Source organism: Amycolatopsis sp. NPDC104819, assembly GCF_055583145.1.
On sequence record NZ_JBVJON010000002.1, the window covers coordinates 236,081 to 293,391 of the forward strand.

The window sequence follows — 57,311 nt, forward strand, 5'->3', positions numbered from 1 at the left end:
AGCTCGTCCTCTGTGGCCGCGGTGATGAGGTCGGGAAGGGTTTTGCGTAGCTTGGCGAGGTTCGCCGCGGCGGACAGCGTCACGAACCAGACCCGGTCGAGATGTGGCGCCGGAATGCGCCCGGGTATCTCCGGGTACACCGCCCCCGGCGTTCTCAGCCGCATGACCATCTCGGCGTACTTCGGGTCGACGTCCGTGGTGACTTCGACGTGGCTGATCCGGCCGTCGCCGTGTTCGATCCTGATGTCCGGCGTCCGGTCGCAGCTGTTGTCGTCCTGGATGAGCACCCGCTCGCCGGTGAGGCGCGCCACGACCCGGCCGGCGGTGTTTTCGAAGTCGCCGAGCAGGCTTCGCGCAGCCCGCAGACGCTGCGCCTCACTTCTCAGGTCGATGGGGTATCCCCGCACGCCGCGACTCTGCGCACGGGTCAGCGGCGGTCGTAGTCGACGGAGACTTCCGGGGTTGTCGCGCGGGAGCGGCACGTCAGGATCCGGGCCGACGCCACGTCGTCCTCCGTCAACGCGTACCGGACATCCATGTCGACCTGGCCCTGCAGCAGCGTCGCGCGGCAGGTCCCGCACGCGCCGCCGGTGCACGAGTACGGCACCTCGAGACCCGCTCGCAGCGCCGCGTCCAGCACCGTTTCGCCCGCTTCGGCCGCGACGGTCGTCGGCGTGCCGCCCAGGGTCACCGACACCTGGGCCGGCGCGCCCGCCGGGTCTCTCAACGGGGCCGCGCCGCGGAACAGTTCGAAGTGGACGTTCTCCTCCGGGACGTCCGCGTCGGCCAGGGTGCGGCGGGCCAGCTCCATCAGGCCGCGGGGGCCGCAGAGGAACCACTCGTCGACCTTCGCCGGGTGGAGGCGGTTCTGCAGCAGCGCCCGCAGCCGGGTGCTGTCGAGGCGTCCGCGCTGGTACCGCTCGTGCGAAATCGCCAGCGCCTCGCCGACCGTGTCGAACTTCCGCGGCCGGTGCGTGTGCAGGTCCGGGTCGCGCTCGTCGGTGCGGTAGTGGACGACGTGCAGCCGGCCGCCGAACCCGTCGGCGAGCGCGCCCAGCTCGCGCGCGAAGAGCGTCGTCGCCCCCGATGTGTTGACGTACAACAGGGTCGCGCGGCTGTGCGGCTCGGCCGACAGCGCGCTGACGAGGATCGAGAGCACCGGCGTGATGCCGCTGCCCGCGGCCAGCGCGACGTAGTGCGCGGTCCGCGACGGATCGGGCGTGAGCGTGAACCCGCCCGACGGCGGCAGCACGTCGAGGTGGTCACCGGCGGCCAGCGTCGTCGTCGCGAAACCGGAGAACGCCCCGCCCGGACGTCGCTTCACCGCGATCCGCAGCTCACCGGACCCCGCCGGGGCACAGATCGAGTACGTCCGCCGCACCGGCCGTCCGTCGACCACCGCGCGGACCGCCACGTGCTGGCCCGGCGTGAACCGGAACTCCGCCGCCAGGTGCGGCGGGACCGCGAAGGTGACCGCGACGGCGTCCGCGGTCAGCGGCCGGACCGCGGCCACCCGCAGGCGGTGGAACCGGCTCGGCCCGAGCGGCGGCGGCGCCGGCGCCGGCACGGTGATTTCGGGCGTGCTCCCGAGCCCCGCCCCCAGCCGGTACTCGGCCGCCGTCAGGTCCCGGCCCCACGCGGTGCTGATCGGGACGTCGCGGGCCAAGTAGGCGTCGCGGTTCTCGAGCCAGACCCGCCGGTAGCGATGGAAGGGGACCGCCGGGTGCAGGTGGTGCACCAGGTGGAGGTTCTGGGCCAGCAACAGCGGTGTCAGCAGCCGGTCGAGGCCGATGCGGACGCGGGTGGTGCCGAACCGGCCGCACGAGCTCGCCGCGGCGGGCAGGCCGTGGTGCGGCAGCCAGCCGAACGACCACGCGAGCAGGACCAGCCCCAACCGCTGCGGCAGCACGTACACGACCAGGAGCTCCGCACCGTGGCCGTTCGCGATCAGCGCGATGACGGCCGACAACGCCGCGGCGAGCATCACCAGCCCTTCGACCAGCTCGTGCGGTGGCCGCGACCGCAGCCGCGCGACGTAGCAGCGTGCGTAGGAGAAGTCGAGGGTCGACCAGCGCAGCGGCAGCTGCCAGCCAGGGCCGCGCGAAACCCAGGCATCCGGATCGGCGTGGCCGGCGTTGGTGTGACGGTGGTGCTCACTGTGGACGAACCTCAGCGCCGGGAACGCCGCGTACGCCGCGACGAACGGCACGGCGAGCCGGCCGAGCACCTCGTTGACCCAGGTCAGCTTTCCCGCCGAGTGGTGCGCCGACTCGTGCGCCACCGTGTACATCGCGAAGGTCACGGCGGTGTTCAGCAGCACCGTCGCGGCCGCCGGCAGCAGCCCCGCGAGCAGCAGCCAGGTCGAGGAAACCCACACCGCGAGCGCGCCGGCGAACAGCGCCAGCGTGGGCACCGAAACGGCGGGCAGCGAGATCCGGGGCGCCGGCACCGCGCGTGCGCGCACTGTGCCGGACGAGGGCGCCGCCGAGGTGGCGGACTCGTGCGGCTGCGTGACGGCGGCGGTCATCGAGTGGTCTCCTCGGTCGAGAAGCTCCTGGCCAGGCGGGAGTCACCGTAGACAACTCAAAGCCGGATGTAAACGTTACGGCAGGCTTCGAAAAAAGGTGTCGGCCAGCGGAACGGAACCGGCGGGTAAGCTCGCCGTGTGAAGGCGGTCACCCACCCGGCCCCGGCGCCCACCCGGGAAAAGCTGCTGATCGCGGCGGCCGACGTCATCCACGCCGACGGCTGGGCCGCCGTGACGATGGGCAAGCTCGCCGCGCGGGTCGGCGTCAGCAGGCAGACCGTCTACAACGAACTCGGGTCCAAGACCGAGCTCGCCAAGGCGCTGATGCTGCGCGAGACCGACCGCTTCGTCGAGCGGGTCAACGGGGACGTCGCCGCGCACCCGGACGACCCGGTCGCCGGCGTCACCGCCGCGTTCCGGCACACCCTCGAAGCCGCCCGCGCCAACCCGCTGCTCGAGATCGCGCTCGGCGGCGCGCAGGGCGGCCGCGACGACTTCCTCCCGCTGCTCACCTCGCAGCCCGAGGCCGTGCTCGGGCGGGCCGTCGAAGCCGTCGCGGCCGTCTTCGCGCGGGCCTACCCCGGGGTGCGGCTGACGCCCTCGGAGTGGGCGGTCGCGGTCGAGGCGTTCATGCGGCTGCTGCTCTCGCACCTGGTGCAGCCCAGCGGCTCGGCCGAGCACGCGAGCGGCCAGATGCGCTGGGTGATCGGCCGGATGCTCGGCGCCTGACGCCGCAGGTGGCCCCCGGCCCGGCGGCGCGGGCCACTGGCCTAGACTCGGACGTCCCGGTCTGCAGGTGACCAGGGGCCATTTCCGCAGGATTGTCTCACCACAATCGTTACCGCTCGAGGAGAAGACCTTGAAGAGCACCGTCGAGCAGCTGAGCCCGACGCGAGTCAAGATCAATGTCGAGGTGCCGTTCGACGAGCTCAAGCCGAACTTCGACCGCGCCTACCGCAAGATCGCCCAGCAGGTGCGCATCCCGGGCTTCCGGCCCGGCAAGGCGCCCGCTCGCGTCCTGGAAAGCCGGATCGGGCGTGGCCCGGTGCTCGACGAGGTCGTCAACGAGGCCATCCCGGCCAAGTACATCGAGGCCGTTCGCGAGAACGAGGTCCGCACGCTCGGGAACCCCGAGTTCGACGTCACGAAGCTGGAGGACCGCGACGTCCTCGAGTTCACGGCCGAGGTCGACGTACGCCCGGAGATCGAGCTGCCCGACCTCGACGGCTTCGCGGTCACCGTGGACGACGTCGAGCTGACCGACGCGGAGGTCGACGAGCAGCTCGACGAGCTGCGCGCCCGCTTCGGCACGCTGACCGGCGTCGAGCGCCCGGCCGAGACCGGCGACTTCGTCTCGATCGACCTCGCCGCGACCGTCGACGGCGAGGCCGTCGAGGAGGCCGCCACCAGCGGCCTGTCCTACGAGATCGGCTCCGGCCAGCTCGTGGACGGCATCGACGAGGCGATCGTCGGCGCGAACGCCGGCGACACGAAGACGTTCACCACCCAGCTCGTCGCCGGCGACCACGCCGGCAAGGACGCCGAGGTGACCGTGACCGTCCAGTCGGTCAAGCAGCGCGAGCTGCCCGAGGCCGACGACGAGTTCGCCCAGATGGCGAGCGAGTTCGACACGATCGACGAGCTCAAGGGCGACCTGCGCGAGCGCCTCGCCCGCGTCAAGAAGATGCAGCAGGGCGTCCAGGCGCGCGACAAGGTGCTCGACGAGCTCCTCGAGCGCACCGAGGTGCCGATCCCTGAGAAGGTCCTCGACTCCGAGATCGAGAACCGCAAGCACGACGCGATCCACCCGTTCGACCACGACGAGGCGCAGTTCGCGCAGGCGCTCGAGGCCGAAGGCCGCACGCTCGAAGAGTTCGACGCCGAGACCCGCACCGAGTCGGAGAAGGCCGTCCGCACGCAGCTGCTGCTGGACACCATCGCCGACAAGGAAGAGGTGTCGGTCAACGACGGCGAGCTCACCGAGCGGATCATCTACCAGGCCCAGCGCTTCGGGATCAGCCCGGACGAGTACGTCCAGCGGGCCCAGCAGTCCGGCCAGCTGACCGCGATCTACGCCGACGTCCGCCGCGGCAAGGCGCTCGCCTCCGTGGTCCGGAAGGCGACCGTCACCGACGGCTCGGGCGCCGAGGTCGACCTCTCGGAGCTGTTCGGCAACGACGAGCCGGCCGCCGACGAGGCAACCCAGGAGACGCAGGTCACCGACGAGGCGGCGAAGACTCCCGCGGAGTGAAGCTGTGAGCGAACTTGGGCGGTGTCAGGCATTCTGCACCGCCCAAGTTCGTTAGGGTCGGATACAAGATCTCAAGCATCTGAAACGACAGCGGCGGCCGTCAGCACCGGGCCGCCGCCGGCGAAAAGGCAGGCAGACGTGACGCAGCACACGCCCGAGGCGCGGACCGGAACCGCAGGGCTCACCCTCACCGACTCGGTGTTCGAGCGGTTGCTCCAGGAGCGCATCGTCGTCCTCGGTTCCGAGGTCAACGACGAGATCGCCAACCGGATCACCGCGCAGCTGTTGCTGCTCGACGCCGACGACGCCGAGTCCGACATCCGCTTCTACATCAACTCGCCGGGTGGCTCGGTCACGGCCGGGTTCGCCATCTACGACACCATGCAGCTGATCCGCCCGGACGTCGCGACGTACGCGATGGGCATGGCGGCCTCGATGGGGCAGTTCCTGCTCTCCTCGGGCACGCCGGGCAAGCGCTACGCGCTCCCGCACGCCCGGATCCTGATGCACCAGCCCTCGGCCGGTGTCGGCGGCACGGCCTCGGACATCGCGATCCAGGCCGACCTGTTCAACAAGTGGAAGCTGGAGCTGGCCAAGATCACGGCCGACCAGACCGGGCAGACGGTCGAGCAGATCATCAAGGACGGCGACCGCGACCGCTGGTTCACCGCGCAGGAGGCGAAGGACTACGGGTTCGTCGACCACGTCCTCACCGCCAACATCGCTCGTCCGGGCTCCAACTGAGCCGAAGCACCAAGGAGACTTCACCATGAGCAACTTCAGGCTCCCGGGTGACTTCCGGTCACCTTCCGTCCCTCAGTCGCGGTACATCCTCCCGTCGTACGTCGAGCGCACCAGCTACGGCGTCAAGGAGTCGAACCCGTACAACAAGCTGTACGAAGAGCGGATCATCTTCCTCGGCGTGCAGGTGGACGACGCGTCGGCCAACGACGTGATGGCCCAGATGCTGCACCTCGAGCACGAGGACCCGGACCGCGACATCACGATCTACATCAACTCGCCGGGTGGCTCGTTCACCTCGCTGATGGCGATCTACGACACCGCGCAGTACATCCGGCCGGACATCCAGACGGTCTGCCTCGGCCAGGCCGCCTCGGCGGCCGCGGTGCTGCTCGCCGCCGGCAACCCGGGCAAGCGGTTCGCGCTGCCGAACGCGCGGGTGCTGATCCACCAGCCCGCCACCGAGGGCAGCTACGGCCAGGTCTCCGACCTGGAGATCCAGGCGAACGAGATCCAGCGGATGCGGCGCCAGATGGAAATCATCCTGGCCAAGCACACGAACAAGGATCCCGACCAGATCAGGGCCGACATCGAGCGGGACAAGATCCTCACCGCCGCGGACGCCAAGGCGTACGGCATCATCGACGAGGTGCTCCCGTACCGCAAGGCGTCGGCGCTGTAGATCCGCCGAGCCGGTGTGTGTCGAGAAGACGACACACACCGGCCTCCTGGTTTAGGGTCGTCCTCTGACGTGCTCCCGGAGCTTGTGGGTGTTCCCGCCCAGGGCATCGGACGGGTACCGTCAGTGGCAATGCGTGAGGCTCCGCCAGGTCGTCCGTGACCGGGGCCGCACACTGGCAACACACGTCAGGCGCGGAAACCCGCGCCGGAGGGGACGAGGTCAACGGCCATGGCACGGATCGGTGACGGCGGAGACCTGCTGAAGTGTTCTTTCTGCGGGAAGAGCCAGAAGCAGGTGAAGAAGCTCATTGCCGGCCCCGGGGTCTACATCTGCGATGAGTGCATCGACCTCTGCAACGAGATCATCGAGGAGGAGCTGGCCGAGGCCGGCGACGTCAAGCTCGACGAGCTGCCCAAGCCCGCCGACATCCACGAGTTCCTCGAGCAGTACATCATCGGCCAGAACGACGCCAAGCGGACGCTCGCGGTAGCGGTCTACAACCACTACAAGCGGATCCAGGCGGACGACAAGGCCGGGCCGAAGGACTCCAAGGACGAGTCGGTCGAGCTCGCGAAGTCGAACATCCTGATGCTCGGCCCCACCGGGTGCGGCAAGACCTACCTCGCGCAGACCCTGGCGAAGCTGCTGAACGTCCCGTTCGCGATCGCGGACGCCACGGCGCTCACCGAGGCCGGGTACGTCGGCGAAGACGTCGAGAACATCCTGCTCAAGCTCATCCAGGCGGCGGACTACGACGTCAAGCGGGCCGAGACCGGGATCATCTACATCGACGAGGTCGACAAGATCGCCCGCAAGTCGGAGAACCCCTCGATCACGCGGGACGTCTCCGGCGAGGGTGTGCAGCAGGCGCTGCTGAAGATCCTCGAGGGCACGACCGCTTCGGTCCCGCCGCAGGGCGGCCGCAAGCACCCGCACCAGGAGTTCATCCAGATCGACACGACGAACGTGCTGTTCATCGTGGCCGGCGCGTTCGCCGGGCTGGAGAAGATCATCAACGAGCGGGTCGGCAAGCGCGGCCTCGGCTTCGGCGCGGAGATCCGCACGAAGTCCGAGATCGAGGAGAGCGACGTCTTCTCCGACACGATGCCGGAGGACCTGATCAAGTTCGGGCTGATCCCGGAGTTCATCGGCCGGCTCCCGGTCGTGGCGACGGTGAACCACCTGGACAAGGAATCGCTGGTCAGCATCCTCACCCAGCCGCGCAACGCCCTGGTGAAGCAGTACAAGAAGCTCTTCGAGATGGACAACGTCGAGCTCGAGTTCACCAAGACCGCGCTCGAAGCGATCGCCGACCAGGCGGTCCTGCGCGGGACCGGCGCCCGCGGGCTGCGCGCCATCATGGAAGAAGTGCTCCAGCCGGTGATGTACGACATCCCGAGCCGCGACGACGTGGCGAAGGTCGTCATCACCGAGCAGACGGTCCGGGAGAACGTGAACCCGACGATCGTCGCCCGGCAGCCGACGAGGCGCGCGCGCAGCGAGCGCGGCGAGAAGTCGGCCTGACCCGGGTGTCTCCGGGCCACCCCGGCCCGGAGACCCGACAGGAAAGCTGAATGACTGCTGACTCTTTCCCGGGCTCCGGGGGCATGGTCCCCGGTGGAGGCGTGCAGGCGCCGCCTCCGCCGGAGCCGGCCGCGGCGCCCGCCGAGGGCGCCCCGGCCGGGACGGCTCCGGGGTTCCTCGAGCTGAGCGAGCGCGTGATCGCGTCGGTCTTCGACCGGTACACGTGGCTGAACCGCGTCCTGATGGGCGTGCTGGCCGTGTTCACCGGCACCTGTGTCGTGGGCGTGGTGGCGCGGCTGTCGCCGTTGCCGCTGATCCCGGTGCCGCTGTTCCTCGTCGCGGGCTACGGGTTGTGGCAGGCGCGCGGGGTGACCGAACGACGTCAGCTGTTCGGCTGGGTGCTGCTGTTCGCGCTCGCGACCCTGGTCGGCTTCTGGCTGATTTCGGTCGTCGGCCGCTGGGTGGAGTGAACTCCCTCCTTCCGGCCCGTTTGCGTTCACCCGTTTTTGGGTAGGAATTTCCCGTGGCAGATGCGCGCGGACCGTTCCGGCATCCCGCACTGCTCTACCGTGGTGACACTGAGTATCTCGATGGCGTCGTTCCGTTCCTGGTCGAAGGCCTCGACCAGGGTGAACCCGTGGCCGTGGCCGTGCCGGAGCGGAACCTGAAGCTCCTCGAGAACGCCCTGGGCGACCGGGCGTCCCACGTCCGGCTGATCGACATGTGCGAGGCCGGCCGCAACCCCGGCGCCATCCTGCCGTCGGTCCTGCTCTCCTTCGCCGGCGAGCACTCGAGCCGGGTTCGGATCGTGGGGGAGCCGATGTGGGCCGCCCGCACGGACGTCGAATACCCGGAGTGCGTGCTGCACGAGGTCGTCGTCAACCACGCTTTTGCCGGCCGCGACGTCGCCGTGCTCTGCCCCTACGACGTCGCGGCGCTGCCGCCGGAGGTCCTGGCCGACGTCGAGCGCACCCACCCCGAGCTGTGGGCCTCGAGCGGCCGGGCGCCCAGCGCCCGGTTCGACCCCGAAGGCGCCCGGGCGGACTTCACGCGGCCGCTGGTGCCGCCGTCGGTGGCGGTCGAGCGCCGGTTCGACGTCGCCCAGCTGGCGTCGCTGCGCGGCTTCGCGGAGATCTGGGCCGCCCGTCACGGCCTGCGCCGGCCCCGCCGGGACGACTTCGCGCTGGCGATCGCGGAGCTGACCACGAACAGTGTCCTCTACGGCGGGGGCACCGGCGTGCTGCGCCTGTGGACCGAAGAACGCCAGGTGGTCGCCGAAGTGACCGACGCGGGCACGATCACCGAGCCGCTGGCCGGCCGCGTCCCGCCCCCGGCGGCGACGCTGGGCGGGCGCGGGCTCCTGCTGGTGCACCGGCTCGCCGACCTGGTCCGCACGTACTGGATCCCGGGCCGCACGACCACCCGGGTCCACTTCACCTGCTGAGCCGGCTGAGCCGGCCGGGTCAGTCCGCGCGGGGGACGTGCTTGCCGAGGAAGCTGACCAGGCTGGGCACCACGGTCCGGTTGAACGTGTCCCCGTGCTTGCCGTGGGCGGTGTGCGCCACCGCCGGGTGGGCCGCGTCGATGTACCGCCGGACGCCGGTGATGAACGGGTCCTCGGTGCCGCACCAGATGCCGTTGGCGACACCCTTGGTCTCGTCGACGTGCCGCAGCGGGTCGAGCGCCGTCCAGTCCTGGATGCCGGTGAAGATGTGCCGCTTGGCCATCTCCTGCCACGACAGGATCAGGGCCGGGGCCAGGGTCGCGACGGCGGCCGGCGGCTGGCGCCGCTCGACACGGCGGCGCGTGTACAGCAGCGCGCCGAACCCGCCCATCGACACGCCGGTGCAGGCGAACGGCAGGCCGGTGTCGCCGGCGAAGCCGCGGGCCCGCAGCCACTGCGGGACCTCTTCCAGCAGCATGGCCATCGGGTCGTCGTTCGGGTGCACCTGGTGCCAGTAGTTGTCGCCGCCGTCGACGGCCACGAAGCCGAACGCCGGGACCGCCTTGCGGGCGACGTCGCTGGCGAGCTGCTTGAGCGTGCCGGTGGGCGCCGCGCTGCGGGCGTTGCCGTGCAGGCCGTGCAGCATGAGCGACATCGGGAGCCCCTTCGGCGGGGTCTTCGACGGCAGCACGAACACCAGGTCGACCATCCGGCCGCGGGCCTGGGAGTAGACCCGCTCGACCCGCGTGCTGCCCAGCTGCGTCGTCGGGTTCGACGACGCCACGCCCAGCGCGCGCTGCAGCGCCGGGCTGAACGGCAGCTTGCCGGTCGCCGTGCCGACCGCCAGGCCGGCCACCGCGAGCCCGGACGCCCCCGCGATCAGGGCCGACCGGCGGCTGAGCCACCTGCGCGCGTCCCGGACCGCCGCCCCGGCCGCGGTCTGGGGCTCGGCCCCCGCCGCGTCCCCGCGATCCCCGTCTTCCTCGTTCACCTGTCTCCGTCCCCGCCTGCTCTTCCCTAGGACGCCGCGCACCCGCTCCACGTTCCCCTCGCGTCCCACCCGCCGGGTTAGTCGTTCTCACCTTGCCCGGCGTTTCGGGTCTTCGCGCGCCAAGCCGCTTTGGCGGCCTCGGTCGAGCGTTCGGCCCGCTCCACAGTGTCTCCCAGGCCCACGGCCAGCGTGATTCCCAGGGGTATCAAGATGTGGTCTATACCCTGTTCGTCGAGGCCGAAGTGCCCGGACGCCTCCAACGTGACAAAACCGTGCAGCGCGCTCCACAGCTGCGCCGCCGCCTGGTACTTCTCCGCGGGCCGGAAGCGCCCGGCGTCGATCGCCCGTTCGGTCGCCCGGACGATGTGCTCGAACGCCTCCAGGCCCTCCTGGGCGGCTTCGCGGCCTTCCTCGGTCGTGAGGTCCGACAGCGTGGCCCGCTTGCCGCCGGGGGCCGACTGGCCGAACGTCACGGCGAACAGCTGCGGCTGCTCGGCGACCGCCTGCCGGTAGGTCCGGGCCAGGCTGAAGACGTCCGCCACCGGGTCGTCGGTCTCGCCGACCTCGCCCAAGCGCGCCGAAAGCCGCAGGAACCCGGTCCGCGCGACCTCGTCGACCAGCGCGGCCATGCCCCCGAAGTGGGTGTACACGGCCATCGTCGAGACGCCGACCTCGGCCGCGAGCTTGCGGGCCTGCAGGGTTTCGGGGCCGCCGTCGTCGAGCAGCCGGATGGCGGCCTCGACGAGCCGCTCCTTGACGTCATTCGCTCGGGGTTTCGGGCTCATGCTTGCCAGTATCTCATAACCCTGTTATAAATGAAGTCATAACCAAGTTATGACAGCCTCGGAGGGGTTCGGCATGGGCAACAAGTTCCTCGAAGGAAACTTCGGCCCGGTGAGCCGGGAGCACACGATCACCGAGCTGGCCGTCACGGGGCACATCCCCGACTTCCTCGACGGCCGCTACCTGCGCAACGGGCCCAACCCGCTGTCCGAAGTGGACCCGGCGGCCTACCACTGGTTCATGGGCGACGGCATGGTCCACGGCGTCCGCCTGCGCGACGGCAAGGCGGAGTGGTACCGCAACCGCTGGGTGCGCAACCCGTCGGTCTCGGCGACGCTGAACGGCGAGGACGCCAGCCGGTTCTGCGGGCTGGACGCGCTCGGCGCCAACACCAACGTCGTCGGCCACGCCGGCAAGACCCTCGCCCTGGTCGAGGCGGGCGCGCCCATCTACGAGCTGACCGACGAGCTCGACACCGTCGGCCAGTGCGACTTCGACGGCACGCTCCCGGGCGGGTACACCGCGCACCCCAAGCGTGACCCTCGCACCGGGGAGCTGCACGCCGTGTCGTACTTCTTCGGCATGGGCAACAAGGTCCAGTATTCGGTGATCGACGCCGAGGGGCACGTCCGCCGCACGGTCGACGTCGAGGTCACCGGGTCGCCGATGATGCACGACTTCTCCCTGACCGAGAAGTACGTCGTCTTCTACGACCTGCCGGTGACCTTCAACACCGAGATGGCGGTGGCCGCCAACGTGCCCGGCGCGCTGCGTACCCCCGCGAAGCTGGTGCTGTCGGCGATGGTCGGCAAGGTCCGAGTGCCGGACCCGGTGACCGCGATGATGGCGAGCAAGATCGGCGCGAACGGCGGCCTGCCCTACCGCTGGAACCCGAAGTACCCGGCCCGGATCGGCGTCATGCCGCGGGAGGGCCAGAACCGCGACGTCCGCTGGTTCGACGTCGAACCGTGCTACGTCTTCCACCCGCTCAACGCCCACGACGAAGGCGACGGCATCGTGCTGGACGTCGTCCGCCACCCGAAGATGTTCGACCGCGAGCTGCACGGCCCGGGTGAGGGCGGCCCGACGCTCGACCGCTGGACCGTCGACCTCAGCGCCGGCAAAGTCCTGGAGGAGCGGCTCGACGACCGCGGTCAGGAGTTCCCGCGTGTCGACGAGCGGCTCGTCGGCCGGCCGCACCGCTACGGCTACGCGATCTCGACCGAAGACGGCGCGCAGCCCGGCGGATCGCTGTTCAAGCACGACTTCCGGACCGGCTCGCGCCAGGAGCGCACGTTCGGCGACGGACGGCAGCCCGGCGAGTTCGTCTTCGTCCCGTGCCACGACGACGCGGCCGAGGACGACGGTGTCCTGATGGGCTTCGTCTTCGACCCGGCGACGCAGCGCAGCGACCTCACGCTGCTCGACGCGGGCACGCTGGAGACCGTCGCCGCGGTGCACCTGCCGGACCGCGTGCCGAACGGCTTCCACGGCAACTGGGTCGAGACCGCCTGAGCCGGGTCGACCGTCAGACGAGCACGCGGTGGTCGCCGGTGTAGAGGTTCATCGAGTCGCCGCGCAGGAAGCCGATCAGGGTGATGCCGTTCTCCTCGGCCAGCTCTACCGCCAGTGACGACGGCGCGGACACCGCGGCCAGCAGGCCGATCCCGGCCATCGCCGCCTTCTGGACCAGCTCGAACGACGCCCGCCCGGACACCAGCAGGCCGTGCTCCGGCGCGGGTGTGCGGCCCTCGAGGACGGCCCAGCCCAGCACCTTGTCGACCGCGTTGTGCCGGCCCACGTCTTCGCGGACGACGTCGAGCGAGCCGTCCGGGGTGAACAGGGCCGCCGCGTGCAGGCCGCCGGTGCTGGCGAACACCTTCTGGCGGGCGCGCAGCTTGTCCGGCAGGCCGGACAAGGTCTCGCTCTTCACCGCGAAGCCGGCGGAAGCGGGGGAGAAGCGGGTCTTGAGCTTGACCGCGTCGAGGGCGGCCTTGCCGCAGACCCCGCAGGACGACGTCGTGTAGAAGTTGCGCTCGACCCCGGTGTCCGGCGGCGGCACGCCCGGCGCCAGCGCGACGTCCAGCACGTTGTAGGTGTTGCGGCCCTGGTCGTCGACGCCGTCGCAGTAGCGGGCGACCGAGACGTCCTCCCGGCCGCCGATGACCCCTTCGGACAGCAGGAAGCCGTGGGCCAGCTCGACGTCGTGGCCCGGCGTGCGCATCGTCACCGCCAGCGCCTTGCCGCCGACCCGCAGCTCCAGGGGCTCTTCGGCCGCGAGCGAGTCGGGCCGGCGCCGGTCGCCGGTCGCGGAAATCCGCCGCACCGGCCTGCGCACGGTCACCCTGCCCATGACCCACACCCTTCTCCGCCGGAAAGTTTGACACTCGCATGGTGCAACACCGGGTATTTAGTAATACATTCCCTCCATCATCCCCACTCTACGGAGGGATCCGATGGCTCTCGGCTTCCTGGACCGTTCCCGGATCGTCGCACCCCCCACCTGGACGCGCTGGCTGGTGCCGCCGGCGGCCCTGTCGGTACACCTGTCGATCGGGCAGGCCTACGCGTGGAGCGTGTTCAAGACTCCGCTCGAGAAGACGATGCACCTGACCGGGACGCAGAGCTCACTGCCGTTCCAGCTCGGCATCGTCATGCTCGGCCTGTCCGCCGCGTTCGGCGGCACGCTCGTCGAGAAGAACGGCCCGCGCTGGGCGATGTTCGTCTCGATGTGCTGCTTCGCCAGCGGCTTCCTCATCTCCGCGCTCGGGGTGGCCACCGGCCAGTTCTGGCTGGTCGTGCTCGGCTACGGCGGGGTCGGCGGCATCGGGCTCGGCATCGGCTACATCTCGCCGGTGTCCACGCTGATCAAGTGGTTCCCGGACCGGCCGGGCATGGCCACCGGGATCGCGATCATGGGCTTCGGCGGCGGCGCGCTGATCGCCTCGCCGTGGTCGTCCTCGATGCTCGGCACCTCGCCCACCGAAGGCACCATCGCCACGGCGTTCCTGGTGCACGGCATCGTCTACGCGGTGTTCATGTCGATGGGCTGGCTGCTCGTGCGGGTGCCGGCCGACGACTGGAAGCCGGCGGGCTGGCAGGAGAAGACCGACCACGGCAAGGCGATGATCAGCACCGCGAACGTCTCGGCCGCGAACGCGATCAAGACCCCGCAGTTCTGGTGCCTGTGGGTCGTCCTGTGCTTCAACGTCACCGCGGGCATCGGCATCCTGGAGAAGGCGTCCCCGATGATCGTGGACTTCTTCAAGAGCACGTCGACCCCGGTCGGCACCGCCGCGGCGGCGGGGTTCGTCGCGCTGCTGTCGCTGTGCAACATGCTCGGCCGGTTCGTCTGGTCGTCCACTTCGGACCTGGTCGGCCGCAAGAACATCTACCGCACCTACCTCGGCGTCGGCGCGGCGCTGTACCTGGTGATCGCGCTGACGCAGAACTCGTCGAAGCTCGTGTTCATCCTGTGCGCCATGGTGATCCTGTCGTTCTACGGCGGCGGGTTCGCGACCGTCCCGGCGTACCTCAAGGACCTCTTCGGCACCTACCAGGTCGGCGCGATCCACGGTCGGCTGCTCACCGCGTGGTCGGTGGCCGGTGTGCTCGGCCCGCTGATCGTCAACGCCATCGCCGACAGCGAGAAGGCGGCGGGCAAGTCCGGCCCCGACCTCTACACGACGTCGTTCTACATCATGATCGGCCTGCTCGTGGTCGGCTTCGTGGCCAACGAGCTAGTCCGGCCGGTGAAGGCGAAGTTCCACGAGCCGGCGCCCGCCGGCGCGGCCGCGAGGAGTGAGGCGTGATGACCGAGCCGTCGGCGAAGACCAACCGGGTGCCGCTGATCGTGCTGGCCTGGGCGTGGGTCGTGCTGCCCTTCGCCTACGGCGTGTACCAGCTGTTCCTCAAGCTGGTGCAGCTCTTCGGATGAGCGGGGGCGTGCTGGTCACCGGGGCGTCCCGGGGAATCGGGCGGGCGGTGTCCCTCGCCTTCGCGGCGAAGGGGCACCGCGTGGCCGTCCACTACGGACACCGCGCCGCCGACGCCGAGGAGACGCTCGCCGCGTTGCCCGGCGAAGGGCACGTGCTCGTCGGGGGTGACCTCGCCGATCCCGAAGCGGCGCAACGGATCGCCGACGCGGCCGAAGCCGGGGTGGGCGGAGTCGACGTGCTCGTGAACAACGCCGCCGTCGCGCCGTCGGCCGGCACCGCGCACCCGGTCGCCTCGGTGTCCTACGCGGACTGGCAGCGCGTCTGGCGGCGCACCCTCGACGTCAACGTCGTCGGCGCGGCGAACGTGAGCTACTGCGTCGCCCGGCACCTCATCGAACGAGGGGCGCCGGGCCGGATCGTCAACATCGGGTCACGCGGGGCGTTCCGGGGTGAGCCCGACCACCCGGCGTACGGCGCGAGCAAGGCCGCGCTGCACGCGTTCGGCCAGTCGCTCGCGCTCTCCCTCGCGCCCCACGGCATCGCGGTGACGTCGGTGGCGCCCGGCTTCACCGCCACCGAGCGCGTCGCGGACCGGATCGACGACGCCCTGCGCGCGCAGAGCCCGTTCGGGCGGGTCGGCACGCCGGAGGAGGTCGCCGCGGCCGTCGTCTACCTGGCCTCCGCCGAGGCGACCTGGGCGTCCGGCGCGATCCTCGACCTCAACGGCGCCTCCCACCTGCGGATGTGACCTGCCTCACGCGTGCAGCAGGCGACGGCCCGCGCGCGTCGGTAGGGCGTGCATCCACTGGGGAAGATCGTCGTCGCCGGGCTGGCCCTGGTCGTTCTCTGCGGCACGGCGTACGGCTACACCAACCTCCGCGCGCTCGACGAGGTCACGCGCGACAGCGTGATCGACGCCGACGGCGAGGCCAAGCCGGGGGAGCAGCCGGCCGACGGCTCGCTCGACATCCTGCTCGTCGGCCGGGACGCCCGCACCGACCCGCAGGGCAGGCCGCTCTCGCCCGACGTCCTGCGGGAGCTGCGGGTCGGCGCCAACGGCGACGACCTCACCGACACGCTCATCGTGCTGCGGATCCCGAACGGGACGAGCGAGGTGAAAGCGTTTTCCATCCCGCGCGACAGCTACGTCGCGATGCCCGGCGGGAAGGGCAAGATCAACGCCGCGTTCGGCCGGGCGAAGGCGGGCGAGGCGCGGCGGCTGCGCACGGCGGGGGAGACCGACAAGGCGAAGATCGACCAGTCCGCGCTGACCGCCGCCCGGCGCGCGACGCGGCAGGCGGTCGAAGACCTGACCGGCGTCAAGATCGACCACTTCGCCGAAGTGAACCTGCTCAGCTTCTCCGAGATCAGCAAGGCCGTCGGCGGTGTCGACGTCTGCCTCAAGGAAGCCACCAAGGACAAGAACTCGGGCGCGGACTTCCCGGCCGGCCCGCAGCGGATCTCGGGTGCGGACGCGCTGGCCTTCGTGCGGCAGCGCGACCACCTCAAGGGTGGTGACTTCGACCGCGTCCGGCGGCAGCAGGTGTTCCTCGCCGGGCTGGCCCGGCAGGTGCTGTCGGCGGGCACGCTGGCCGACCCCGGCAAGCTGTCCGGCCTGATCGACGCCGTGAAGCGGTCGGTGGTGCTCGACGCGTCGTGGAATCTGCTCGACTTCGTCGCGCAGATGCGCGGAGTCAGCGGCGGTGGCATCCGGTTCGAGACGATCCCGGTGGTGAACCCGGACTACCGCTACGACCCCGCCGACCCGCGCGCGACGGCGGTGCAGGTCGACCCGGCCGCCGTGAAGTCGTTCGCGGCGGGCCTGATCGGGCCGGCGGCGCCGCCGTCGGCCCAGGCCGCGCCGGTCACGGTCGACGTGGCCAACGCGGGCCCGCGCGAGGGGCTCGCGGCCCGCGTCGCCGGGTTCCTGGGCGAGCACGGGTTCACCCAGGGGGACACCGGGAACACCGCCACGCGGCGGATGTCGCTCGTGCGCTTCGGCGCGGACCTCGCCCAGCGCGGCGCCGAGGTCGCGAAGCTGCTCGGCGGGCTGGACAAGCAGGAGTCGGCGTCGGTGCCGCCGGGGCACATCGAGGTCGTCCTCGGGACGGTCTACAACGGGCCCGGCGCGGCCGGCGGCGGGAGCGCGCCGGCCGCCGGCGACGAGCCGATCACCTCGAGCGGTGTCGTCTGCGTCAATTGACCGGCTGCTAATTACTTTCCCCCTTTCTGTCCGGTTCCGCGAAATGCGGACGGGATTTCCGGAAAAGCACCGCAAGGACTTCCGGCCGAGTGGACCACGGTGGACCACCCGTGGCACTGGTCTTGACGCTGCCCCACTGGTGAGGCAGTGTTCCGGGGACCGTCCGGCGGCAGCACCGCGACGGTCCGGAGTAGTTCACCCGATCGGTGAGCACCCGGAAAGTCAATTTCGGGAAATACGGAAAGTCCGGGATTTATGCGCAGCAGCATCGCCCGCGGGTGGTGGGTCCTTCCGGTGGTCCTTTCGGCCCTTTTCTGCGCCGGGTGCCAGTCGGGGTCCGGGGTTTCGCACTACCCCGAAGCCGTCGACGCCTGCAAGCTGCCCGGCGCGGACACCCTCGCCCGGCTCGCGCCCGGGACCGTCGAGATCCCGGCGAGCTCGGTCAAGACGGCCGACAGCCCGGTCGTGCCCACCGACCGCTCCAACGACGACAACGCCCTGACCAGCTGCAAACGGCTGTTCGCCCGCGACCTCGGCGGCGGGAAGCCCAACCTGCAGGACTACCGGCTGGTCACGATCGCCGTCGTCCGCTACACCGACTCCGACGCCGCCCAGGGCGCCACGAAGGCCACCCAGCTGATGACCGACGCGCTGGCCGACCACTCGGGCGTCCGGCTCGCCACCGGAGTCGGCGACGAAGCCGGGTTCTCCGAGCAGTGGGCGGCGGTCCGCACCGGCAACGTGGTGCTGGGCCTGGCGATCGCCGACGGCGGCACGGAAGCCGCCCTGATCCCGCCCGCGACCCTCGACAACGTCCAGGCCGTGGTCACCGACATGACCACCACCCTGCAGCGCGACTACAAGGGCTGAGCCGTCAGGACCGGGGCTCGAGGCGCACCACGATGGCCTTCGACACCGGGGTGTTCGACTTCTCCGCCACCGAGTCCAGCGGCACCAGCGCGTTGGCCTCCGGGAAGTACGCCGCCGCGCAGCCGCGGGCCGTCGGGTAGGACACCACGCGGAACTCCGGTGCGCGGCGGTCGCCGTCGCGCCACTCCGAGACCAGGTCGACCAGCGCGCCGTCGGTCAGGCCGAGGGAAGCCAGGTCGTCCGGGTTCACCAGGACCACGCGGCGGGCGTTCTCGATGCCGCGGTAGCGGTCCGACAGCCCGTAGATCGTGGTGTTGTACTGGTCGTGGCTGCGCATCGTCTGCAGCAGCAGCCGGCCCTCGGGCACCTGCGGGTACTCCAGCGGGGACACCGTGAAGTTGCCCTTGCCGTTGGCCGTGCCGGTGAACTCGCGGGAGTCGCGCGGCGCGTGCGGCAGCACGAACCCGTCCGGCTCGCGGACCCGGCGGTTGTAGTCCTCGCAGCCCGGCACGACCCGCGAGATCCGGTCGCGGACCAGGTCGTAGTCGGTCTCGAACGTCCGCCACGGCACGGCGTGCCCGGCGCCGAAGAGCTTTTCCGCGAGCCGGCAGACGATCGCGACCTCCGACAGCAAGTGCTCACTCGCCGGCTTGAGACGGCCGCGGGAGGTGTGCACCTGCGACATCGAGTCCTCGACCGTGACGAACTGCTCGCCGCTCGCTTGGACGTCGCGCTCGGTGCGCCCGAGCGTCGGCAGGACCAGTGCGGTGCGGCCGTGCACCACGTGCGAGCGGTTCAGCTTCGTCGAGACGTGCACGGTGAGCGAGCACGACTCGAGCGCCTTCTCCGTCGCCTCCGTGTCCGGGGTCGCCGACGCGAAGTTGCCGCCGACGGCGAAGAACACCTTGCCGCGGCCGTCGCGCATCGCGCGGATCGAGTCGACCGTGTCGAGGCCGTGTTCGCGCGGGACGTCGATGCCGAACTCGCCGGCGAGGGCGTCCATGAACGACTGCGGCATCTTCTCCCAGATGCCCATCGTCCGGTCGCCCTGGACGTTCGAGTGCCCGCGCACCGGGCACAGCCCCGCGCCCGGCTTGCCGATCATCCCGCGCATCAGCGCCAGGTTCGCGATCTCCGAGATGGTCGGGACGGCGTGCTTGTGCTGCGTCAGGCCCATCGCCCAGCAGTAGATCGTGCGCTCGGAGGTGGCGATCATCCGCGCCACCTTCTCGATCTGCTCCCTCGGCAGCCCGGTCGCGTGCTCGACCTCCGGCCAGTCGATCTCGCGCAGGTGCTTCGTGTAGTCGTCGAAGCCCTCGGTGACCCGCTCGACGAAGTCGCGGTCGACGATCGAGCCGGGCGCCTCCTCGTCCCAGGCCAGCAGCAGGTGCCCGACCGCCTGGAACAGCGCGAGGTCGCCGCCGAGGCGGATCTGGGCGAACTCGTCGGCCAGCGGGGTGCCCTTGCCGACCACCCCGCGGACGTTCTGCGGGTTCTTGAACCGCATCAACCCGGCTTCGGGCAACGGGTTCACGGCGACGACCTGTGCGCCGTGGCCCTTCGCGACCTCGAGCGCCGAGAGCATCCGCGGGTGGTTGGTGCCCGGGTTCTGCCCGACGACGACGATGAGGTCGGCTTGGTGGATGTCGGCCAGGCTCACCGAGCCCTTGCCGATGCCGGTGGTCGCCGCCAGCGCCGCGCCGGAGGACTCGTGGCACATGTTGGAGCAGTCCGGCAGGTTGTTCGTGCCGAACGAGCGCACCATCAGCTGGTAGAGGAACGCGGCTTCGTTGCTGGTGCGGCCCGAGGTGTAGAAGAACGCCTCGTTCGGGTCGGTCAGGGCCTTCAGCTCACCCGCGACCAGCTCGAACGCGTCGTCCCAGGAGATCGGTTCGTAGTGCGACGCGCCTTCGCGCAGCACGAACGGCTCGGTGATCCGGCCCTGCTGGCCCAGCCAGTAGTCGGTCTTCCCGCGCAGCTCCTCGACCGGGTGCGCGGCGAAGAACTCCGGGCCCACGCGCCGCTTCGTGGCTTCTTCGGCGACGGCCTTCGCGCCGTTCTCGCAGAACTCGGCCAGCTTGCGCTTCTCGCCGTCGACCTCACGGGGCTCGGGCCACGCGCACCCGGGGCAGTCGAAGCCTTCCCGCTGGTTCAGCAGCCGCAGCGCCTTGACGGTCCGGCCGGTGCCCATCTGCTCGACGCTGCGCGCGAGGGACACGGCCACGCCGGGGATCCCGGCCGCCCAGCCCTTCGGCTTGCCCACCTCGAGGCGGGCTTCGTCCACGTCCTGCGCCGGCGCTTCACGGGTCATGGGGTCCATCGTGCGCCTCGATGACCGTGCGCGCGAACAGGGGGTGCGTCACACCTTGGCGGCGCGCAGCCCGCGGTCGGCGACGGTGACGGCCAGCAGCAGCACGCTGATGACGACCAGCGCGATCGCCAGCCGGTGCAGGCCGGCCGAATCGGCGTGCGGGCCGTAACACAGCGCGATGAGCGTCGAGGCGACGATCGCGCCGAGGTACTGGGCCGTGCGGAACAGGCCGCTGGCCGTGCCCATCTGCTCGGCGGGCGCCTCGCGGTAGAGCGTCGTCTGGTTCGCGACGCTGGTCAGGCCCTGGGCCAGGCCGAACAGCGCGGCCAGGGCGAGCAGCGCGCCGACCCAGGTGCCGTCGTGCACGAGCAGCAGCAGCGCCGAGCCGCCGAGCAGGGCCACCGCGACGGTGACCAGCCGGGCCTTGATCCCGGACGCGCGTCCCGAAAACGCCGCCGCGCACACCGCCGTGCCGGACATCGGCAGCAGCATCAGCCCGGCGGCCTCCTCCGACAGCTGCCGCGTGGTCTCCAGCCACTGGACGTAGCCGAACATGATCGCGTAGATGGCCATGAAGCTCAGCGCCTGCCGCAGGTAGGTGCGCAGGATCGCGCGGTTGGCCGCGAGCATCCGGAGGTCGAGGAACGGGTCCGCGCGCCGCAGCTCGACCAGCGCGAACGCGATCCCGAGCGCGGCGACGACGGCGAGCAGCCAGACGTCGGCGCCGGGGTTCATCAGGAAGAACAGCAGCGCCAGCAGCGTCGCGGAGAAGAGCGTGATGCCCAGGACGTCGATCGGCTTCGCCGTGCGCGCGCCGCGGTCGTCCTTCGGCACCCACAGCAGCGCCAGGACCAGCGAGAGCCCGGCGAGCGGGATGTTCACCGCGAAGATCGCGGGCCAGCCGAAGAGGCCGATCAGCACCCCGCCGAGCGTCGGGCCGATCACCATCACCGTCTGCGCGGACATGGACAGCACCGACAGCACCCGCGCGGGCACGCCCTGGCCGCTCGCTTCGGCGTGGTGGCGCAGCACGGCCATCGCGGCCGGGAACCCGGCGCACGTGCCGAGGCCCAGGACGACCCGCACCCCGGTCAGCCAGCCGACCGAGAGCGGGATCATGCCGGCGATCCCGGCGATGATCACCAGCGTCGCCCCGCCGAGCAGGACGCGCCGCGCGCCGTAGCGGTCGACCAGCAGGCCGACCACCGGCTGTCCGACCGCGGTGGCCAGGTACAGCGCCGAGATCAGCCACGCGGTCCGGCCGGGGCCGGCGCCGAAGCTCTGCCCGATCGGCACGAGCGCGACGGCGATCAGCGTGGAGTTGATCGGGTTGAGCACCGCGCCGGCCACCAGCGGGGTGACCAGGCGGGCGCCGAACTTGGCGGGTGCGGTGACGGCGCTCGTCAGGACGCTCCTATCTCTTACCGGCCGACGGGGTCTTAGTGTTGAGCGGCGCGCTGAAGCAGCGGCAGCGCCCGCGTGACGGCCTCGAGCTCGGCGGGGGTCAGCTCGTCCAACAGCGCCTGGGCGAGCCATTCGTCGCGGTGCTGGAGGATGCCGCGCACGGTGTCCGTGCCGGCTTCGGACAGGCCGATGACCACGCGGCGCCGGTCGGCCGGGTCGGGGGTGCGGGCGAGGTACCCCAGCTCGTCGAGGACACCGAGGGTGGCGGCCATCGACTGCTGCCGGACGTGCTCGGCCGCGGCCAGCTCACCCTGGGTGGCCGGGCCCTCGCGGTAGAGGCGGTTGAGGGCGGCCGACTGCGACGGGGTCAGGATCCCCGCGTTGTCGACCTGGCGCAGCCGCCGGTGCAGCTGCGCGACCACGCCGCGGAGCCAGCCGGCGGTCTCGGCCACGTGCGCTGGTACTTCGCCCATGCACACAGGTTAACTGTACAGCCCAGACTGTGCATCTGGATGTGACGCACTCCCGGCCGGGAGTGCGCTCGGGTCAGTGGCAGTCGTCGAAGGTCGGCACCGGGTACTTCGGGTCGTAGTAGCCGGGCGCGTCGTGGCCGCCGGTCGACGGGCCGGTCCGCGGGTTCGCGTAGTTCGGCGCCAGCAAGCCCTCGTCGGCGGCGGCGCACCCGACCGACCACGTCGCGCTCTGGCCACCGTCCAGCCACAGTCCGTGGCTCGACTTCGCGACGCTCGAACCGGTGGCGACCACGTACGTCTCGTCCACGCGCAGGAAGCTGACGATCTCGTTCGGGCTGGTCAGCCCCTCGGGGTGGACGTTGTCGAAGGCGTAGGCGACGACGTACTTCGCGTCGACGGCCAGTTCGCCGGGCTTCTCGCCGGCGTGCGCCGTGAGCGTGCCGAACGTGCGGGGGCCCGCGTCGAGCAGGTGGTAGCCGTCGGCGATCTCGGTCAGGTAGGAGTTGAAGCCGGCCTGGTCCTTCGACGGCTTCGCCGCGAGCCGGGGTGTCATCTGCTCGCGCTGGTCCGGGGCGAAGAGCGCGAGGAACGCCTTCGGGTCGTGCGAAAACAGCACGGCCGGGTCGGTGTGGGCCGCGGTGATGGCCTGCCGGGCCCGCGCGTAGGCGTCCGCGACCGCTTCGGCCTTGAACGAGCCGATCGCGGCCGCGGCGGGCGAGGTGATGCCGCCGAGGCCCTTGGTCCAGTCCTGGGCGGGCGTGTTCGCGTACGGGTAAGCCAGGTCGACGTGGGCGAACTGCGCCACCTGGGTCGGGTTGGGCGTCTCCGGGATCGCCTCACGCGCCGGAGGACGGCCGGCCAGCACGATGCCCGCGACGGTCAGGCCGAGGATCGCCACGAAGACGGCGAGGATCCACCAGCGGGTGCGCGGCTTCCGGAAGCCGCGTCCGCGCTGCTGCTTCCGGAGCTGCTTGCGGTCCTTCTTGGCGCCCAGCCAGGCGTCGGTCTGCGCGTGCTTCCGCCACTCCGGGTCCATCAGGTCCGGGTGCGAGTCGAGCAGGTTGTCGTCGTCCACGTGCTTCCCCCAGGGTCGATGCCTGATCATCGACGGCGGGGGGCGAGCGTTACGGGTTCAGCCGAAGAAGACGAACTCGTTGACGCCGACACCCTGGATCTGGTGCACGATGATCGCCGCGGCGACCAGGCCGGCCACCAGGAGCAGGGCGAGCACACCCGGCCAGCGGCTCTGCCCTGGCTGCTGGAACCCGCCCGCGCGGCGCTCCCGCTTGCGGCGCTTCTTCAGCTCCTTCTTCGCGCCCAGCCAGGCGTCCCGCTCGGCGTAGCGCTGCCAGTCCGGGTTCGCCAGGTCCGGGTGCGTCTCCAGGCGCCGGTCGTCCGGATCCTGCGGCTGTTGGGGCTCTGCCATCCCGAGTGCCTTCCCCCTGGGTGACCCGCCGTGACGGGTTCGTAGACTTGTCCATTGTGACCGAGAACGCTCCGCAGCAGACCACCGACCTTCCGGGTGCCTGGGACCCGGCCGCCGAGGAAGCACCGATGTACGACCGCTGGGTAGCGGCCGGGTACTTCACGGCCGACGCCTCGTCGGGGAAGCCGCCGTTCTCGATCGTACTGCCGCCGCCGAACGTGACCGGGTCCCTGCACATGGGCCACGCCCTCAACCACACGTTGATGGACGCGATGAGCCGCCGCCGTCGCATGCAGGGCTACGAGGTGCTGTGGCTGCCGGGCATGGACCACGCGGGCATCGCGACGCAGAACGTCGTCGAGCGCCAGCTGGCCGGCGAGGGCCTTTCCCGCCACGACCTGGGCCGCGAGAAGTTCGTCGAGCGCGTCTGGGAGTGGAAGGCCGAGTACGGCGGCAAGATCCTCGGCCAGATGAAGCGCCTCGGCGACGGCGTCGACTGGTCGCGCGAGCGGTTCACCATGGACGAGAACCTCTCGAAGGCCGTCCAGACGGTGTTCAAGAACTTCTTCGACGAGGGCCTGATCTACCGCGCCGAGCGGATCATCAACTGGTGCCCGCGCTGCCAGACGGCGCTGTCGGACATCGAGGTCGACCACAGCGACGACGACGGCGAGCTCGTCTCGATCCGCTACGGCGACGGCGACACCGCGATCGTGGTGGCCACCACCCGCGCCGAGACGATGCTGGGTGACACCGCGGTCGCCGTCCACCCGGACGACGAGCGGTACGCGCACCTGGTCGGCACCGAGGTCGAGCTGCCGCTGACCGGGCGGCGCATCCCGATCGTGGCCGACAAGCACGTCGACCCCGAGTTCGGCACCGGCGCGGTCAAGGTGACCCCGGCGCACGACCCGAACGACTTCGAGATCGGCCGCCGGCACGACCTGCCGATGCTCACAGTGATGAACGAGAAGGCCGAGATCACGGTGAAGGGTCCCTTCGAGGGCCTCGACCGGTTCGAGGCGCGGCCCGCGGTGGTCGCGGCGCTGCGCGAGCTCGGCCGGATCGTGGCCGAGAAGCGCCCGTACGTGCACGCGGTCGGGCACTGCTCACGCTGCGACACGGTCGTCGAGCCGCGGCTGTCGCTGCAGTGGTGGGTCAAGGTCGAGGAGCTGTCCAAGCTGGCCGGCGACGCGGTCCGCGACGGCCGGACGAAGATCCACCCGGCCGAGCTGGGCAAGCGGTACTTCGACTGGGTCGACAACATGCACGACTGGACGATCTCGCGCCAGCTGTGGTGGGGCCACCGGATCCCGGTGTACTACGGCCCGGACGGCGAAGTGGTGTGCGTCGGCCCGGACGAGCAGCCGCCGACAGGTGAGGGCTGGACGCAGGACCCGGACGTGCTGGACACGTGGTTCTCCTCGGGCCTGTGGCCGATGTCGACGCTGGGGTGGCCCTCGTCTTCTGCCGATTTGGCCAAGTTCTATCCGACCAGTGTGTTGTCGACGGGCTACGACATCCTGTTCTTCTGGGTCGTCCGGATGATGATGTTCGGCGTGCACCAGATGGACGGCAAGCAGCCGTTCGACCACGTCTACCTGCACGGGCTGATCCGCGACGCGCAGGGCAAGAAGATGTCGAAGTCGCGTGGCAACGTGATCGACCCGCTGGAGTGGATGGACGCGTACGGCGCGGACGCCACCCGGTTCACCCTGGCCCGCGGCGCGAACCCGGGCGCGGACATGGCCCTGGCCGACGAGTGGGCGGCCGGTTCCCGCAACTTCTGCACGAAGCTGTGGAACGCCACGAAGTTCGCGATGATGAACGGCGCTTCGGTCGCTTCGCCGTTGCCTGACGCTGCTTCTCTCACGGAGTCCGACCGCTGGATCCTCGGCCGCCTCGGCGCGCTGGTGTCCGAAGTGGACGGCCTGTTCGAGGACTTCCAGTTCGCCAAGGTGGCGGGCGCGCTCTACCAGTTCACGTGGAACGAGCTGTGCGACTGGTACCTGGAGCTGGCGAAGGTCCAGCTGTACCAAGGCGAAGACGCTCGGGTCGCAGCGACGCGGTCGGTGCTGGGCCACGTGCTGGACACGGTGCTGAGGTTGCTGCACCCGTTCATCCCGTTCATCACGGAGAAGCTCTGGACGGCCCTGACCGGCGGTGCGTCGCTGGTGGTCGCGGCCTGGCCGGCACCGTTCGAGGGCTATGCGGACTCTTCCGCGGACGCGCGGATCGCGGACGTCCAGAAGCTGGTGACGGAGATCCGCCGCTTCCGCGCGGACCAGGGGCTCAAGCCGGGCCAGAAGGTGGCGGCCCGCCTGGCGGGCTACTCGGGCGGCCACGAGGAGGCGGTCCGGTCACTGGTCCGGTTGACGGCACCGACAGAGGAGTTCGCGGCGAGCGCGTCCCTCGAGGTCGCACTGGCGGCCGGCGTGGTGACGGTGGAGCTGGACCTGTCAGGCACGGTCGACGTGGCGGCAGAGCGCAAGCGCCTGCAGAAGGACCTGGCGGCGGCTGAGAAGGAGCTGTCCCAGACGGAGGCGAAGCTGGGCAACGAGGCATTCATCGCGAAGGCCCCGGCCCCGGTGATCGACAAGATCAAGCTGCGCAAGGAAACGGCGGTGTCGGACATCGACCGCATCACGGCGAGGCTGGCGGCTCTGCCGGCTTCCTGAGGGTGGTGACGAACGAAGCCCGGCGCTCCTTCGGGAGGGCCGGGCTTTCGTCCGCTCAGACAGGGCGGGCGGCGTCGTAGCATCGCCGCCGCTCCTTCTCCCAGACGTCCTGGTCGTCGAGGCTCGCGTACTCGTCACGCAAGCGCCGGGCGAGAACGTAGAACCCGCTGCTCGGCCGACGGCTGTCCTTGGCCACGACGAGCGCGCTCCACAGCGGTTCGTCCCGGTCCGCGGCCCGGGCGGAAACCTGCTCGAGGAACTGGCCGAGGTGGTGCGGTTGCACGCCGACGCGCCTGCCGAGCGGGACGTAGCCGATCAGGCCCTCGCCCGACGCAACGCCGTACAGGATGTCAGCGATGCGATCCACGCGGTCCATCTGAAAAGTTTGCGGCACGCGGGAGGGGTCGCTGGGGAAGGCCGGCTTGTTACTCGGTCGCTCGCGCCGCTTCGATCAACGCCACCAGCTCCGGAGTCAACCGCCGGTCCGAAGGTGTCGCCAGGTACGTCGGCATCACCGGTGACGGGTCACGCAGCGGCCGGAACGCCACTCCCGGCACCGGCAGCAAGTTGGCGTGCGCGCGGTAGAACACCGTCCAGTGTGGACGGCCGAAGCCCAGCGTTCCCAACGTGTCCTGCGCCGTCGTGAAGTCGGGACCCAGCACCGGCTCGAACCCCGCCGAACGGCAACAAGAAACCACCAGGTCATACAACGGCTGGTTCCGCGAAGGCGGGCTCAACCGCGCCGGCAGGGAAGCCAAAGACGCGAAGGAAACCTCGGCAGAAGCAGCCAGGGGATGTGAAGCGGGCAAAGCCACCATCACCTCGTCTGTCCACAAGGGAGTGAAGTCGAGCCCGGAACCAGGCCAAGAACCCCGCACGATCGTCGCGTCCAAGGAACCGTCGCGGACTCGCTGAAGGCGTTGCGCAGTCGGCGCGTGGAGCAGCTCCAAAGAAGCCGAAGGCGCGAGCGCGGCGAAAGCGCTCAACAACACGTCCAGGCGGTCACCCAGACCCTCGCTCGTGCCCAGCCGAACCAACGACGAGACAGCCCGGAACTCCGCCACCGAATCCGACGCCCGATCGGCCGCCGCCAGGACCGCTCGTGCGTGGGGCAGGAACCGCCGGCCCGCTTCCGACAGCGACACACTCCGCGTCGTCCGGCCGAACAGCGACACTCCCAGCTCCCGCTCCAGCCGCCGGATCTGCTGGCTCACCGCGGGCTGGACGATGTGCAGCCGCTCCGCCGCGCGGCCGAAGTGCAGCTCCTCCGCGACCGCGAGGAAGTAGCGCAGCTGCCGTAGTTCCACCGAAGACCCCATTCATCAGCGTTCGTGATGAGTGTAAGAGCCGGTTGACCCTCGAACCGCGCACGCCCGGAAGCGAGGCTCGAGCCATGCCTTACTTGGACGTCAACCACACCCGGCTCCACTACGAAGACGCCGGCGCCGGACCGGCTCTGCTCTTCCTGCACGGCTGGGGCACCAGCGGCCGCGTCTGGGGGTCGTGCCTGCCCGACCTCGTGCGCGACCACCGCGTCGTCACCTTCGACTGGCGCGGGTGCGGCCGCTCGGACCGCCCGCTCGAGGGCAACACCATCACCGGCCTCACCGCCGACACCGCCGCCGTGATCGAAGCGCTGGACCTCAGGGACGCCGTTGTGGTCGGCTCCTCGCTCGGTGCGACCTTCGCCACCGAACTGGCGCTGTCCCGCCCCGAGCTCGTCGGCGGGGTCGTCGCGGTCGACGGCCCGGCGCACTGGCCGGCCGCCGAGCTGCGGGAAAAGGTCCTCGGCCTGCGGAAGGAGATGGCCGACGACCGGCCGGGGACGCTCGCCGGGTGGGCGCCGCACTGGTTCGCGCCGGGCGCCTCGCCGGCGCTGGTCGACTGGACCGTGCGGCAGCTCGTCGACTCGAGCGTCTACCTCGACGACCTGTTCGTCGAGGTCACCCACCACGACCCGCGGCCGCGGCTGCCGGAGCTGAACGTCCCGATCGCCTACCTGCACGGCGAGCTCGACACCGAGATCCCCCTCGACGTCCCCCGCGAGTGCGCGGCGCTGACCCCCGGCGCCGTGGTGCACGTCATCGCCGGCGCCGGGCACATCCCGCACCAGGAGGCGCCACACGCCTTCACCGCCGCCCTGCGCAGCGTCGTCAAAAACGCCTGAAGGAGCTGACATGCCCCAAGTCCCCGTGACGCTCAAAGGCGGCGAAGCCGTCGTCCACTACGACCGGACCGGCGACGGCCCTGCCCTGCTCCTCCTGCACGGCACCGCCGCCTCCCGCGAGCAGTGGGCCCCGCTGACCGCCCAGGCCCAAGACCGCTTCACCGTCCTGGCCCCGGATTTCTCCGGCTCCGGCTTGACCACCGACCACGGCGGACCGGTCGACGTCGAAGACCTCACCGCGCAGGCCGCGGTCGTGCTCGAGCACGCCGACGTCGACCAAGCCCACGTCGTCGGTCACTCGCTCGGCGCGGTCGTGGCGGCGCAGCTGGCCGGCACGCGGCCCGGCCGGGTGCGGTCGGCGGTGCTGCACGCGGCTTGGCCGGTGACCGACGTCCGGCAGGACGCCGAGTTCCAGTATTGGCTCGACCTGCTCGCGACCGGCACCTTCGCCCGCATGCTCCCGCTGATGGCCTTCGGCCCGCGCTACTGGGACCAGGCCACCGCCGAGAGCAACGAACAGCTGGTCAAGACGCTCGAATCGGTCATCGAGCCCGGCGCCGGACGGCAGGTCGAGGCCGACCGGGCCGTCGACCTGCGGCCGGTGCTCGGCGCCATCACCGCGCCGGTGCTGGTGCTCGGCAGCGCGCACGACCGGGTGGTCACGGCGGAGCAGCAGCGTGCGCTGCTCGCCGCGATCCCGGACGCGCGCGCCGCCTGGATCGACGCGGGGCACGGCGCCCCGGCCGAGCTGCCGGACGAGTTCGCCCGGCTGGTGCTGGACTTCGTCAGCGCACGGACTTGAGCACCACCGCGGCCACGCCCGCCATCCCCGCCTTCAGGGGGTGGTAGGCGGCCGCGACGAACACGTTCTGGTCCTTGCCGTTGATCCACGCCGACCCGCCGCGCGCGCAGGCGTCGTGCCCGCGGGACGGGCCGAACGTGTCGACGAACGTCGTGTCGCCGTCCGCGTCGGCCGCGTCCGAAAGGGCCTGGTTCAGCTCGCGCTCGACCTGGTTCAGCCACGCGTAGTCGCCGTCCGCGAACGGCAGGACGTCCGGGCAGTAGCCGCTTTCCGGCGCGATGCGCGGGTAGCCGACGACCAGCACCCGCGCGCCTGGCGAGCGCTCGTGAACCGCCGCCAGCACCGCCTCGACCCGGGCGCCCGTCTGGGTGATCGCCTTCTGGATCGTGTCGACGCCGTTGGTCGTGAAGTGCTCTTCGCACGGGTTGCCGGTCGGGTCGCTCGCGCGCAGCCCCGGGCACGTCGACACGATGCTGCCGAACACGCCGAAGTCGTTGCCGCCGATGCCCAGGGTGACCAGGTCGGTGTCGACGCGCAGCGCGCCCAGCTGCGGCGGGTTGGTGCCGTTGAACGGGACCGCCTGGGGCCGCGTCATGTTCGTCGTGTCGGCGCCGCCGCAGCTGACGTCGTCGAAGTCGCCGACGTTCAGCGTGTCCGCCAGCACGGACGGGTAGTTCGCCGTCGAGCGGCCGCAGCCGAGCGGGTCGGTCCGCTGGACCGGGATGAACGGGCCCGACGTGTAGGAGTCACCCAGGGCGACGTAGTGGTGGATCCGCGGGGCCGCCGACGCGGCGGTCGCGGTGGTGGTGAGGAGCATGGCTGCCGAGACGACCGCGAGGAGCAGCCGGGTGTTGCGCATGAAGACCCCGTTCTGGTTCCGGAAACACTCCTTCCAGATCTAGCGAGCGCGGGGCGCTTCGGGGCCGGACTTCACCCGCCTGTCGGGTCACCGTCTTCACGTTCACGGTAAGTGACCAGGGTGCGCCAGAACAGCAACGGCCGGACCGTGCTCCCGGGCAGCAGCCGGGCCGACTCGCGCCGCAGCTCGGCCAGCGTCGGGTAGTCGTCGACGACCGGGGCGCGCGGGCCGTCCTCCGCGCCGCCGTTCAGCCGCTCGCCGGCGTAGACGACCAGCCGGGCCAGCGTGTTGACCGGGACCGCCGCGGCCGCCCGCGCCCAGTCCAGCGGCGTGCTCGGCCGCGCCAGGGCGAGCACGACGAGCACCCCGCCCGGCACCAGCGCGCGGCGCAGCTTGGTGAGCGTCCCGGGCGGCATGTGGTGCAGGGACGCCAGGCACGAAACGAAGTCGTAGTGCTGCTCGGGCAGGGCGTCGGTGGTGATGTCGGCCTGCCGGTAGACGATCTTGCCCGGGCCGGGCGACCCCAGGCCCGACGCCGCCTCGACCATCGCCGCCGAGACGTCGACCGCCTCCACCGCCATGCCGGTCGCGGCCAGCCGGCGCGCGAACCGGCCGGTGCCGCACCCGACGTCCAGCGCGATCCCCGGCCCGGGCGGCAGCTGGTCCAGCAGCAGCGGGTGGTAGTGGTCGTTGTGGTTGAACGGCATGGGTCGAGAGTGCCACCTGTCACGCACGTAGACTCGCAAGCAAGTGCCAAAACCCCAGGCCGGAGGAGATTCAGTGCCGCAGGATGAGACAGGTCGCAGGCCGGACCTGTCGGATCTGGACAGCTTCGCGGGCGTCGACGAGCTCGGTGCCGAGGGGTACGAGGACTCGGACGACCACGACCCGGAGCTGGACGCGCGGGACACCGCGTTCGACGTGGGCGGCGGCTCGCGCGGCGGGATCGGCGGCGTCGGCCAGCTCGGCGACAACCTCGCGACCGGCCCGGTGCCCGACCTGAGCGTGCCCGAGGACGCCGAGCTGCACGAGCTCGACGACCAGGGTGAGCCTGAGGTGTACGGCAGCCCGGACGGGCCCGAGGCGCGGCGCGAGCTGATGGCCGTCGAGGCCGAGCTGAACCAGCGCTGGCCGGAGACGAAGATCGAGCCGTCGCTGACCCGCATTTCGGCGCTGACGCAGCTGCTGGGCGAGCCCAACCGGGGTTACCCGGTGCTGCACGTCGCCGGCACGAACGGCAAGGGCTCCACCGCCCGGATGATCGACGCGCTGCTGACCCGGATGGGCCTGCGTGTCGGCCGCTACACGAGCCCGCACCTGCAGCTGGTCACCGAGCGGATCGCGCTCGACGGCCGGCCGATCTCCGCCGCCCGGTACGCGGAGCTGTGGCACGACATCGCGCCGTACGTGGCGATGGTCGACGGCGCGGCCGCGGACGGCGTCGCGATGAGCAAGTTCGAGATCCTCACCGGCATGGCGTTCGCCGCCTTCGCCGACGCGCCGGTCGAGGCCGCGGTGATCGAGGCCGGCCTGGGCGGCGCCTGGGACGCCACGAACGTCGCGGACGCCGACGTCGCGGTCATCACCCCGATCGGCATCGACCACGTCGAGTACCTCGGCCCGGACATCCTCGGCGCGGCGCGCGAGAAGGCGGGCATCATCAAGCCCGGCTCGGTCGCGGTCATCGCCGAGCAGGACCCCGAGGTGCAGAAGGTGCTGCTCGAGCGCGCCGTCGAGGTCGACGCCGCGGTCGCCCGCGCGGGCAGCGAGTTCGGCGTGCTGGAGCGCGAGGTCGCGGTCGGCGGGCAACTGCTGAGGCTGCAGGGCCTCGGCGGGGTGTACGACGAGATCTTCCTGCCGCTGCACGGCGCCCACCAGGCCGCGAATGCCGCCCTCGCGCTGGCCGCCGTCGAGGCGTTCTTCGGTGCGGGCAAGGACAAGCAGCTGGTCCTCGAGGCCGTCCGCGAGGCGTTCGCGGAGGTCGAGACCCCCGGCCGGCTCGAGCGGGTCCGCTCGGCGCCCGCGGTCATGATCGACGCCGCGCACAACCCGCACGGCGCCCGCGCGCTCGCGACGACCGTGGCCGAGGAGTTCGCCTTCCGCCGTCTGGTCGCGGTGGTCGGCGTGATGGCCGAAAAGGACGCTCACGGCATCCTCGACGCGCTGGAGCCGGTGGTGTCCGACATCGTCGTGACGCGCAACTCCTCGCCGCGCGCGATGCCGCTGGAGGAGCTGAACCAGCTGGCGATCTCGGTGTTCGGCGAAGACCGCGTCGTCGCCGAGACGGACCTGGAGACGGCGATCGAAACGGCGATCGCGCTGGTGGAGACCAGCGACGACCCCGAGGAGCCGCTCGCGGGCGGCGGGGTGCTCGTCACCGGATCGGTGGTCACCGTGGGCGAAGCGCGCACCCTGTTCGGGAAGGAGCCGGCATGACGGAAGCGACTCCCAAGCCGAAGGACCCGATGAAGGGCTTCCGCGGCGTGATGTCGGGAACGCTGATCATGGAGGCGATCACGGTCGCCCTCGCGCTGCCGGTGGTCAACAAGCTCGGCGGCGGGATCGGCACCGGCACCGGGTGGACGGTCATCGCGGTGGCCGTCCTGCTCATCGTGACCTGCGGGTTCGTGAAGCGGCCGTGGGCGGTGCCGCTGCTGCTCGCGCTGCAGGTGGTGCTGATCGCGCTGGTGTTCTGGCTGCCCGCGATCGCCGTGCTGGGCGTGATCTTCCTGGCGGTCTGGCTGTGGCTGCTGTGGCTGCGCAAGGACGTCGCCCGCCGGATGGCGGCCGGCACCCTGGCGAGCCAGCAGCAGTCCCAGGCCTAGAGGTAGTCGCCGGTCGCGACGTCGTCGAGCAGGCCCGGCCGGGTCGGCGCCCAGCCGAGCAGCTCGCGGGTGAACCCGCTGCTGACCGGCGCGTCGAAGGCGTAGGCCAGCGCGAAGAACGGGCTGGCGAAGTGCGTCGAGGCCTCCTCGGGGGTGAGTGAGACCGCGGGCAGGCCCAGGCCGCCGGCGATCGTCTCCGCGATGTCCTTGAAGGGGACGTTCTCGGCCGCGCCGTGCAGCACGCTGCCCGCGGGCGCGTCCTCCAGCGCCAGCCGGAACAGGACGGCCGCGTCGAGCCGGTGCACGGCGGGCCACCGGTTGGCGCCGTCGCCGACGTAGGCGGACTTCCCGGTCTTGCGCGCGGTGTTGATGAGCATGGGGATGAAGCCGTGGTCCCCGGGCCCGTGGACCGTCGGCGCGAGCCGGACGACGTTCGCGCGCACTCCCCGGGCGGCGAACTCCAGGCAGGCGCGCTCGCCGGCGATCCGGAAGGCGGCGAGCCCGGCCGTGTCCGGCTCGTCCTTCTCGGTGCTCTCGCGCCCGGCGGGCATGACCAGCGTGCCGGAGGTGCTGACGAATGGCTTGCCGGTGTTCTCCAGCACCGCGCCGAGCGTCTCGATCGCCGTCCGGTCGCGCCGTTCCATGTCGTCCGGATCGGCGAAGTCGCCGCCGAAGGCCATGTGCAGGACCCCGTCGGCGGCTTCGGCGCCGCGACGCAGGCTGTCGAGGTCCTCCAGGGAACCGTGGTGCGGGGTGGCGCCCAGCGCGGTCAGCCGGTCGGCGGCCGCGGCCGAGCGGGCCAGGCCGGTGACGCTGTGGCCGGCCTCGACCAGTTCGGTGACGACGGCCGGGCCGGTGAGGCCCGAACCGCCGGTGACGAAGACGTGCATGGACGTGCTCCCGAGGTAGTGACAGTGACTGACACTACGAACCGTACCTCGTAGTGTCAGTCGCTGTCACTACGGGTACGCTGGCGGGGTGCCACGCAGCGGAGAAGAAGCGCGCCGCCGCCTTCAGCAGGCGGCGCTGGAGCTGTACGCCGAACGCGGGTTCGACCAGACCACCACGGCCGAGATCGCGGCCAGGGCCGGCGTCACCGAGCGCACGTTCTTCCGGCACTTCCCGGACAAGCGCGAAGTGCTCTTCGACGGCGAAGCGACCCTGCGCGCGGACCTGACCCGGTCGGTGGCCGACGCGCGCGACGGGCTCCCGCCGTTGGAAGTCCTGCTGCGGGCCTTCCGGAAGGCCGCGCGGATCATCGAGGGCAACCGGCCGTTCGCCGAGCCGCGGCTCGCGGTCATCGCGGCGACCCCGGCGCTGCGCGAACGCGATCTGGCCAAGGCCGCGGCGATGACCGACGCCCTGGCGGAGGCGCTGCGCGAGCGCGGCGTGGCCGAGCGGCTCGCCGCGCTGGCCGCCCAGACCGGCTGGGCGACCTTCCACCACGCCGTCGTGGCGTGGCTCGAAGACTCCGGGCGCGGCCTGGCGGAGCACCTGACCGAAGCCTTCGACGACCTACGCGTCCTGGCGGCGGAGGCGGGCTGAGCGCCCGCCCCCGCCGGGCACCTCAGCGCAGGACGACGATCCGCAGCGCGGGGGAGCGCAGGATGTCGGGTTCGCAGAAGCGGTCCTTCACCCACTCGCCACGGCTGTAGAGCTTCGTCTGGTCGCTGAAGTACGGCGACTTCGGATTCGCCGACTGCGAATACGTCAGCAGCGTCGAGGAGTCCGGGCACGCGCGCCCGTGGAAGCCGACCACCTGGATGTAGCTGGACCCGTGCGCCACTTCGACGTTTCCGCGCGCCGGATCCCACTGCGTCGTCATCACGTTCAGCACCCCGAGGAAACCCTGCGCGCCGTGGATCGGGATGCGCTCGCCGTTGCGCGTGACGGCCTGGCCGTCATGCAGCCGCGCGTCCGGGGCGAGCCCGGCCGCGCGCAGCTCCACCAGCGCGTCCCCGAACGCCTGCCGGACCCCGGCGTCCGCGGTGTTCAGCGTGTTCGGCGTGGTGAGCGGCGCCTTCGGGTCGAACGGCACGGTGAAGCGCGACAGGTCGGCGAGCCGGGCGGCGAACCGCTGGAACAGCAGCGAACCCCGGCTGTCGAGCGAGTACCGGTGGTCCCACTTCGCCAGCGCGTCACACGCGGGTCCGACCGGCACCGGGCCGCTCGCCGAAGGCGCCTGGCCGCCCGGGAACGACGCGCAGAGCTTCGCCAGATCTGCCGCGGCCAGGTCGGCGACCAGGCTGTGGTCGGCGAAGAGCATCTGTTTCATCGAGTCCGTGGTGAACCCGCCCCGCTCGGCGGTGAGCAGCGCCTCCCGCGTGCGCGGCGAGCGTTCGGTGCCGATGTCCCCGACGATGTGCGGGTACCCGGTGATCGGCGCGCGGGCGTTCGCGAGCCACGCGCTGTCGTTCGCGTTCAGCTCGTAGTCGCGGCGGGTCTGCTGCGGCAGCCGCGAGGGTGCGAAGATCCCCGGTTCGACCGCGCCGGGGTCGGCACCCCAGCCGCACGACGTCTTCGAGCCGTCCAAGATGGACAGTCCGAACGCCGCGAACGTCTGCTGTCCCAGTGTTGTGTTGCACCGGCTCGCCAGCTCGTCGGTGACGTGCGGGACGACCTGGATGTCCGCGTACAGCGCGTTTCCCGCGCGGTCGGTGGCGACGGTGTTGACCCACGGCACGCCCTGCGTGCGGCTCAGCGCCCGGACGACGTCGGCCGTGCTGCGCGACTGGTCGAGCTCGAACCACGTGTTCAGCCCGCGCAGGTTGGTCGCGTTGGCGTCACGCACCGCGTACGCCGACTTTGCCGACCACGGCAGGGGAACACCCTGGAAGTCGCCGATGACCGAGCCGTAGCGCGTCGACCAGAACCGCCGGCTCGCCGGCTTGACCGAGCCGTCGGCCTGGCGGACCTGCACGGTGACGTCCTGGGCGGTCATCTTCTCCGGCTTGCCGTCGACGAGGTAGGTCGTCGGGTCGCCCGCCGTCAGCGGCACCTCGAAGAAGCCGAACGTGACCGGAGTGGACACCGTGTGCGTCCACGCCGCGTCGGCGGTGTGGCCGATCTGGACGAACGGCATCCCGAGCAGGCTCGCGCCGGCGACGTCGAACCGGCCCGGGACGGTCAGCTGGCTCTGCCAGAACCGGCGGCCGGCCTGCCACGGGTAGTGCGGGTTCCCGAGCAGCACGCTGCCCTCGCCCGCCCGGGTCGAGTCCGCGCCGACCGCGATGCCGTTGCTGCCGAGGCCCCCGCCGCCCAGCGCCTGACGCAGGCCCGCCCCGAGCTGCCCGGCGGTGCCCGGCACCGGCGTCGGACCGGAGGGCGGCGCCGTGAACAGGCTTTCGGTGACGACGCCCTGGCCGCCGGTGATCGCGATCGCGTAGTAGTGCCGGTAGAAGTCCAGCTCGGTGATCGGCCGGACCCAGGCGGCGCCGTGGCAGGCCGGGTCGGTGATCCCGGACCGGCCGGTGCGCGCCAGGTAGGCGTTGAACCCCTTGACGTACCCGGAAACGAGCTGCCGCACCTCGGGCCGCGGGCCCTGCGGCGCCGGTGCCGCGGCCAGCCGGTCGACCACCCCCGAGTCGTTGATCCGCTGGAAGAACAGGTCACTGTGGAGGTTGCTGCTCGCGTCGGACAGCGACGGGTAACCGCCGCCCTCCGGGCCGAGGTACTTCGACCGCTGCGCGCTCACCGTGAGATAGATGTTCGCGAGCTCGCAGACGTTGTCGGTCGCCGCCGCGAAGCCGTAGCCGTACCCGAGGCCGTCGAAGTCCTTCGCGACGATGTGCGGGACGCCGTGTTCGGTGTAGCGGAGGACGGCCTTCGCGCCGTCTTCGCCGGCTTCCGCGACACCGGTGCCCAGCGTGGTGATGGTGAGCGCCGCCGTCAGAACCGCCAGGGTTTTCCTGATTGGTCTCATCTGACCCCCTTGTCGTGATCACCACGCTACCGACGGCGAGCCCCGCGGACATGGGGGAAATCCCCCGGGATCCGTTCACCCGCGCGCCATCCGGCGTTGGCCGGGGCGGGATTGAATCCGCGCATGACCGAACCGACCCACCACTCCCGCCGCACGCTGTTCAAAGCCGGTCTGACCGGCGCCGCCGCCAGTCTCGTGCTGCCCTCGACGGCCTTCGCCGCGACACCGCTGGTCCGCCGTGACCGGCCGGTGCTCACCCACGGTGTCCAGTCCGGCGACGTCACGCCCGGGTCCGCGATCGTCTGGTCGCGCGCGGACCGGCCCTCGCGCCTGGTCGTCGAGGTCGCCCGCGACCCGTCGTTCCGGCACGCCCGCCGGATCACCGGCCCCGTCGCCGGCCCGGCCACCGGCGGCACCGGCCAGGTGCGCGTCGCCGGCCTGACGCCCGGCACCGAGTTCCACTACCGCGTCACGGCGGAGTCGCTGGACGGGCGCGCGACCAGCCAGCCCCTGACCGGCCGGTTCGCCACCGCGCCGGTGGGCCGCCGCAACGCCCGGATCCTGTGGTCCGGCGACGTCGTCGGCCAGAACTGGGGGATCAACCCGGCGCTCGGCGGCATGACGATCTTCTCCGCGATGGCCGCCCGGTGCCCGGACCTGTTCCTGCACAGCGGCGACACGGTGTACTCCGACGGCCCGCTGACCGAGACCGTCGCGCTGCCCGGCGGCCGGACCTGGCGCAACGTCATGACGACGGAGAAGGCGAAGGTCGCCGAGACGCTCGAAGAGTTCCGCGGCCAGCACGCCTACAACCGGCTCGACGACAACTTCAAGCGGTTCGTGTCCCAGGTGCCGGCGTACGTTCAGTGGGACGACCACGAAGTCCTCAACAACTGGTACCCGGGCAAGATCCTCGACAACCCGGCCTACACCGAAAAGCGCGTCGACGTGCTCGCGCCGCGGGCGTACCAGGCGTTTCACGAGTGGCACCCGATCGACTCGCGCCGCGCGGTCGACGGGCGGGTCTACCGCAGCTTCACCTACGGCTCCCGCGTCGAGATCTTCGTGCTGGACATGCGGACCTACCGCAACGCCAACACCGCCGACCAGACCAAGCCCGGCTACATCCTCGGCGACCGCCAGGCCCGCTGGCTCGCCGACGCGCTCGGCCGCAGCACGGCGACGTGGAAGATCGTCCAGGCGGACATGCCGCTCGGCCTGGTCGTCCCGGACGGCACCGCGATCGAGGCGGTGGCGAACAACCTGCCGGGCGCGCCCGGCGGCCGCGAGACGGAGCTGGCCTGGGTGCTGCGGGAGATCCAGCGCCGCCGCGTCCGCAACGTCGTCTGGCTGACCGCGGACGTCCACTACACGGCGGCGCACCACTATTCGCCGGACCGCGCGGCCTTCCAGGACTTCGACCCGTTCTGGGAGTTCGTGTCCGGGCCGCTGAACGCGGGCGCGTTCGGACCCAACACGCTCGACCCGACGTTCGGCCCGGAGGCGGTGTTCGTGCACGCCCCGCCGGTCGCGAACACGGCCCCGATCGACGGCTTCCAGCACTTCGGCGAGCTGAACGTCGACGGCGCGAGCGGCGACCTGACCGTCGACCTGCGGGACGCCACCGGCGCGTCGCTGTGGTCGAAGAAGCTGCACCCGCAGGGCCGCTGAACAGGGTCGGCTACGCTCACGCGCACCGACACTTACCCGCAATAAGGAGCAAAACCGTCGTGACTGAACGCACGCTGGTCCTGGTCAAGCCCGATGGCGTCGCGCGCGGCCTCGTCGGCGAGGTCATCTCGCGGATCGAGCGCAAGGGCCTCAAGCTCGTCGCCCTCGAGCTGCGCACCGTGCCCCAGGCCCTGGCCGAAGAGCACTACGCCGAGCACAAGGAGCGTTCGTTCTTCGGCGACCTGCTCGAGTTCATCACGTCGGGCCCGCTGGTCGCGCTCGCGGTCGAGGGCCCGCGCGCCATCCCGGCCTTCCGGCAGCTGGCCGGCGGCACCGACCCGGTCGAGAAGGCCACCCCGGGCACGATCCGCGGCGACTTCGCGCTGGAGACCCAGTTCAACCTGGTCCACGGCTCGGACTCGCCGGAGTCGGCCGAGCGCGAGCTGAAGCTCTGGTTCCCCGACCTGTGACCGGCGCCGGGGCCACGCCCGCGCGTGGCCCCGGTTCTCCCCAGGAGCACCCGTGACGACGATGCCGTTCCCGGCCCGCGACTACCTCCCCGTGCTGCGGGAGCTGACCGGCGGGTTCACCGAGGTGCTGCGCACCGCCGACCCGGCCGCGCCGGTCGTGGACTGCGGCGCGTGGACGCTGGCCGACCTCGGCACGCACCTCGGGAACGTCCACCGCTGGGCCACCTCGATCGTCACGACCGGGCAGGCGCAGCGGCAGAGCTTCGCCGACGGCCCGGGTGGCGATCCGGCGTCCTGGTACGCCGAAACCGCGCGAGGGCTCTTGGCCGCGCTGGAAGCCGCGGACCCCGGCGACCAGTGCTGGCACTTCGGCGGCGCCGAGAAGACCAAGGCGTTCTGGTACCGCCGCCAGGTCCACGAAACCGCCGTCCACCTCGCTGACGCGCGCGCCGCCGCGGGCGCGGGCTTCGCGCTCGACCCGGCCGTGGCCGCCGACGGCGTCGACGAGGTCCTCGCCGTCATGCTTCCCCGCGTCACGCGCTGGCACCCTTCGCCGCGGCTGCCCGGGCCCGTGACGCTGCGTGCGACCGACACCGGCGACGTCTGGACCGTCCACCCCGGCGAGCCGCCCGCGCTGGGCCCGGCCGACGGCGACGCCGCGAGCGTCGAAGCTCCCGCGCTGGACCTCCTGCTGCGGCTGTGGAAGCGCACCGGCCCGGCTCCGCGTGCCGAGGGCGCCGCCGCGGCCGCGCTGCTCGAAGCACCGCTGACTCCCTGACGCTGTTCTAGACCATTCAGGCGGCGTTCACCGGGAAGCCCTTCCGCCGGACGTGCCGCTGCGCTGTGCTGGTCCGGCTCACTCTCACTCGATACTGGGGTACCTGGTGAAGAAGTCCCGCATCGCGCTGCCGCTGCTCGCCTTGTTCGCGACGGCGTTCGCCGTCCCCGCCCACGCCGACCCGCTCGAGGCGCCGCTCGGCACGCCGCCGGTCGAGGCCGCGCCCGCCGCGTCCTCGGACCACCAGGGGCCGGCCACCTTCGCCGCGGCGGACCCGGACGACGGGCTCGTCACCGGCAGCGCAACCACGGAGGTCGCGCCCGGGCTCGACCTCACCCAGTTCGACCGGTTCGACCCGGCGGGCTGGATCCGCGGTGACACCCTCGCCGTCGACCTGGGCAGCAAGGTCCTCAAGCCGACGTACCTCAGCCCGGGCACGGTTTCCGCGCGCACGCCGCTTTCGCAGCAGGTCGCGCGGGCGGGCGCGGTCGCCGGGGTGAACGGCGACTTCTTCGACATCAACGCCACCGGCGCGCCGATCGGCGTCGGCATCGACCGCGGGCAGCTGCAGACCGCGCCCGCCGCCGGGCACAACCTCACCGCGTCGATCACCGAGGAGGGAAAGGCGCGCCTGGCTTCGGTCTTCCTCGAAGCGAACGTGACGCTGCCGGGCGGCGCGGTGAAGGCGACCAACTTCAACAGCCCGGTCCTCGACCGCGACGCGATCGGCGTCTACACCCCGCTGTGGGGCGCCTCGGCCCGCGCGACGTCGGTGGCCGGAGCGGCTCGTGTCGTCGAGGTCGAACTGCGTGGCGGCGTGGTCACCGACGTCCGCGCCGCGCCCGCGTCCGGTCCGATCGCGGCGAGGAGCACGGTCCTGCTGGCCCGCGAAGCCGGCGCGGACGCCCTCGCCGCGCTGAAGCCGGGTGACGCGGTCGGCGTCACGTACGCGCCGCGCACGGACGCCGGGAAGATCGCGGTCGCGGTGGGCGGCAACGAAGTCCTGCTCCGGGACGGAGTCGTGCAGCCCGTCGACAACGTCGCCATGCACCCGCGGACCGCGGTCGGCTTCTCCGCCGACGGCCGCCGGCTGTGGCTGGCCACTGTGGACGGTCGCCAGGCCGACAGCCGGGGCATGACCGAGCTGGAACTGGCGCGCCACATGAAGAGCCTCGGCGCCGACGACGCCATCAACCTCGACGGCGGCGGCTCGTCGACACTGCTCGCGCGCAACGAGGGCGAAGCCGCGCCGAGCATCCGCAACGCCCCCTCCGACGGCGGGGAACGCCTGGTGCCCAACGGAATCGGCTTCGCGACGGTGCCCGGCAGCGGGCGCCTCACCGGGTTCGCCCCGGCCCCCGCGGTCGCGACGGCCGACGCGAACCGCGTCCTGGCCGGCCTGACCCGGCACCTGGTCGCCGACGGCCACGACGAGACCGGCGCCGCGGTCGCCGCCGATCCGCGCTGGAGCACCTCCGACCTCCGGCGGGCCACCGTCACGCGCGGGGTCGTCACCGGCCACGGCGCGGGCGAGGTCGACGTCGTCGCGAAGTCCGGCCGCGCGTCCGGCAAGACCACGCTTTCGGTGCTGGGCAAGCCGGTCCGGCTCGGCACGAGCACCGAGCAGGTCGCGCTGTCCGGCGCCGGCGCGAAGAGCACGTTCAAGGTCTACGGCTACGACGCCGACGGGTACGGCACCTGGCTGGAGCCCGACGACGTCAAGCTGGACTACGACCACGCCGTGGTGAAGATCGAACCGGCGGGTGACGGGTATGCGGTCACGGCGTTGACCGCGTCCGGGGCCTCCGCGATCACCGCGACCGCCGCGGGCTTCACGACGCACCTGGCCGCTTCGGTCGGCACCGTGCCGCAGGTCGCGTCGCCGCTGGACGGCACCGCGGGCTGGGCCGCGACGGTGTTCCCGGCGGTCGTCGGCGCGGCGCTGTCGGCCGCGCCCGGCCGTGACGGCGGCGCCGGTCTCGCGCTGGACTACCGGCTCACCGGCACGACCGCCACGCGCGCGGCCTACGTGACGCCGTCGGCGCCGCTGCCGGTGCCGTCCGGCACGCAGAAGATCGGCCTGTGGGTCAATGGCGACGGCAAGGGCGCCTGGCTGCGGGCGGAGCTGCGCGACGCGGCGAACGTCGCGTCCATTGTGGACTTGTCGCTGAGCGTCGACTGGACGGGCTGGCGCTACGTCACGGCGGCGGTTCCGGCCGGGCTGCCCGACGGTCAGCGGCTGGCGCGCTTCTACGCCGTCGAGAACGTGCCGGACCAGCAGTACGAAGGCCACCTCGTGTTCGACGACCTCACCTTCGAGGTGGCGCCGACGGCGACGGTGCCCGCGGACCCGGCGCCGCACGACCCGGCGCTGGTCACCGACGGAACCCTGACCGGCGGCCTGCGGGTCGCCGTCGTCAGCGACGCCCAGTTCACCGCGGACGACCCGGCCGGCCCGCTGGTCGCGCAGGCCCGCCGTGCCCTCCGGGAAGCCGTCGCGGCGAAGCCGGACCTGGTGCTGATCAACGGCGACTTCGTCGACCGCGGCACTCCGCCCGACTTCGTGCTGGCGAAGCAGGTCATCACCGAGGAGCTCGACGGCAAGGTGCCCTGGTACTACGTGCCGGGCAACCACGAAGCCGAAGGCGGCAACGGGCTCGCCAACTTCCAGGCCGTCTTCGGGGTGACGCACCAGGTCGTCGACGTGCACGGCATCCGGCTGGTGCTGATGGACTCTTCGCGCGGCTCGCTGCGGGCGGGCGGGTTCGACCAGATCCGGATGCTGCGCTCGGCGCTCGACTCGGCCGCGCGCGATCGGTCGGTGCGCGGTGTCGTCGTCGCCATGCATCACCCGGTGAAGGACCCGAGCCCGACCGGGAACTCCCAGCTCGGCGACCGGAAGGAAGCCACGCTGCTGACCCAGTGGCTGACCGGGTTCGAGCAGGCGTCCGGCAAGCCGGCCGGCTCGATCGCCTCGCACGCGGGCGTCTTCTCGCTCTCGCGTGTGGACGGCGTGCCGTACCTGGTCAACGGCAACTCGGGCAAGGCCCCGGCGGCCGCGCCCGGCGACGGCGGGTTCGTCGGCTGGACGCTCGTGCGCGTCGACCCGGCCGACCACGCGCAGCCGGTGCGCTTCGAGACGCGGCCGAACGTCGACTCGCTGACGCTGTCCGGGCCTTCCTCGCTGAACCGCGGTGACCGCGCCGAGGTGCGGGCGACCCTGCGCCAGGGCACCTGGGACGTGCCGGTGTCCTACCCGGTGAGCGCGGACTGGACGGTCGGCTGGGGCGTCGTCGCGTTCGACCCGGCGTCCGGGGTCCTGACGGCGCTGCGCCCGGGTGTCGCGCGGCTCTCGGTGACGGTCAACGGGGTGACGCGGACGCTGGTGGTGACCGTCCGCGGCTAGGGCGTGTCCTGTAAGTGGTTGAGCTGGACCTCTGGTAACTATGCGCGGTGGTTGGTCGCGGTGAGTTGACGGATAAGGCCTGGGCGGTGATCGAGCCGCTGCTGCCACCGGTGCAGGGCGGCGGCCGGCGGTGGCGGGATCACCGGCAGGTGATCAACGCGATCCTGTGGAAACTGCGCACCGGCGCCCCGTGGCGTGACCTGCCCGACCGCTACGGTCCCTGGAAGACCGCGCATGAACGACTGCGGTTGTGGACCAAAGACGGCACCTGGGAACGGATCCTCGAGCGGGTGATCGTCAAAGACGACGCCGTCGGCGACCTCGAGTGGATCATCTCGGTCGACTTGAGCGTGGTCCGGGCGCACCAGCATGCCGCTGGCGCCCGGAAAAAGGGGGATGCAGCGACGGAATCGAAGCCCTCGCCTGCGACGGGGAAGGACTCGGCCGGTCCCGCGGCGGGCTGAGCACCAAGATCCATCTCGCCGTCGAAGGGCGGGGCCTGCCGATACGGATCCTGCTCACCCCAGGCCAAGCCGGGGACAACCCGCAGCTGCTGCCGCTGCTGGATGGCATCAGCGTCACCCGCCCCGGGCCCGGGCGTCCGCGGTGCCGGCCGGAGACGGTGATCGCGGACAGGGCCTATTCGCATCCTTCGACCAGGCAGGCAATGCGCGACCGGCAGATCACCTTCGTCAGCCCGGAACGGGACGATCAGATCGCCCGCCGCGCCGCCAAGGGCTCCCGCGGCGGGCGACCACCCACATTCGATGCTGAGGTCTACAAGCAGCGCAACGTGGTCGAGCGGTGCTTCAACCGGCTCAAGCAGTTCCGTGACCTGGCCACCCGCTACGCCAAACGTGCCGCTTACCATCAGGCAGAACTCACCATCGCCGCCATCGTGCTCTGGCTCCGATGACTTACAGGACAGCTCCTAATCGTCCAGGTGAGTTCATGCAAGATCGCGAATCGCAGGGCAGTCCGTCTTGCGGGCGATGGTTTACGCTCCGTAGTGTCCTCGTTGCCGGGACAGGCAGGGGAGGACGCTGTGAAGGTGACCAGGCTTGCGAAAGAATGCAAGGAAGGCGAATGTGACACCGTGTTCTTGTCCGACCGGGGAACCCTGGTTCTGCAAGGCATGGCGGTCGCGGCCGCCGACGGCATGTGCCTCGGCGTCGGGGAGCAGGCAGTCGAGCTGCCTGTGGCCCTGGTGAAGGAGGCACTGAGTGCTCTTGCGCGGTGAAGAACTGGGCCGGCTGTTCCGCACGTTCCGGCTCTCGGCCTTCCGGCTCGAAACGTTGCCGGCCTACGACGTCGCGAGCGAAAGGGAAGAATACGACCGCTTCCTCGCGGGCGAAAAGCCGCCTGAGGATCTTCACTACGGTTGGCTGGACATCGTTGCAGGCCATCGCGAGGCCGGACGTTCCATGCAGCGGGTGCGCGTCGTCACCCGCCCGCTCCCGGACTACGTTCGCTACGAATTCGAGTGGGGATTCCGGTACAACGTACGAGCAGGGGAGGACATCCGGATCCTGGATTTGACCGGCCGAACACTCGACTTGCCTCGCCAGGATTTCTGGTTCTTCGACGATGCGACGGTCGTGCACCTCGACTACGACGATTCCGGCGCGGTGTCCGGCCGGGTCCAGCTGGAACAGCCCGACCTGACGCAGTACCGGGCGTGGCGCGACCTGGCCTCGTCGGAGTCGGTTGCATTCAGTGAGTACTGGAGCTGAGGAGCCGGGGCCGGAGCGGGACGATCTGGCCGAGACCTTGCGAGCACTGCGCCGGGCCGCCGGGTTGTCCGGCGAGCGGCTCGCGGTCCGTTGTGCCATGTCACAGGCGAAGATCAGCAGAATCGAGGGGCGGAAGGTCACGCCCGGTGTCGCGGACGTCGAGCGGATCCTCGCCGCACTCGACGTTCCGCGGGAGGTGGCCGATGACCTCGTTGCGCTCGCCCGCCGGGTCAATGTTCAGCACACATCGTGGCGCGCCGCGGCCCGGATCGGGCTCTGGCGGAAACAGGAGGAGCTGAGAGTTCTTGCGGATGGGTCGAAGACGATCCGCCAGTTCCTTCCCGCCATGCCGGGTGGCTTGCTGCAGACCGAGGAGTATGCGCGAGCCGCGCTCTCCCCGATGGTGCGCACCGATCCCGCACGAGATGTCGAGAAGGCGGTGGGTGTCAGGCTCAGGCGCCAGGCGGCGTTGGATGATCCGGATCGCCGGTTCCTCTTCGTCCTGACCGAACAAGCGGTCCGGTGGAGATACGCGAGCCTGCCCGCGATGGCGGCGCAGTGCCTGCACATGGCAGGCGTGGCCGAGCGTCCCAATGTCGACCTTGCCATCGTGCCTCAGTCCGGGCGCACAGCGGGCGGCCCGCTGAACACGTTCGTCGTCTACGACGAACGGCTGGTGCTGGCCGAGCTGTTCTCCGGCGAGGTTGCGCTGCGTGATGCCAGAGATATCGCGCATCATCTTGAGGTGTTCGAGTTCTTCCGGACGCGTGCGCTGTCCGGCGAGGACGCGTCGGCCTTCCTGCGCTTCGTCGCCCAGGAGTTCTCGGGCTGAGACGCTGGTGGTGACCGTCCGCGGCTAATCCGTTCGGTTTTTGTCGGTGCCCGGTCCTATGGTCGGGGGTGTGGACGAATCGGAGGACCGGGAACCGGCGCTGGTGCAGGCCAAGGCGCTGGTGAAGCGCTTCGGCGAGTTCGAGGCCGTGCGCGGGATCGACGTCGAGGTGCGGCGCGGCGAGGCGTTCGGCTTCCTCGGCCCGAACGGCGCCGGGAAGTCCTCGACCATGCGGATGATCGCGTGCGTGTCCCCGCGCACCGACGGTGACCTGCGGGTGCTGGGGCTCGACCCGGAGGTAGCCGGGCCGCGGATCCGCGCGCGGCTCGGCGTGGTGCCGCAGCTGGACAACCTGGACGTCGAGCTGACCGTCCGGGAGAACCTGCTGATCTACGGCCGCTACTTCGGGCTGTCGCGCGCGGCGGCCCGGCGCAAGGCCGAGGAGCTGCTGGAGTTCGCCCAGCTGACCGACCGCGCCGACGACAAGGTCGACCCGTTGTCCGGCGGCATGAAACGGCGGCTGACGATCGCGCGCTCGCTGGTCAACGACCCGGAGCTGCTGCTGCTCGACGAGCCGACGACGGGGCTGGACCCGCAGGCCCGGCACCTGCTCTGGGACCGCCTCTTCCGGCTCAAGGCCCAGGGCACCACGCTGATCGTCACCACGCACTACATGGACGAAGCCGAGCAGCTGTGCGACAGGCTGGTGGTGATGGACCACGGCCGCATCGCGGCGGAGGGCTCCCCGGCCGACCTGATCAGCCGGTACTCGACGCGTGAGGTCGTCGAGCTGCGGTTCGCGCCGGGGGAGCAAGCCGGGGCGGCCCAGCAGCTGGAGGGGCTCGCGGAGCGCGTCGAGGAGCTGCCGGACCGGGTGCTGCTCTACAGCGACGACGGCGAGGCGGCGCTGGAGCACGCGCACGCCCGCGGGGCGCGGCCGTTGTCGAGCCTGGTGCGCCGCAGCTCGCTGGAAGACGTCTTCCTGCGGCTCACCGGCCGGACGTTGGTGGACTGACCCGTGACGAAGACGAACGGAAGGCACTCGCCGACGACCCTCGCCGGTCGGCTGCGGCGGCTCGGCCGGCCGGGTCCGGGGAGGCGGCCATGACCACCGTCTCCACCGGCCGCGTCGTCGGGAAGTGGCACGGCGCCTGGCTGCGCGTCGAGGGGCACTGGACGTGGTACCGGCGGCACTGGCTGTCCACTTTGTACTCCACGGGTTTGCAGCCGGTGCTGTTCCTCGCCGCGATGGGGCTCGGCTTCGGTTCGCAGGTGCGGCCGGGCGCGGTCACCGGCGGCCTGTCGTACCTGCAGTACATCGCGCCCGCGCTGCTGGCCGCCGGCGCCGCGCAGCAGGCGGTCGGCGAGTCGAGCTACCCGGTGCTGTCCGGGTTCAAGTGGCAGAAGGACTACCTGGCCGTCACCGCCACACCGGTGTCGCCGGGCCAGGTGTTCGGCGGCCACCTGATCTGGTCGGCGATCCGGCTGACGCTGGCCGGCGCGATCTACGCGTTCGTCGCGCTGTTCTTCGGCGCCTGGACGGGGCCCGGTGTGCTGCTGGTGGTCGTGGCCGGCACGGTCACCGGGCTCGCCTGCACCACGCCGATGGCGGCGCTCGCGGCGAGCACGCACGACGAGGGCCAGCGCTTCGGGCTAATCTTCCGCTTCGTCGTGATGCCGATGACGTTGTTCTCCGGCACGTTCTTCCCGATCTCCCAGCTGCCGGGCGCGATCCGCTGGCTGGCCTGGCTTTCCCCGCTGTGGCACGGCACGCAGCTGGCCCGCGGCGTGAGCGTCGGCGGGGTCGGCGGCTGGGCGATGCTCGGCCACTTCGCCGTCCTGGCAGGGTTGTTCGCGGCCGGGTGGGCGCTGGCGCACCGGGCCTTCTACCGGAGGCTGGTGGTCTGATGGTGAGCGTCCAAGCGCCGCCGGCCCGCGCCGGGCTGCTGCTGCGGATCCTCCCGCCCGGGCTGTACGCGGGCCGCGCGCGCATGCTCGTCGAGCGGTCGTACCTGGTGTACCGCACCAACTGGATGATCTTCCTGTCCGGCGCGGTCGAGCCGTTCCTCTACCTGCTGGCGTTCCAGCTGGGCTTCGGCAAGCTGGTCACCGAGGTGGCGGGCCCGGACGGCCGCCCGATGAGCTACGTCGCGTTCGTCGCGCCGGCGCTGCTGGCGATGTCGGCGATGAACGGCGCGGTCTTCGAGTCGACGTACAACCTGTTCTTCAAGCTGCGTTACGCGAAGCTGTACGACGCGATGCTGGCCACTCCGATCGGCCCGCTGGACGTCGCGCTGGGCGAGATCGGCTGGGCGGTCACCCGCGCGGGCGTCTACTCGGTGGCGTTCCTGGCGATCGCGGCGGCGATGGGGCTGCTCGTGTCGTGGTGGGCCCTGCTGATGGTCCCGGCGGCGCTGCTGGTCGGCCTGGCGTTCTCGGCGACGGGCATGGCCATGGTGACGTTCCTGCGCTCGACGGCCCAGTTCGACTACATCCAGCTGATCCTGATGCCGATGTTCCTCTTCTCGACGACGTTCTTCCCGCTGTCGGTCTACCCGGAGCCGCTGCAGTGGGTGGTCCGCTGTCTCCCGCTCTACCACGCGATCGAGCTGATGCGCGGCCTGGCAACGGGCCTCCTGTCCGGCTCGATGCTGGTCAACCTGGCCTACCTGCTGGCGCTGGGCGGCCTGGGCCTGTGGGCCTCGACCCGCCGAATCGCCAAACTCCTCCTGACCTGACCCCACCCCCGCGTGTCGACCCTCCAATCACGCTTGTCGACCCCCCAATCACGCGAGATGCCCCTCCAAGCACGCGAGATGCCCCCTCAATCACGTGAGATGCCCGCCTGATCACGTGAGTTACGCGCCCAATCACGCGAGTTCCGGCTCCAGTCACGCGAGTTCCGGTTTCGCGCACGAGCCCGGAGGCCTCAGCGGGCCGGATCCGGCCGTCCCCGCGGGGCCACGGCCGCCAGCGCGTCCACCATCCCGTGCCCGTAGAACCCGTTGAACCCCTCGTACCCGGCGCAGTAGGCGTCCTGGGTCCCGTCCCCGGTGAGGTCGTAGTCGGCCGGGCAGGGCATCGCCATCGCCTGCGCGTCCAACGTCCGCCGCAGCTGCCTCGGCCCGGCCTCCGGTGACGACGACGCCAGCAGCGCCAGCACCCCCGTCACGTGCGGCGCGGCCATCGACGTCCCGCACAGCGGCGCGTACCCGCCGGGCACCGTCGACAGGACGCACTGGCCCGTCTCGCCGCCGGGCGCGGTGACGTCGATCACGCCCAGCCCGTACGAGCTGTAGCCCGCCTTGACCCGGTCCGAGCCGACGGCCGACACGGCGACGACGTCCCGCAGCGCCGCCGGCAGGGCTTCGCAGCCGCTGCCCGCGCCCGGCGACCCCGAACGCGCCGACGGCGTCAGGTCGACGGCTTCGTTGGTCGCCGCCGCCACGTTCAGCGTGCCCGCGGACGTGCTGTACTCGACCGCCCTGGCCAGCGCCTCGTGCACCACACCGCGGTCGTTGCCGCGGATGCACGACAGCGTCCACGGGTTGACGAAAAAACTGCTGTTCGTCAGCCGCATGTGCCGCGACGCCGCCCACATCAGCCCGCACACCGCCGCTTCGGGGTCGGCGTACCCGCGGTCGTCGATCACCTTCACCGACGCCACGCGCACCCCGGGCGCCACTCCCGTCACACCGTGGCCGTCGTCGGCCGCGGCGATGATGCCCGCGACGTGCGTGCCGTGCACCGACGTCGTCGGCGCCCAGGCCGCGGGGGAGCGGTCGGGTGCGCCGGTCAGGCAGCCGGCGGAGTCGTCGCGGTCGAGCGCGCCGCTCAGGTCCGGGTGGTCCGGGTCGATCCCCGAGTCGAGGACGCCGACGACGACGTCACGGCTGCCTTCGGCGTACCCGCGCGCCCGGCCCGCGTTGATCATCCGCATGTCCCACTGCTGGGCGCTCAGGTCGGTGGTGGGCACCTTCGCGGGGTCGGTCGCCGGCAGCGTGGCCCGGACGGGCTGCGGCCTGGCGGACTCCGTCGCGTGCTGCGCGGCCAGCCGCTCGGCCTGGGCGCTGAACGCCCGGTCGAGCCCGATCCGGTCGCCGAAGGACGAGTCACCCGACGTGGTGACCGCCACGGCGATCTGCGGGTAGTACACGGTGGTGGCGCCGCACGCGGCCGTAACTTGCGCACGGGCGGTTGCCTCGGGCGTGCCGCGGTCGAAGGTGACGACGTAACGCAGGTTCCGCCCGTGGCCGCAGCCGGGCTCGTCGGCCACCGCCGGACCGGCGGTGACGCATCCCGAAAGCACCAGGACGGTGCACACGGCCGCCCGCAGCGGCCGCGCCAGCAGGGACACCGGACCTCCCACCGGATGCAGGAACCGCGGGTGCCGGCGCGCGAGATCCCGGTCACCCCGAGCCGCACGGTAGCCACCCCGTGCCCGGCGGACAAGCGCTATGGCCAAGTTCCCCCGGCCGGTGGGCCCGCGGCGCGCCCGGCGGCGTGGGCGGAGGTACCGAGTACGACGGAGCAGTCACCCGGTGTGGGATACTCGGGGAGGCCACCGGGCCGCGGGGCGCACGTGAGAGGTGCTGCCTGCGGTGTTGTGGCCCGGTGATGTGCGTGAACTCCCGCGACGCGTCGCCGCCCGCAGACCGGGCGGCTGGACGACGTGGCGGGCGGCCCGGGGGTAGCGACAGCCTGGCCACGCACGCCGCCGAGCAGACCTTTGACCGGGTTGCGCGCCACCGAGTGCGGTGGTGCGGCGCCCGGTCGTCGGGCAAGGATTCCCGCCGCTGGTGACCACCACGGCGGAACGAACAGAAAGGGGCCCCTGCGCGGCCGCGTCCCTGCCGGTGCGAACCGGCAGACGCGCCCGGGGGCGGAGGAGACACATGTCGAACGCGGAAACACCCGCCGAGCACACCGGCGGGAATCCCGCCACACCCACGACCGGCCCGCTGGCCGACCTGCCCGCCCGGATCCGGGTGCACGCGCTGGCCAAGCTGCTCGAGTCGCACAGCCGGGACGTCCTCGCGAAGCTGGCCGAACTGGGCGAAAGCGTCCGCAGCGCGCAGTCGAGCGTGACCAGGGAAGTGGCACTCAAGGTCGCCGAGGCTTTCTCGGGCGGCACCACCGACGCGGCGCCGGCCGCCGAGCAGCCCGCCGCCGAGCAGCCCGAAGCGCCGGAGCCGAAGAAGGCCGAGGCCCCGGCGGTGCCCGAGGTGCCGGCCGCGGAGGCCGACAAGCCGCGCCCGCGGCAGAAGACCCGCGCGCACCTGCCGGTGTTCGCCGCGCCGTCGCCGGTCTTCCTGCCGCCGGAGCCCGCCGCGACCAAGCCGGCCCGCAAGCCGGCGGACCCGTTCGCCGAGCCGCCGCAGCCGCCGGCCCAGCCCAAGGCGAAGCCGCAGCCCGAGCCGGAGGCGGACGAAGACGAGGCCGAGGACACCACGCCGGCCACCGACACCGGTGACGACGACGGTGACGACGCCAACAGCCGCCGCCGTCGCCGCCGCGGCCGCCGTGGCCGCGGCCGGGGCAAGGGCGCCGACGGCAGCGACGAGGCCGGCGACAACGAGGACGGCCAGGCCGAAGAGCCGCGCCGCAAGGGCCGCAACACGGACGAAAAGCCCGAAGCGGACACCGAAGAGACCGAAGACGCCGCCGCGGAGGCGGACAACGACGGCAACGACAGCGAAGACGGCGAGGGTGGCAACAAGCGCCGTCGCCGCCGTCGCCGTCGCAAGGGCTCGGACGGCGACGACGCCGAGACCACCGACGACCCGCCCAACACCGTCACCCACGTCCGCCAGGCCAAGGCCGAGCAGGCCGAGCGTGAGCGCCCGGCGCGCGACGAGGTGCGCAGCGTCCGCGGGTCGACCCGCCTGGAGGCCAAGCGCCAGCGCCGTCGTGACGGGCGTGAGGCCGGCCGCCGCCGCGCCCCGATCCTGTCCGAGGCCGAGTTCCTCGCCCGCCGCGAGTCGGTCGAGCGCACGATGGTCGTCGCCGAGAAGGGCGACTCGACGCAGATCGGCGTGCTCGAGGACGGCGTGCTGGTCGAGCACTTCGTGACGCAGTCGGGTTCCGGCTCGATCGTCGGCAACGTCTACCTCGGCCGCGTCCAGAACGTGCTGCCGAGCATGGAGGCCGCGTTCATCGACATCGGCCGCGGCCGCAACGCCGTGCTCTACGCCGGCGAGGTCGACTGGGACGCCGCCGGTCTCGAGGGCAAGGCCCGCAAGATCGAGCAGGCGCTCTCCACCGGCGACTCCGTGCTGGTCCAGGTGACCAAGGACCCGGTCGGGCACAAGGGCGCCCGGCTGACCACGCAGATCTCGCTGCCCGGCCGCTTCCTGGTGTACGTCCCCGCGGGCGGCGCCACCGGCATCTCCCGCAAGCTGCCGGAGAACGAGCGCCGCCGGCTCAAGGACATCCTCAAGCGGATCGTCCCGGAGGACGCGGGTGTCATCATCCGCACCGCCTCCGAGGGCATCGGCGAAGAGGAGCTCGGCCGCGACGTCGACCGCCTGAAGGCCCAGTGGGACGTCATCAAGGAGAAGGCCGACGCCGGTTCCGGCCGCAAGGGCGGCGCGCCGACCATGCTCTACGAAGAGCCGGACCTGCTGGTCAAGGTCGTGCGTGACCTCTTCACCGAGGACTTCGCCAAGCTGGAGATCCAGGGCAACCGCTCCTGGGAGACCATCAACGGCTACGTCAGCCACGTCGCGCCGGAGCTCACCGAGCGCCTCAAGCGCTACACCGGCACCGGGGACGCGTTCGCCGACCACCGGATCGACGAGCAGATCACCAAGGCGCTCGACCGGAAGGTCTGGCTGCCGAGCGGCGGTTACCTGGTCATCGACCGCACCGAGGCGATGACGGTGATCGACGTCAACACCGGCAAGTTCACCGGATCGGGTGGCAACCTCGAGGAGACGGTGACCCGCAACAACCTGGAGTCGGCGGAGGAGATCGTCCGCCAGCTCCGGCTGCGGGACATCGGCGGCATCATCGTGATCGACTTCATCGACATGGTGCTCGAGTCCAACCGCGAGCTGGTGCTGCGCCGGCTGACCGAGTGCCTCGGCCGCGACCGCACGCGCCACCAGGTCGCCGAGGTCACCTCGCTCGGCCTGGTGCAGATGACCCGCAAGAAGATCGGCACCGGCCTGCTGGAGGCGTTCTCGACGCCGTGCGAGCACTGCAAGGGCCGGGGCGTGGTCGTCTCGACCGAGGTGCAGCGCACGGGCGGCGGCTCGCACGCCCACGGCGGCAACGGCGGGAACAACGGCGGCAACGGCGGCGGTGGCGGGGAGAAGAGCTCCCGCCGGTCGCGGGGCCGCGGCAAGGGCGAGGAAGCCGCCAAGGAGCAGGCCGAGGCCGCCAAGGCCGAGGTCCACGCCGTCCCGCCGCCGGAGCAGCGCGCGTCGGTCGCGTCCGCGGTGGCGGCGATGGCGAACGCCTCGAAGGCCGCCAAGGAGCACGACCAGGGTGCGCTGAACGGCAACGGGCACGTGCCCGAGCCCGCCGACACCACCTCGGCCGTCGAGCCGGCCGAGGAAGCCGTCGCGCCGGCCACCGAGGTCGCGGACGTCCCGGTGACCACCGAGGCGGACGAGACGCCGGTGCCGCAGGACGAGCCGGCGGTCGAGCGGTCCTCGGCGCCGGAACCGGTGGAAGAGCCGGTCACCGAGTCTTCGGAGGCCGCCGAGCCGGTCGCCGAACCCGAGGTCAGCGTGCCCGAGCCGGCCGTGCGCTCCACCCGGCGCCGTCCGCGCCGGGCCGCGTCGCGCCCGGCGGGCCCGCCGGTGCACGCCTCGGAACAGAGCAACTGAACAACTAGGGGACCCCGGTGGTAACGCATCGGGGCACCCCACGTAACCTGTAGTACGGCCTGCCACCAGAGCAGGTCGCTGCGCGAGTCCAGGACCGCCTTCCCGGAGGTGGGCCGATCGCGCGGGCCCCCACCCATTGTCGAGTAATGCAGGAGACTTCCGTGTCGGCGTACGCGATCGTCAAGACCGGCGGCAAGCAGTACAAGGTGGCCGTCGGCGACGTCGTCGAGGTCGAGAAGCTCGAGGGCGAGCCGGGCACCGAGCACATCCTCCCCGCCGTTTTGTACGTCGACGGTGGCGAGGTCACCACGGACGCCGACGCGTTGGCGAAGGTCTCGGTCACCGGCAAGGTCGTCGAGCAGACCAAGGGTCCGAAGATCCGGATCCACAAGTTCAAGAACAAGACGGGCTACCACAAGCGCCAGGGTCACCGGCAGAAGCTGACCCGCGTCGAGGTCACCGCCATCTCGCTGTAAGAACTTTTCCGGATCTGCTTTTCAGAAAGAGGACTGAGCTATGGCTCACAAGAAGGGTGCATCGAGCTCCCGCAACGGTCGTGACTCGAACGCGCAGCGCCTCGGCGTCAAGCGCTTCGGCGGCCAGGAAGTCAACGCCGGCGAGATCCTCATCCGCCAGCGCGGCACCAAGTTCCACCCCGGCGTGAACGTCGGCCGTGGCGGCGACGACACGCTGTTCGCCCTGGCCGCCGGTGCGGTCAAGTTCGGCGAGAAGCGCGGCCGCAAGACGGTCAACATCGTGCCGGCCGAGGCCTGAGCCTTCGGTCGCTGTTAGACCTCTGACGAGGGGTGGGACCGGAATATCCGGTGCCACCCCTCGTTTGTTTTGTTCGGACCCTTTTTGTTGAGTGAAGTGAGGCATAGTCATGGCGTCCCGGTTCGTGGACCGCGCGGTCATCCACCTGACCGCGGGTGACGGTGGGAACGGCTGCGCCTCGGTGCACCGCGAAAAGTTCAAGCCCCTCGGCGGCCCGGACGGCGGCAACGGCGGCAACGGCGGTGACGTCCTGCTGGTCGTCGACCCGAACGTGCACACCCTGCTCGACTTCCACTTCCGCCCGCACGCCAAGGCGGGCAGCGGCAAGATGGGCCAGGGCGGCAACCGCGCGGGCGCGGCGGGGGACACCCTGGTCATGAAGGTGCCCTCGGGCACCGTCGTGTTCACCGAGGACGGCGAGCTGGTCGCCGACCTGATCGGCCCGGGCACCACGTTCGTCGCCGCCCAGGGCGGCCGCGGCGGGCTGGGTAACGCCTCGCTGGCGTCGAAGGCCCGCAAGGCCCCCGGGTTCGCGCTGCTGGGCGAGCCGGGTGAGGCCCGCAACCTGGTGCTGGAGCTGCGGTCGGTCGCCGACGTCGGCCTGCTCGGGTTCCCGTCCGCCGGCAAGTCGTCGCTGATTTCGGTGCTCTCCGCGGCCAAGCCGAAGATCGCCGACTACCCCTTCACCACGCTGGTGCCGAACCTCGGCGTCATCACCGGCGGCGAGACCGTCTTCACGATGGCCGACGTGCCCGGCCTGATCCCCGGCGCGTCCGAGGGCAAGGGCCTGGGCCTCGACTTCCTCCGCCACATCGAGCGCTGCGCGGTGCTGGTGCACGTCGTCGACTGCGCGACGCTCGAGCCCGGCCGCGATCCGGTGTCCGATGTGGACGCTCTGGAGGCCGAGCTCGCGAAGTACACCCCCGGCCTCGGCGGGAAGCTCGAAGAACGTCCGCGGGTGGTCGTGCTCAACAAGATCGACGTCCCCGAGGCCGCCGAGCTGGCCGAGTTCGTCCGGCCGGAGTTCGAAGCCCGTGGCCTCCAGGTGTTCGAGGTCTCGACGGCGTCGCGCAAGGGCCTTCGCGAGCTGACGTTCGCGCTCGCCAAGGTGGTCGAGGAGTACCGCGAGGCGCAGCCGGTGCTGGAGCCGGAGAAGATCGTGCTGCGGCCGCTCGCCGTCGACGACACCGGGTTCACCGTCGAGGTCGACCCCGAGGAGGAGGGCGCGTTCATCGTGCGCGGCTCCCGGCCGGAGCGGTGGATCCGCCAGACCAACTTCGCGAACGACGAGGCCGTCGGGTACCTGGCCGACCGGCTCAACCGCCTCGGTGTCGAGGAGAAGCTGGCCAAGCTCGGCGCGCGGCCGGGCAGCCCGGTCACGATCGGCGACGTCCAGTTCGAGTGGGAGCCGTCGACGCCGAGCGTCGCGGTGCACCTGTCCGGCCGCGGCACCGACGTCCGGCTCGAGCGCAACGAACGCATCGGCGCGGCCGAGCGCAAGGAAGCCCGCCGGGTCCGCCGCGACGGCACGGAGGAGCCGGAGGACGACGACGACCTGGACCTCGACGCGTGAGCGGCACCCGCGAGTCCATCGCCGCGGGCCGGCGCCTGGTGGTCAAGGTCGGCTCGTCGGCGCTGACCACCGCGGGCAGCGGGCTCGACACGGCCCGCCTGGACGCGCTGGTCGACGCGATCGCCGAGCGTGTCGCCCGCGAAACGCAGATCGTGCTCGTGTCGTCGGGCGCGATCGGGGCGGGCCTGGCCCCGCTGTCACTGGGCAAGCGTCCGCGTGACCTCGCGACGCAGCAGGCGGCGGCGAGTGTCGGCCAGCTGGCGCTGGCGCACGCGTACGCCGAATCGTTCGGGCGGTACACACTGACGGTCGGGCAGGTGCTGCTCACCTCCGACGACGTCGTCCGCCGTTCGCACTACCGCAACGCCCAGCGGACGTTCTCGCGGCTGCTGGCCCTCGGCGCGGTCCCGGTGGTCAACGAGAACGACACTGTGGCCACGGAGGAGATCCGCTTCGGCGACAACGACCGGCTGGCGGCCCTGGTGGCCCACCTGATCGGCGCGGACGCGCTGATCCTGCTGTCCGATGTGGACGGTCTGTACGACGGCGACCCCCGCGAGGGCGCCACCCGCAAGCTCACCGAGGTGCTCTCGGAGTCCGATGTGGACGGAATCTCGGTCGGCATGTCCAGCTCCGGTCTCGGAACGGGCGGCATGGTGTCGAAGCTGGCGGCCGCCCGAACCGCGGCGGGCGCGGGCATCCCGGTCCTGCTGGCGGCGGCGTCGGAAGCCGCCGCGGCCCTGACAACGGCGTCCCCGGGAACGGCGTTCGCCCCGGCGGACACCCGCTTGTCGGCCCGCCGCTTCTGGCTGGGCTACGCGGCGGACACGACGGGCAAGCTCCGCCTCGACGACGGAGCGGTGACGGCGGTGGTCCGCCGCCGCCGGTCGTTGCTGGCCGCGGGAATCACGGGTGTCGAAGGCGAGTTCCAGGCCGGCGACGTGGTGGACCTGGTCGACGCGAAGGACCGGGCGGTGGCCCGCGGAGTGGTCGCCTTCGACGCGACGGAGCTCCCGGAGCTGATCGGCCGCTCAACGCCCGAACTCCCGCCGGAACAACGCCGCGAGGTAGTCCACGCCGACGACCTCGTCCCCCTCCGCCGCTAACCCGCCACCAGCCATCCCGTGCCCCGAGGGGCACCACCCGTGATCCAGCGGGCATCACCCGTGATCCGAGGGGAATCACCCGTGATCAGGCGGGCATCTCGCGTGATCGGGCAGGCATCACGCGTGGTCTAGCGGCCATCGCCGTGTCGACCCCCCAATCACGCGTGTCGACCCTCCAAACACGTGTGTCGACCCTCTAATCACGCGTGATGCCCCTCTAATCACGTGAGATGCCCGCCGGATCACGCGAGATTCCCCTTCGGTCATGCGTGATGCCCGCTAGCCCACCGAGACCAGGCGGGCACCGCCGTC

53 protein-coding genes (2 of these 53 running past the window's edge) are annotated in these 57,311 nt (G+C 71.4%); 35 read left to right on the plus strand and 18 right to left on the minus strand.

From position 1 onward, the window contains the following. Both ACZ63E_RS05955 and ACZ63E_RS05960 read right to left on the minus strand, forming a co-directional pair. Positions 1–407, minus strand: partial view of a hypothetical protein gene (locus ACZ63E_RS05955; protein WP_465334701.1) — the 5' end (the start) only. Its footprint begins 409 nt before the window's first position; the window shows 407 of its 816 coding nt (coding positions 1–407); its start codon is at positions 405–407; its stop codon lies beyond the left edge, outside the window. Between the two features lie 20 nt (positions 408–427). Further along, positions 428–2,527: a fatty acid desaturase gene (locus ACZ63E_RS05960; RefSeq protein ID WP_465334703.1), complete on the minus strand. Its 2,100-nt coding sequence runs from the start codon at positions 2,525–2,527 to the stop codon at positions 428–430. A 138-nt stretch (positions 2,528–2,665) separates the two neighbouring features. Here ACZ63E_RS05960 and ACZ63E_RS05965 point away from each other — a divergent pair, with 138 nt between their 5' ends. The 7 genes from ACZ63E_RS05965 (at position 2,666) to ACZ63E_RS05995 (ending at position 9,169) form a co-directional block, all read left to right on the plus strand. Then, positions 2,666–3,256, plus strand: a complete 591-nt coding sequence (locus ACZ63E_RS05965; RefSeq protein ID WP_465334705.1) for a TetR/AcrR family transcriptional regulator — start codon at positions 2,666–2,668, stop codon at positions 3,254–3,256. Positions 3,257–3,386: 130 nt separating this feature from the next. Then, entirely contained in the window at positions 3,387–4,778 is a 1,392-nt protein-coding gene (gene tig / locus ACZ63E_RS05970) for a trigger factor (protein ID WP_465334707.1), read from the plus strand. A gap of 138 nt (positions 4,779–4,916) precedes the next feature. Further along, positions 4,917–5,522, plus strand: a complete 606-nt coding sequence (locus ACZ63E_RS05975) for a ClpP family protease (protein WP_465313161.1) — start codon at positions 4,917–4,919, stop codon at positions 5,520–5,522. Positions 5,523–5,547: 25 nt separating this feature from the next. Continuing rightward, entirely contained in the window at positions 5,548–6,201 is a 654-nt protein-coding gene (locus tag ACZ63E_RS05980) for an ATP-dependent Clp protease proteolytic subunit (protein WP_465313160.1), read from the plus strand. A 228-nt stretch (positions 6,202–6,429) separates the two neighbouring features. Continuing rightward, positions 6,430–7,725, plus strand: coding sequence for an ATP-dependent Clp protease ATP-binding subunit ClpX (gene clpX / locus ACZ63E_RS05985; protein WP_465334709.1), 1,296 nt, complete (start codon positions 6,430–6,432; stop codon positions 7,723–7,725). Between the two features lie 50 nt (positions 7,726–7,775). Further along, a complete protein-coding gene (locus tag ACZ63E_RS05990) occupies positions 7,776–8,195 on the plus strand; it encodes a hypothetical protein (protein ID WP_465334711.1) in 420 nt (139 codons plus the stop codon). A 53-nt stretch (positions 8,196–8,248) separates the two neighbouring features. After that, positions 8,249–9,169, plus strand: a complete 921-nt coding sequence (locus tag ACZ63E_RS05995) for an anti-sigma factor RsbA family regulatory protein (protein ID WP_465334713.1) — start codon at positions 8,249–8,251, stop codon at positions 9,167–9,169. Positions 9,170–9,188: 19 nt separating this feature from the next. On the opposite strand, the gene ACZ63E_RS06000 is transcribed toward ACZ63E_RS05995, so the two are convergent. Then, positions 9,189–10,160 carry an alpha/beta hydrolase gene (locus ACZ63E_RS06000; RefSeq protein WP_465313156.1) on the minus strand — a complete coding sequence of 324 codons (972 nt, stop codon included), beginning with the start codon at positions 10,158–10,160 and terminating at the stop codon, positions 9,189–9,191. A 77-nt stretch (positions 10,161–10,237) separates the two neighbouring features. Continuing rightward, a complete protein-coding gene (locus ACZ63E_RS06005) occupies positions 10,238–10,945 on the minus strand; it encodes a TetR/AcrR family transcriptional regulator (protein ID WP_465313155.1) in 708 nt (235 codons plus the stop codon). 73 nt (positions 10,946–11,018) lie between these two features. Here ACZ63E_RS06005 and ACZ63E_RS06010 point away from each other — a divergent pair, with 73 nt between their 5' ends. After that, complete coding sequence (locus ACZ63E_RS06010; protein WP_465335500.1) at positions 11,019–12,458, plus strand: carotenoid oxygenase family protein; 1,440 nt, start codon at positions 11,019–11,021, stop codon at positions 12,456–12,458. A gap of 13 nt (positions 12,459–12,471) precedes the next feature. Here ACZ63E_RS06010 and fdhD read toward each other — a convergent pair whose 3' ends face one another. Beyond that, entirely contained in the window at positions 12,472–13,296 is an 825-nt protein-coding gene (fdhD, locus tag ACZ63E_RS06015; protein WP_465334715.1) for a formate dehydrogenase accessory sulfurtransferase FdhD, read from the minus strand. A 103-nt stretch (positions 13,297–13,399) separates the two neighbouring features. Between fdhD and ACZ63E_RS06020 the strand changes: the two genes are divergently transcribed. From ACZ63E_RS06020 to ACZ63E_RS06040, 5 genes are all read left to right on the plus strand, one after another. Then, entirely contained in the window at positions 13,400–14,755 is a 1,356-nt protein-coding gene (locus tag ACZ63E_RS06020) for an L-lactate MFS transporter (protein WP_465334717.1), read from the plus strand. Next, positions 14,755–14,880, plus strand: a complete 126-nt coding sequence (locus ACZ63E_RS06025; RefSeq protein WP_465313152.1) for an MFS transporter small subunit — start codon at positions 14,755–14,757, stop codon at positions 14,878–14,880. Before ACZ63E_RS06020 ends, ACZ63E_RS06025 begins: the two co-directional genes overlap by 1 nt. Further along, complete coding sequence (locus tag ACZ63E_RS06030) at positions 14,877–15,629, plus strand: SDR family NAD(P)-dependent oxidoreductase (protein WP_465334719.1); 753 nt, start codon at positions 14,877–14,879, stop codon at positions 15,627–15,629. The genes ACZ63E_RS06025 and ACZ63E_RS06030 overlap by 4 nt, the downstream gene beginning before the upstream one ends. 48 nt (positions 15,630–15,677) lie before the next feature. Beyond that, entirely contained in the window at positions 15,678–17,084 is a 1,407-nt protein-coding gene (locus ACZ63E_RS06035) for an LCP family protein (RefSeq protein WP_465334721.1), read from the plus strand. A gap of 255 nt (positions 17,085–17,339) precedes the next feature. Beyond that, positions 17,340–17,954, plus strand: a complete 615-nt coding sequence (locus tag ACZ63E_RS06040) for a hypothetical protein (protein WP_465334723.1) — start codon at positions 17,340–17,342, stop codon at positions 17,952–17,954. Between the two features lie 4 nt (positions 17,955–17,958). Here ACZ63E_RS06040 and ACZ63E_RS06045 read toward each other — a convergent pair whose 3' ends face one another. The 5 genes from ACZ63E_RS06045 to ACZ63E_RS06065 all read right to left on the minus strand — a co-directional run bounded on the left by ACZ63E_RS06045 (position 17,959) and on the right by ACZ63E_RS06065 (position 23,568). Next, positions 17,959–20,265: an FdhF/YdeP family oxidoreductase gene (locus ACZ63E_RS06045; protein ID WP_465334725.1), complete on the minus strand. Its 2,307-nt coding sequence runs from the start codon at positions 20,263–20,265 to the stop codon at positions 17,959–17,961. Positions 20,266–20,313: 48 nt separating this feature from the next. After that, positions 20,314–21,615: an MFS transporter gene (locus ACZ63E_RS06050; protein ID WP_465334727.1), complete on the minus strand. Its 1,302-nt coding sequence runs from the start codon at positions 21,613–21,615 to the stop codon at positions 20,314–20,316. Positions 21,616–21,704: 89 nt separating this feature from the next. After that, on the minus strand, positions 21,705–22,142 hold the full coding sequence (locus tag ACZ63E_RS06055; protein ID WP_465334729.1) for a MarR family winged helix-turn-helix transcriptional regulator: 438 nt from the start codon (positions 22,140–22,142) through the stop codon (positions 21,705–21,707). A 73-nt stretch (positions 22,143–22,215) separates the two neighbouring features. After that, positions 22,216–23,217, minus strand: a complete 1,002-nt coding sequence (locus tag ACZ63E_RS06060) for a hypothetical protein (RefSeq protein WP_465334731.1) — start codon at positions 23,215–23,217, stop codon at positions 22,216–22,218. Between the two features lie 57 nt (positions 23,218–23,274). Further along, positions 23,275–23,568, minus strand: coding sequence for a hypothetical protein (locus ACZ63E_RS06065; protein ID WP_465334733.1), 294 nt, complete (start codon positions 23,566–23,568; stop codon positions 23,275–23,277). A 56-nt stretch (positions 23,569–23,624) separates the two neighbouring features. On the opposite strand from ACZ63E_RS06065, the gene ACZ63E_RS06070 reads away from it, so the two are divergent. Then, positions 23,625–26,246, plus strand: coding sequence for a valine--tRNA ligase (locus ACZ63E_RS06070; RefSeq protein WP_465334735.1), 2,622 nt, complete (start codon positions 23,625–23,627; stop codon positions 26,244–26,246). A gap of 55 nt (positions 26,247–26,301) precedes the next feature. Here the strand turns inward: ACZ63E_RS06070 and ACZ63E_RS06075 are convergent, their stop codons facing one another. Both ACZ63E_RS06075 and ACZ63E_RS06080 read right to left on the minus strand, forming a co-directional pair. Next, positions 26,302–26,613 (minus strand): hypothetical protein, encoded by a 312-nt coding sequence (locus ACZ63E_RS06075; RefSeq protein ID WP_465334737.1) that lies wholly within the window; start codon positions 26,611–26,613, stop codon positions 26,302–26,304. 58 nt (positions 26,614–26,671) lie between these two features. Next, entirely contained in the window at positions 26,672–27,553 is an 882-nt protein-coding gene (locus tag ACZ63E_RS06080; protein WP_465334739.1) for a LysR family transcriptional regulator, read from the minus strand. 86 nt (positions 27,554–27,639) lie between these two features. Between ACZ63E_RS06080 and ACZ63E_RS06085 the strand changes: the two genes are divergently transcribed. Together ACZ63E_RS06085 and ACZ63E_RS06090 are read left to right on the plus strand one after the other, a co-directional pair. Next, positions 27,640–28,413: an alpha/beta fold hydrolase gene (locus ACZ63E_RS06085; protein WP_465334741.1), complete on the plus strand. Its 774-nt coding sequence runs from the start codon at positions 27,640–27,642 to the stop codon at positions 28,411–28,413. Between the two features lie 10 nt (positions 28,414–28,423). After that, entirely contained in the window at positions 28,424–29,215 is a 792-nt protein-coding gene (locus tag ACZ63E_RS06090; protein WP_465334743.1) for an alpha/beta fold hydrolase, read from the plus strand. Here ACZ63E_RS06090 and ACZ63E_RS06095 read toward each other — a convergent pair. Continuing rightward, positions 29,199–30,074: an SGNH/GDSL hydrolase family protein gene (locus ACZ63E_RS06095; RefSeq protein WP_465334745.1), complete on the minus strand. Its 876-nt coding sequence runs from the start codon at positions 30,072–30,074 to the stop codon at positions 29,199–29,201. The two genes, ACZ63E_RS06090 and ACZ63E_RS06095, sit on opposite strands and share 17 nt — an antisense overlap. Before the next feature lie 71 nt (positions 30,075–30,145). Beyond that, a complete protein-coding gene (locus ACZ63E_RS06100) occupies positions 30,146–30,781 on the minus strand; it encodes a class I SAM-dependent methyltransferase (RefSeq protein ID WP_465334747.1) in 636 nt (211 codons plus the stop codon). A gap of 73 nt (positions 30,782–30,854) precedes the next feature. Between ACZ63E_RS06100 and folC the strand changes: the two genes are divergently transcribed. Beyond that, on the plus strand, positions 30,855–32,510 hold the full coding sequence (folC, locus tag ACZ63E_RS06105; RefSeq protein ID WP_465334749.1) for a bifunctional tetrahydrofolate synthase/dihydrofolate synthase: 1,656 nt from the start codon (positions 30,855–30,857) through the stop codon (positions 32,508–32,510). Further along, positions 32,507–32,899, plus strand: coding sequence for a DUF4233 domain-containing protein (locus tag ACZ63E_RS06110; protein ID WP_465334751.1), 393 nt, complete (start codon positions 32,507–32,509; stop codon positions 32,897–32,899). The genes folC and ACZ63E_RS06110 overlap by 4 nt, the downstream gene beginning before the upstream one ends. Here the strand turns inward: ACZ63E_RS06110 and ACZ63E_RS06115 are convergent. Then, positions 32,896–33,789, minus strand: coding sequence for an SDR family oxidoreductase (locus ACZ63E_RS06115; protein WP_465334753.1), 894 nt, complete (start codon positions 33,787–33,789; stop codon positions 32,896–32,898). The genes ACZ63E_RS06110 and ACZ63E_RS06115 overlap by 4 nt on opposite strands. 88 nt (positions 33,790–33,877) lie before the next feature. On the opposite strand from ACZ63E_RS06115, the gene ACZ63E_RS06120 reads away from it, so the two are divergent. Further along, positions 33,878–34,444 (plus strand): TetR family transcriptional regulator, encoded by a 567-nt coding sequence (locus ACZ63E_RS06120; protein WP_465334755.1) that lies wholly within the window; start codon positions 33,878–33,880, stop codon positions 34,442–34,444. A gap of 22 nt (positions 34,445–34,466) precedes the next feature. On the opposite strand, the gene ACZ63E_RS06125 is transcribed toward ACZ63E_RS06120, so the two are convergent. Then, positions 34,467–36,821 carry a penicillin acylase family protein gene (locus ACZ63E_RS06125; RefSeq protein ID WP_465334757.1) on the minus strand — a complete coding sequence of 785 codons (2,355 nt, stop codon included), beginning with the start codon at positions 36,819–36,821 and terminating at the stop codon, positions 34,467–34,469. Positions 36,822–36,944: 123 nt separating this feature from the next. Here ACZ63E_RS06125 and ACZ63E_RS06130 point away from each other — a divergent pair, with 123 nt between their 5' ends. From ACZ63E_RS06130 to ACZ63E_RS06180, 11 genes are all read left to right on the plus strand, one after another. Further along, positions 36,945–38,492, plus strand: a complete 1,548-nt coding sequence (locus ACZ63E_RS06130; protein WP_465334759.1) for an alkaline phosphatase D family protein — start codon at positions 36,945–36,947, stop codon at positions 38,490–38,492. A gap of 59 nt (positions 38,493–38,551) precedes the next feature. Further along, the gene (gene ndk, locus ACZ63E_RS06135; protein ID WP_465313130.1) at positions 38,552–38,962 is read left to right on the plus strand and encodes a nucleoside-diphosphate kinase; all 411 of its coding nucleotides are present in this window, start codon (positions 38,552–38,554) and stop codon (positions 38,960–38,962) included. Between the two features lie 52 nt (positions 38,963–39,014). Beyond that, positions 39,015–39,740 carry a maleylpyruvate isomerase family mycothiol-dependent enzyme gene (locus ACZ63E_RS06140; RefSeq protein WP_465334761.1) on the plus strand — a complete coding sequence of 242 codons (726 nt, stop codon included), beginning with the start codon at positions 39,015–39,017 and terminating at the stop codon, positions 39,738–39,740. Positions 39,741–39,846: 106 nt separating this feature from the next. Continuing rightward, positions 39,847–43,146, plus strand: a complete 3,300-nt coding sequence (locus ACZ63E_RS06145; protein ID WP_465334763.1) for a phosphodiester glycosidase family protein — start codon at positions 39,847–39,849, stop codon at positions 43,144–43,146. 47 nt (positions 43,147–43,193) lie between these two features. After that, a protein-coding gene (locus ACZ63E_RS06150) for an IS5 family transposase (RefSeq protein WP_465334765.1) occupies positions 43,194–44,062 on the plus strand; the annotation gives its coding sequence in 2 pieces (ribosomal slippage) (positions 43,194–43,565 and positions 43,568–44,062; 867 coding nt in all). 129 nt (positions 44,063–44,191) lie between these two features. Further along, complete coding sequence (locus ACZ63E_RS06155; protein WP_465334767.1) at positions 44,192–44,386, plus strand: hypothetical protein; 195 nt, start codon at positions 44,192–44,194, stop codon at positions 44,384–44,386. Next, entirely contained in the window at positions 44,370–44,879 is a 510-nt protein-coding gene (locus tag ACZ63E_RS06160; RefSeq protein WP_465334769.1) for a DUF6879 family protein, read from the plus strand. Before ACZ63E_RS06155 ends, ACZ63E_RS06160 begins: the two co-directional genes overlap by 17 nt. Continuing rightward, a complete protein-coding gene (locus ACZ63E_RS06165) occupies positions 44,863–45,711 on the plus strand; it encodes a helix-turn-helix domain-containing protein (protein ID WP_465334771.1) in 849 nt (282 codons plus the stop codon). Before ACZ63E_RS06160 ends, ACZ63E_RS06165 begins: the two co-directional genes overlap by 17 nt. Before the next feature lie 58 nt (positions 45,712–45,769). Continuing rightward, positions 45,770–46,726 carry an ABC transporter ATP-binding protein gene (locus tag ACZ63E_RS06170; protein ID WP_465335501.1) on the plus strand — a complete coding sequence of 319 codons (957 nt, stop codon included), beginning with the start codon at positions 45,770–45,772 and terminating at the stop codon, positions 46,724–46,726. An 89-nt stretch (positions 46,727–46,815) separates the two neighbouring features. Then, entirely contained in the window at positions 46,816–47,619 is an 804-nt protein-coding gene (locus ACZ63E_RS06175) for an ABC transporter permease (protein WP_465334773.1), read from the plus strand. Beyond that, entirely contained in the window at positions 47,619–48,449 is an 831-nt protein-coding gene (locus tag ACZ63E_RS06180; protein WP_465314545.1) for an ABC transporter permease, read from the plus strand. The genes ACZ63E_RS06175 and ACZ63E_RS06180 overlap by 1 nt, the downstream gene beginning before the upstream one ends. Positions 48,450–48,640: 191 nt before the next feature. On the opposite strand, the gene ACZ63E_RS06185 is transcribed toward ACZ63E_RS06180, so the two are convergent. Next, the gene (locus ACZ63E_RS06185) at positions 48,641–50,068 is read right to left on the minus strand and encodes a S8 family peptidase (protein ID WP_465334775.1); all 1,428 of its coding nucleotides are present in this window, start codon (positions 50,066–50,068) and stop codon (positions 48,641–48,643) included. Between the two features lie 538 nt (positions 50,069–50,606). Between ACZ63E_RS06185 and ACZ63E_RS06190 the strand changes: the two genes are divergently transcribed. From ACZ63E_RS06190 to proB, 5 genes are all read left to right on the plus strand, one after another. Next, the gene (locus tag ACZ63E_RS06190; protein ID WP_465334777.1) at positions 50,607–53,546 is read left to right on the plus strand and encodes a translation initiation factor IF-2 N-terminal domain-containing protein; all 2,940 of its coding nucleotides are present in this window, start codon (positions 50,607–50,609) and stop codon (positions 53,544–53,546) included. Positions 53,547–53,707: 161 nt separating this feature from the next. Beyond that, entirely contained in the window at positions 53,708–54,022 is a 315-nt protein-coding gene (gene rplU, locus ACZ63E_RS06195) for a 50S ribosomal protein L21 (RefSeq protein ID WP_086678418.1), read from the plus strand. 40 nt (positions 54,023–54,062) lie between these two features. Further along, complete coding sequence (gene rpmA, locus ACZ63E_RS06200; RefSeq protein ID WP_465334779.1) at positions 54,063–54,320, plus strand: 50S ribosomal protein L27; 258 nt, start codon at positions 54,063–54,065, stop codon at positions 54,318–54,320. Between the two features lie 109 nt (positions 54,321–54,429). Next, positions 54,430–55,893: a GTPase ObgE gene (gene obgE, locus ACZ63E_RS06205; RefSeq protein WP_465334781.1), complete on the plus strand. Its 1,464-nt coding sequence runs from the start codon at positions 54,430–54,432 to the stop codon at positions 55,891–55,893. Continuing rightward, complete coding sequence (proB, locus tag ACZ63E_RS06210; protein ID WP_465334783.1) at positions 55,890–56,999, plus strand: glutamate 5-kinase; 1,110 nt, start codon at positions 55,890–55,892, stop codon at positions 56,997–56,999. The genes obgE and proB overlap by 4 nt, the downstream gene beginning before the upstream one ends. A 279-nt stretch (positions 57,000–57,278) precedes the next feature. On the opposite strand, the gene ACZ63E_RS06215 is transcribed toward proB, so the two are convergent. Beyond that, a protein-coding gene (locus ACZ63E_RS06215) for an SDR family oxidoreductase (protein ID WP_465334785.1) crosses the window boundary here: on the minus strand, positions 57,279–57,311 show its 3' end. The gene runs 681 nt beyond the window's last position; 33 of the gene's 714 nt are visible here — the last part of the coding sequence; the start codon falls outside the window, past its right edge; it ends in the stop codon at positions 57,279–57,281.

Bases quoted from the DNA above. Each gene is read 5' to 3' on its own strand.
- ACZ63E_RS05960 (WP_465334703.1), bottom strand. From the start codon at position 2,527: ATGACCGCCGCCGTCACGCAGCCGCACGAGTCCGCCACCTCGGCGGCG.
- ACZ63E_RS05980 (WP_465313160.1), top strand. From the start codon at position 5,548: ATGAGCAACTTCAGGCTCCCGGGTGACTTCCGGTCACCTTCCGTCCCT.
- clpX (WP_465334709.1), top strand. From the start codon at position 6,430: ATGGCACGGATCGGTGACGGCGGAGACCTGCTGAAGTGTTCTTTCTGC.
- ACZ63E_RS05990 (WP_465334711.1), top strand. From the start codon at position 7,776: ATGACTGCTGACTCTTTCCCGGGCTCCGGGGGCATGGTCCCCGGTGGA.
- ACZ63E_RS06005 (WP_465313155.1), bottom strand. From the start codon at position 10,945: ATGAGCCCGAAACCCCGAGCGAATGACGTCAAGGAGCGGCTCGTCGAG.
- ACZ63E_RS06010 (WP_465335500.1), top strand. From the start codon at position 11,019: ATGGGCAACAAGTTCCTCGAAGGAAACTTCGGCCCGGTGAGCCGGGAG.
- fdhD (WP_465334715.1), bottom strand. From the start codon at position 13,296: ATGGGCAGGGTGACCGTGCGCAGGCCGGTGCGGCGGATTTCCGCGACC.
- ACZ63E_RS06020 (WP_465334717.1), top strand. From the start codon at position 13,400: ATGGCTCTCGGCTTCCTGGACCGTTCCCGGATCGTCGCACCCCCCACC.
- ACZ63E_RS06025 (WP_465313152.1), top strand. From the start codon at position 14,755: ATGACCGAGCCGTCGGCGAAGACCAACCGGGTGCCGCTGATCGTGCTG.
- ACZ63E_RS06030 (WP_465334719.1), top strand. From the start codon at position 14,877: ATGAGCGGGGGCGTGCTGGTCACCGGGGCGTCCCGGGGAATCGGGCGG.
- ACZ63E_RS06040 (WP_465334723.1), top strand. From the start codon at position 17,340: ATGCGCAGCAGCATCGCCCGCGGGTGGTGGGTCCTTCCGGTGGTCCTT.
- ACZ63E_RS06045 (WP_465334725.1), bottom strand. From the start codon at position 20,265: ATGACCCGTGAAGCGCCGGCGCAGGACGTGGACGAAGCCCGCCTCGAG.
- ACZ63E_RS06055 (WP_465334729.1), bottom strand. From the start codon at position 22,142: ATGGGCGAAGTACCAGCGCACGTGGCCGAGACCGCCGGCTGGCTCCGC.
- ACZ63E_RS06065 (WP_465334733.1), bottom strand. From the start codon at position 23,568: ATGGCAGAGCCCCAACAGCCGCAGGATCCGGACGACCGGCGCCTGGAG.
- ACZ63E_RS06085 (WP_465334741.1), top strand. From the start codon at position 27,640: ATGCCTTACTTGGACGTCAACCACACCCGGCTCCACTACGAAGACGCC.
- ACZ63E_RS06090 (WP_465334743.1), top strand. From the start codon at position 28,424: ATGCCCCAAGTCCCCGTGACGCTCAAAGGCGGCGAAGCCGTCGTCCAC.
- ACZ63E_RS06095 (WP_465334745.1), bottom strand. From the start codon at position 30,074: ATGCGCAACACCCGGCTGCTCCTCGCGGTCGTCTCGGCAGCCATGCTC.
- ACZ63E_RS06100 (WP_465334747.1), bottom strand. From the start codon at position 30,781: ATGCCGTTCAACCACAACGACCACTACCACCCGCTGCTGCTGGACCAG.
- ACZ63E_RS06110 (WP_465334751.1), top strand. From the start codon at position 32,507: ATGACGGAAGCGACTCCCAAGCCGAAGGACCCGATGAAGGGCTTCCGC.
- ACZ63E_RS06115 (WP_465334753.1), bottom strand. From the start codon at position 33,789: ATGCACGTCTTCGTCACCGGCGGTTCGGGCCTCACCGGCCCGGCCGTC.
- ACZ63E_RS06125 (WP_465334757.1), bottom strand. From the start codon at position 36,821: ATGAGACCAATCAGGAAAACCCTGGCGGTTCTGACGGCGGCGCTCACC.
- ACZ63E_RS06130 (WP_465334759.1), top strand. From the start codon at position 36,945: ATGACCGAACCGACCCACCACTCCCGCCGCACGCTGTTCAAAGCCGGT.
- ACZ63E_RS06170 (WP_465335501.1), top strand. From the start codon at position 45,770: ATGGTCGGGGGTGTGGACGAATCGGAGGACCGGGAACCGGCGCTGGTG.
- ACZ63E_RS06175 (WP_465334773.1), top strand. From the start codon at position 46,816: ATGACCACCGTCTCCACCGGCCGCGTCGTCGGGAAGTGGCACGGCGCC.
- ACZ63E_RS06180 (WP_465314545.1), top strand. From the start codon at position 47,619: ATGGTGAGCGTCCAAGCGCCGCCGGCCCGCGCCGGGCTGCTGCTGCGG.
- ACZ63E_RS06190 (WP_465334777.1), top strand. From the start codon at position 50,607: ATGTCGAACGCGGAAACACCCGCCGAGCACACCGGCGGGAATCCCGCC.
- rpmA (WP_465334779.1), top strand. From the start codon at position 54,063: ATGGCTCACAAGAAGGGTGCATCGAGCTCCCGCAACGGTCGTGACTCG.
- obgE (WP_465334781.1), top strand. From the start codon at position 54,430: ATGGCGTCCCGGTTCGTGGACCGCGCGGTCATCCACCTGACCGCGGGT.